The 57,671-nt window shown below is 44.4% G+C and carries 54 protein-coding genes (2 of these 54 only partly in view); 25 read left to right on the top strand and 29 right to left on the bottom strand.

Annotation, left to right across the window (positions count from 1 at the left end):
* Positions 1-661: the 3' portion of an alpha/beta fold hydrolase gene (locus DIC78_RS15455; RefSeq protein WP_127696535.1), read on the top strand. The gene continues 164 nt to the left of window position 1, outside the view; the window shows 661 of its 825 coding nt (coding positions 165-825); its start codon lies off the left edge, out of view; its stop codon occupies positions 659-661.
* 26 nt (positions 662-687) lie between these two features.
* Here the strand turns inward: DIC78_RS15455 and DIC78_RS15450 are convergent, their stop codons facing one another.
* Entirely contained in the window at positions 688-948 is a 261-nt protein-coding gene (locus DIC78_RS15450) for a YugE family protein (RefSeq protein ID WP_024122655.1), read from the bottom strand.
* Between the two features lie 87 nt (positions 949-1,035).
* Here DIC78_RS15450 and DIC78_RS15445 point away from each other — a divergent pair, with 87 nt between their 5' ends.
* The 3 genes from DIC78_RS15445 (at position 1,036) to kapB (ending at position 4,043) form a co-directional block, all read left to right on the top strand.
* On the top strand, positions 1,036-2,199 hold the full coding sequence (locus tag DIC78_RS15445; RefSeq protein ID WP_106019469.1) for a MalY/PatB family protein: 1,164 nt from the start codon (positions 1,036-1,038) through the stop codon (positions 2,197-2,199).
* A gap of 125 nt (positions 2,200-2,324) precedes the next feature.
* Positions 2,325-3,611: a sensor histidine kinase gene (locus DIC78_RS15440; protein WP_127696534.1), complete on the top strand. Its 1,287-nt coding sequence runs from the start codon at positions 2,325-2,327 to the stop codon at positions 3,609-3,611.
* 45 nt (positions 3,612-3,656) lie between these two features.
* Positions 3,657-4,043, top strand: a complete 387-nt coding sequence (gene kapB, locus DIC78_RS15435; protein ID WP_106019470.1) for a kinase-associated lipoprotein KapB — start codon at positions 3,657-3,659, stop codon at positions 4,041-4,043.
* 26 nt (positions 4,044-4,069) lie between these two features.
* Here the strand turns inward: kapB and kapD are convergent, their stop codons facing one another.
* Entirely contained in the window at positions 4,070-4,645 is a 576-nt protein-coding gene (gene kapD / locus DIC78_RS15430; protein ID WP_233403574.1) for a 3'-5' exonuclease KapD, read from the bottom strand.
* Positions 4,646-4,764: 119 nt separating this feature from the next.
* Complete coding sequence (locus DIC78_RS21890) at positions 4,765-4,968, bottom strand: hypothetical protein (protein WP_127696933.1); 204 nt, start codon at positions 4,966-4,968, stop codon at positions 4,765-4,767.
* Here DIC78_RS21890 and DIC78_RS15420 point away from each other — a divergent pair.
* From DIC78_RS15420 to DIC78_RS15410, 3 genes are all read left to right on the top strand, one after another.
* A complete protein-coding gene (locus DIC78_RS15420; protein WP_420867037.1) occupies positions 4,871-6,079 on the top strand; it encodes a multidrug efflux MFS transporter in 1,209 nt (402 codons plus the stop codon). The two genes, DIC78_RS21890 and DIC78_RS15420, sit on opposite strands and share 98 nt — an antisense overlap.
* Before the next feature lie 92 nt (positions 6,080-6,171).
* Positions 6,172-8,046, top strand: coding sequence for a transglycosylase domain-containing protein (locus DIC78_RS15415; protein WP_024122661.1), 1,875 nt, complete (start codon positions 6,172-6,174; stop codon positions 8,044-8,046).
* 20 nt (positions 8,047-8,066) lie between these two features.
* Entirely contained in the window at positions 8,067-8,480 is a 414-nt protein-coding gene (locus DIC78_RS15410) for a thiol-disulfide oxidoreductase DCC family protein (protein WP_024122662.1), read from the top strand.
* A gap of 17 nt (positions 8,481-8,497) precedes the next feature.
* Here DIC78_RS15410 and DIC78_RS15405 read toward each other — a convergent pair whose 3' ends face one another.
* Positions 8,498-9,055, bottom strand: coding sequence for a YufK family protein (locus DIC78_RS15405; protein WP_095713969.1), 558 nt, complete (start codon positions 9,053-9,055; stop codon positions 8,498-8,500).
* 177 nt (positions 9,056-9,232) lie between these two features.
* On the opposite strand from DIC78_RS15405, the gene maeL reads away from it, so the two are divergent.
* From maeL to maeN, 7 genes are all read left to right on the top strand, one after another.
* On the top strand, positions 9,233-10,834 hold the full coding sequence (gene maeL, locus DIC78_RS15400; RefSeq protein ID WP_024122664.1) for a two-component system sensor histidine kinase MaeL: 1,602 nt from the start codon (positions 9,233-9,235) through the stop codon (positions 10,832-10,834).
* Entirely contained in the window at positions 10,827-11,534 is a 708-nt protein-coding gene (gene maeM, locus DIC78_RS15395; protein ID WP_024122665.1) for a two-component system response regulator MaeM, read from the top strand. Before maeL ends, maeM begins: the two co-directional genes overlap by 8 nt.
* Positions 11,535-12,005: 471 nt before the next feature.
* Entirely contained in the window at positions 12,006-13,085 is a 1,080-nt protein-coding gene (gene nupN, locus DIC78_RS15390) for a guanosine ABC transporter substrate-binding protein NupN (protein WP_024122666.1), read from the top strand.
* Positions 13,086-13,217: 132 nt separating this feature from the next.
* Positions 13,218-14,750 carry an ABC transporter ATP-binding protein gene (locus DIC78_RS15385; RefSeq protein ID WP_127696532.1) on the top strand — a complete coding sequence of 511 codons (1,533 nt, stop codon included), beginning with the start codon at positions 13,218-13,220 and terminating at the stop codon, positions 14,748-14,750.
* Positions 14,743-15,789: an ABC transporter permease gene (locus DIC78_RS15380; RefSeq protein ID WP_101860029.1), complete on the top strand. Its 1,047-nt coding sequence runs from the start codon at positions 14,743-14,745 to the stop codon at positions 15,787-15,789. Before DIC78_RS15385 ends, DIC78_RS15380 begins: the two co-directional genes overlap by 8 nt.
* On the top strand, positions 15,790-16,749 hold the full coding sequence (nupQ, locus tag DIC78_RS15375; protein ID WP_024122669.1) for a guanosine ABC transporter permease NupQ: 960 nt from the start codon (positions 15,790-15,792) through the stop codon (positions 16,747-16,749). It abuts the gene before it with no gap.
* Between the two features lie 153 nt (positions 16,750-16,902).
* Positions 16,903-18,249, top strand: a complete 1,347-nt coding sequence (maeN, locus tag DIC78_RS15370; RefSeq protein ID WP_024122670.1) for a sodium/malate symporter MaeN — start codon at positions 16,903-16,905, stop codon at positions 18,247-18,249.
* Positions 18,250-18,286: 37 nt separating this feature from the next.
* Here the strand turns inward: maeN and DIC78_RS15365 are convergent, their stop codons facing one another.
* Positions 18,287-18,502: a hypothetical protein gene (locus tag DIC78_RS15365; RefSeq protein WP_099043587.1), complete on the bottom strand. Its 216-nt coding sequence runs from the start codon at positions 18,500-18,502 to the stop codon at positions 18,287-18,289.
* A gap of 234 nt (positions 18,503-18,736) precedes the next feature.
* Here DIC78_RS15365 and DIC78_RS15360 point away from each other — a divergent pair, with 234 nt between their 5' ends.
* From DIC78_RS15360 to mnhG, 7 genes are read left to right on the top strand one after another with little or no spacing between them, the layout of a single operon-like run.
* Entirely contained in the window at positions 18,737-21,142 is a 2,406-nt protein-coding gene (locus tag DIC78_RS15360; RefSeq protein ID WP_127696531.1) for a Na+/H+ antiporter subunit A, read from the top strand.
* The gene (locus tag DIC78_RS15355) at positions 21,135-21,566 is read left to right on the top strand and encodes a Na(+)/H(+) antiporter subunit B (protein WP_024122673.1); all 432 of its coding nucleotides are present in this window, start codon (positions 21,135-21,137) and stop codon (positions 21,564-21,566) included. The genes DIC78_RS15360 and DIC78_RS15355 overlap by 8 nt, the downstream gene beginning before the upstream one ends.
* Positions 21,566-21,907 carry a Na(+)/H(+) antiporter subunit C gene (locus DIC78_RS15350; protein WP_095713974.1) on the top strand — a complete coding sequence of 114 codons (342 nt, stop codon included), beginning with the start codon at positions 21,566-21,568 and terminating at the stop codon, positions 21,905-21,907. The genes DIC78_RS15355 and DIC78_RS15350 overlap by 1 nt, the downstream gene beginning before the upstream one ends.
* Positions 21,900-23,381: a Na+/H+ antiporter subunit D gene (locus DIC78_RS15345; protein ID WP_106022012.1), complete on the top strand. Its 1,482-nt coding sequence runs from the start codon at positions 21,900-21,902 to the stop codon at positions 23,379-23,381. The genes DIC78_RS15350 and DIC78_RS15345 overlap by 8 nt, the downstream gene beginning before the upstream one ends.
* Before the next feature lie 5 nt (positions 23,382-23,386).
* Positions 23,387-23,863 carry a Na+/H+ antiporter subunit E gene (locus tag DIC78_RS15340; protein WP_024122676.1) on the top strand — a complete coding sequence of 159 codons (477 nt, stop codon included), beginning with the start codon at positions 23,387-23,389 and terminating at the stop codon, positions 23,861-23,863.
* The gene (locus DIC78_RS15335) at positions 23,863-24,147 is read left to right on the top strand and encodes a Na(+)/H(+) antiporter subunit F1 (RefSeq protein ID WP_024122677.1); all 285 of its coding nucleotides are present in this window, start codon (positions 23,863-23,865) and stop codon (positions 24,145-24,147) included. The genes DIC78_RS15340 and DIC78_RS15335 overlap by 1 nt, the downstream gene beginning before the upstream one ends.
* Positions 24,131-24,505 (top strand): monovalent cation/H(+) antiporter subunit G, encoded by a 375-nt coding sequence (mnhG, locus tag DIC78_RS15330; RefSeq protein WP_024122678.1) that lies wholly within the window; start codon positions 24,131-24,133, stop codon positions 24,503-24,505. The genes DIC78_RS15335 and mnhG overlap by 17 nt, the downstream gene beginning before the upstream one ends.
* A 38-nt stretch (positions 24,506-24,543) precedes the next feature.
* On the opposite strand, the gene DIC78_RS15325 is transcribed toward mnhG, so the two are convergent.
* From DIC78_RS15325 to degQ, 6 genes are all read right to left on the bottom strand, one after another.
* Positions 24,544-24,924 carry a hotdog fold thioesterase gene (locus tag DIC78_RS15325; RefSeq protein ID WP_044158943.1) on the bottom strand — a complete coding sequence of 127 codons (381 nt, stop codon included), beginning with the start codon at positions 24,922-24,924 and terminating at the stop codon, positions 24,544-24,546.
* Between the two features lie 17 nt (positions 24,925-24,941).
* Positions 24,942-25,586, bottom strand: a complete 645-nt coding sequence (comA, locus tag DIC78_RS15320) for a two-component system response regulator ComA (protein WP_024122680.1) — start codon at positions 25,584-25,586, stop codon at positions 24,942-24,944.
* 80 nt (positions 25,587-25,666) lie between these two features.
* On the bottom strand, positions 25,667-27,970 hold the full coding sequence (locus DIC78_RS15315; protein ID WP_127696530.1) for a histidine kinase: 2,304 nt from the start codon (positions 27,968-27,970) through the stop codon (positions 25,667-25,669).
* A gap of 13 nt (positions 27,971-27,983) precedes the next feature.
* The gene (gene comX / locus DIC78_RS15310) at positions 27,984-28,157 is read right to left on the bottom strand and encodes a competence pheromone ComX (RefSeq protein WP_127696529.1); all 174 of its coding nucleotides are present in this window, start codon (positions 28,155-28,157) and stop codon (positions 27,984-27,986) included.
* Complete coding sequence (locus DIC78_RS15305) at positions 28,126-28,983, bottom strand: polyprenyl synthetase family protein (RefSeq protein WP_164848141.1); 858 nt, start codon at positions 28,981-28,983, stop codon at positions 28,126-28,128. The genes comX and DIC78_RS15305 overlap by 32 nt, the downstream gene beginning before the upstream one ends.
* A 207-nt stretch (positions 28,984-29,190) precedes the next feature.
* On the bottom strand, positions 29,191-29,331 hold the full coding sequence (degQ, locus tag DIC78_RS15300) for a degradation enzyme regulation protein DegQ (RefSeq protein WP_024122683.1): 141 nt from the start codon (positions 29,329-29,331) through the stop codon (positions 29,191-29,193).
* Between the two features lie 460 nt (positions 29,332-29,791).
* Here degQ and DIC78_RS15295 point away from each other — a divergent pair, with 460 nt between their 5' ends.
* Positions 29,792-30,160 (top strand): YuzC family spore coat inner layer protein, encoded by a 369-nt coding sequence (locus tag DIC78_RS15295; protein WP_106022008.1) that lies wholly within the window; start codon positions 29,792-29,794, stop codon positions 30,158-30,160.
* Here the strand turns inward: DIC78_RS15295 and DIC78_RS15290 are convergent.
* The 16 genes from DIC78_RS15290 to DIC78_RS15210 all read right to left on the bottom strand — a co-directional run bounded on the left by DIC78_RS15290 (position 30,136) and on the right by DIC78_RS15210 (position 48,443).
* Entirely contained in the window at positions 30,136-31,365 is a 1,230-nt protein-coding gene (locus DIC78_RS15290) for an EAL and HDOD domain-containing protein (RefSeq protein WP_127696527.1), read from the bottom strand. The genes DIC78_RS15295 and DIC78_RS15290 overlap by 25 nt on opposite strands.
* Positions 31,366-31,500: 135 nt before the next feature.
* Positions 31,501-32,970, bottom strand: a complete 1,470-nt coding sequence (locus tag DIC78_RS15285; RefSeq protein WP_024122686.1) for a nicotinate phosphoribosyltransferase — start codon at positions 32,968-32,970, stop codon at positions 31,501-31,503.
* A gap of 15 nt (positions 32,971-32,985) precedes the next feature.
* A complete protein-coding gene (locus DIC78_RS15280; protein ID WP_127696526.1) occupies positions 32,986-33,537 on the bottom strand; it encodes a cysteine hydrolase family protein in 552 nt (183 codons plus the stop codon).
* Positions 33,538-33,633: 96 nt separating this feature from the next.
* Entirely contained in the window at positions 33,634-33,993 is a 360-nt protein-coding gene (locus tag DIC78_RS15275; RefSeq protein WP_420867036.1) for a YueI family protein, read from the bottom strand.
* A 109-nt stretch (positions 33,994-34,102) separates the two neighbouring features.
* A complete protein-coding gene (locus tag DIC78_RS15270; protein ID WP_024122689.1) occupies positions 34,103-34,351 on the bottom strand; it encodes a YueH family protein in 249 nt (82 codons plus the stop codon).
* Positions 34,352-34,424: 73 nt separating this feature from the next.
* A complete protein-coding gene (locus DIC78_RS15265; RefSeq protein ID WP_044158952.1) occupies positions 34,425-34,646 on the bottom strand; it encodes a spore germination protein in 222 nt (73 codons plus the stop codon).
* A 59-nt stretch (positions 34,647-34,705) separates the two neighbouring features.
* On the bottom strand, positions 34,706-35,815 hold the full coding sequence (locus tag DIC78_RS15260) for an AI-2E family transporter (RefSeq protein ID WP_059292639.1): 1,110 nt from the start codon (positions 35,813-35,815) through the stop codon (positions 34,706-34,708).
* A 436-nt stretch (positions 35,816-36,251) separates the two neighbouring features.
* On the bottom strand, positions 36,252-36,488 hold the full coding sequence (locus DIC78_RS15250) for a YuzF family protein (RefSeq protein WP_024122692.1): 237 nt from the start codon (positions 36,486-36,488) through the stop codon (positions 36,252-36,254).
* 185 nt (positions 36,489-36,673) lie between these two features.
* Positions 36,674-37,204 (bottom strand): HD domain-containing protein, encoded by a 531-nt coding sequence (locus DIC78_RS15245; RefSeq protein ID WP_024122693.1) that lies wholly within the window; start codon positions 37,202-37,204, stop codon positions 36,674-36,676.
* 197 nt (positions 37,205-37,401) lie between these two features.
* Entirely contained in the window at positions 37,402-38,133 is a 732-nt protein-coding gene (locus tag DIC78_RS15240) for a (S)-benzoin forming benzil reductase (protein ID WP_024122694.1), read from the bottom strand.
* 63 nt (positions 38,134-38,196) lie between these two features.
* Positions 38,197-38,649 carry a type VII secretion protein EssA gene (gene essA, locus DIC78_RS15235; protein WP_082687825.1) on the bottom strand — a complete coding sequence of 151 codons (453 nt, stop codon included), beginning with the start codon at positions 38,647-38,649 and terminating at the stop codon, positions 38,197-38,199.
* A 31-nt stretch (positions 38,650-38,680) separates the two neighbouring features.
* Positions 38,681-41,926 (bottom strand): type VII secretion protein EsaA, encoded by a 3,246-nt coding sequence (gene esaA / locus DIC78_RS15230; RefSeq protein ID WP_127696525.1) that lies wholly within the window; start codon positions 41,924-41,926, stop codon positions 38,681-38,683.
* Positions 41,923-46,410, bottom strand: coding sequence for a type VII secretion protein EssC (gene essC / locus DIC78_RS15225; protein WP_127696524.1), 4,488 nt, complete (start codon positions 46,408-46,410; stop codon positions 41,923-41,925). Before essC ends, esaA begins: the two co-directional genes overlap by 4 nt.
* A 60-nt stretch (positions 46,411-46,470) precedes the next feature.
* Positions 46,471-47,826 (bottom strand): type VII secretion protein EssB, encoded by a 1,356-nt coding sequence (essB, locus tag DIC78_RS15220; RefSeq protein ID WP_101860017.1) that lies wholly within the window; start codon positions 47,824-47,826, stop codon positions 46,471-46,473.
* 14 nt (positions 47,827-47,840) lie between these two features.
* Positions 47,841-48,080, bottom strand: coding sequence for an ESX secretion system protein YukD (yukD, locus tag DIC78_RS15215; protein ID WP_010331710.1), 240 nt, complete (start codon positions 48,078-48,080; stop codon positions 47,841-47,843).
* 69 nt (positions 48,081-48,149) lie between these two features.
* Complete coding sequence (locus DIC78_RS15210; protein ID WP_003220661.1) at positions 48,150-48,443, bottom strand: WXG100 family type VII secretion target; 294 nt, start codon at positions 48,441-48,443, stop codon at positions 48,150-48,152.
* A 506-nt stretch (positions 48,444-48,949) separates the two neighbouring features.
* Here DIC78_RS15210 and DIC78_RS15205 point away from each other — a divergent pair.
* The 3 genes from DIC78_RS15205 to DIC78_RS15195 all read left to right on the top strand — a co-directional run bounded on the left by DIC78_RS15205 (position 48,950) and on the right by DIC78_RS15195 (position 52,202).
* Positions 48,950-50,173 (top strand): sporulation transcriptional activator AdeR, encoded by a 1,224-nt coding sequence (locus DIC78_RS15205; protein ID WP_059292707.1) that lies wholly within the window; start codon positions 48,950-48,952, stop codon positions 50,171-50,173.
* 101 nt (positions 50,174-50,274) lie between these two features.
* A complete protein-coding gene (gene ald / locus DIC78_RS15200; RefSeq protein WP_101864127.1) occupies positions 50,275-51,411 on the top strand; it encodes an alanine dehydrogenase in 1,137 nt (378 codons plus the stop codon).
* Between the two features lie 113 nt (positions 51,412-51,524).
* Complete coding sequence (locus DIC78_RS15195) at positions 51,525-52,202, top strand: YukJ family protein (RefSeq protein WP_101860014.1); 678 nt, start codon at positions 51,525-51,527, stop codon at positions 52,200-52,202.
* Positions 52,203-52,256: 54 nt separating this feature from the next.
* Here DIC78_RS15195 and DIC78_RS15190 read toward each other — a convergent pair whose 3' ends face one another.
* Both DIC78_RS15190 and DIC78_RS15185 read right to left on the bottom strand, forming a co-directional pair.
* On the bottom strand, positions 52,257-52,466 hold the full coding sequence (locus DIC78_RS15190; RefSeq protein WP_044158967.1) for an MbtH family protein: 210 nt from the start codon (positions 52,464-52,466) through the stop codon (positions 52,257-52,259).
* 13 nt (positions 52,467-52,479) lie between these two features.
* Positions 52,480-57,671 carry the 3' portion of an amino acid adenylation domain-containing protein gene (locus DIC78_RS15185; protein WP_127696523.1) on the bottom strand. Its footprint extends 1,948 nt past the window's final position, so only the last 5,192 of its 7,140 coding nucleotides appear in the window; its start codon lies off the right edge, out of view; the stop codon is at positions 52,480-52,482.

The following is a 57,671-nucleotide window of genomic DNA, read 5'->3' as shown; positions in this document are numbered from 1 at the left end:
CATCATCGCGCTCGATTTGCCTCCTTTCGGCCAATCAGAAAAATCAAGGACATTTATATATACCTATCAAAACCTCGCCATGCTTATCATCGGACTCCTGGAGCACTTGCAAGTCAAACAGGCGGCGCTTGTCGGGCATTCGATGGGAGGACAGATATCGCTGTCGGCTGCTCTATTAAAGCCTGAGCTCTTCTCGAAGATTGTGCTTCTTTGCAGTTCAGGTTATTTAAAACGCTCGCACCCGACGATTATCTTCGGGACTCATCTCCCATATTTTCATCTTTATATCAAACGCTGGCTTTCCAAAGAAGGCGTGATGAAAAACTTATTAAATGTCGTTCACAACAAATCGCTGATAGACGAGGCGATGATTGACGGCTACGGCAAACCTTTTCAAGATGAACAGATTTTCAAAGCTATGACAAGGTTCATCCGGCACAGAGAAGGAGATTTACAGTGTGAGGAATTGAAAAAAATGAACAAACCCGCTTTATTGATTTGGGGCGAGGAGGACAAGGTGGTTCCGTTGAAAATCGGCGAACGCCTGCACCGTGACCTGCCGGATTCCAAACTGTATTCATTGCGGGAAACAGGGCATTTGGTGCCGGAGGAACGCCCTGAATTCGTTTCCGAACGAATTGCAGAGTTTATCACAGAATAAAAAAACCGGTTTGTATACCGGTTTTTTCAAGGCGTGCAAGAGCTGCTGTCTTTAATGAACAGAAGCTGGCCAGCCACATTCCGGCAGCTGTCGATCGGAAGTGTTTGTTCAAAAGAAGCTTCGAAAATATGCTGTATGCTTTTCGCTAACACTTCAGGATCGTCTTCATCATAGACGGCCTGTACGACATCAACAGCCTCCGTTTCATAAAAATCTTCACCATATTTAAACGGGTCCCATTTGGCAATGACATTGATCATTTCCCTGACCGCTTGACTTTCTTCCATTTTCATCACCGCTTATAATAAAATTTGCAGATCTATTTTATCATAGTTACGCTAAGAAAAATAAACATACATAAGAGGTGGAACAGAATGAATTTTGATAAACAAGAACAGCGCCTCGGCACCCAATCCGTCAAATGGGACAAGACAGGCGAATTGTTCGGCGTGACAGACGCACTACCGATGTGGGTGGCGGATATGGATTTTCGTGCGCCGGAAGCCATAACAGAAGCATTAAAACAGCGCCTAGAACAAGGGATTTTCGGATATACAGCTCCAGATCAGAAAACAAAAGATGCAGTGTGTGCATGGATGCATAACCGGCACAGCTGGAAGGTGAACCCGGAAAGCATTACATTCAGTCCCGGTGTGGTCACAGCTTTGGGCATGGCGGTTCAGGCTTTTACAGAACCAAAGGATCAAGTGATTGTCCAATCCCCTGTCTACACGCCTTTTTACCATATGATTGAGAAAAACGGCCGGCGTATTTTACATAATCCGCTTAAAGAAAAAGACGGAACATATGTAATGGATTTTGAAGATTTGGAGACAAAAATCAGTGATCCGAGCGTCAAAATGTTTATTTTATGCAATCCGCATAATCCTTCAGGGCGTGCCTGGGGCCGGGAAGATTTGCTGAAGCTCGGCGAATTATGCCTGGAACACGGCGTTACAGTCGTTTCAGATGAAATTCATTCCGATTTGATGCTCTACGGAAATACCCATACACCGTTCGCCTCTCTTTCTGACGATTTCGCTGAGATTTCTGTGACTTGCGCAGCACCGAGCAAAACGTTTAACATCGCGGGTTTGCAGGCGTCAGCAATTATTATTCCAGACCGGCTGAAGCGCGCCAAATTTTCAGCAAGCCTGCAGCGAAACGGTTTAGGCGGATTAAACGCGTTTGCCGTGAGCGCAATCGAAGCCGCTTACTCAAATGGCGGGCCGTGGCTTGATGAACTGATATCTTATCTTGAGAAAAATATGGATGAGGCGGCAGCCTTTTTGACCAGCGAGCTCCCGAATGTCAAGATGATGAAGCCTGATGCGTCTTACCTGATCTGGCTCGATTTCCGCGCATACGGCCTGTCTGATGCAGAGCTGCAGCAAAAGATGCTGCACAAAGGGAAAATTATTTTGGAGCCCGGCAAGAAATACGGCCCTGGCGGAGAAGGATTTATGCGTTTGAATGCAGGGTGCCCTCTGGCAACCTTGCAGGACGGACTGCGCCGGATAAAAACAGCGTTGGAGTAAATATTCGTCACAAACGCCTTTACGCATCAATCGTAAAGGCGTTCTTTATAAAGAAATTTTGTATTTTACTTCTAATGATAAGTGTTATAATAGATTCATATTTTATACGAAAGGATTTCACTCGAATGGAAATTCTAAAAGACTATCTCCTGCATATTTGCTTTATTTTGTTTCCCATTCTTCTTTACCAAGTGTTTTGGCTTGGAAAACCGTCAATCCTTGTACCAAAAATCAACAACGGATTGGTCACGTTATTTGCATGCGGCGCCTCCGTTTTATGCATTATCTTCCCTATACAGGAAATGGACTACATCCAATACGGTCTTCAAATCATTCCTGTCATCATTTGTTTATTTTACATAAACACTGCTTCCGGGCTAACAGTCGCCGCATCCGTCTTATGTTTTGAACTGCTGTTTTTTGAGCCTTCCGCCATTTTTGTTTTCACTTTGCTGCCTTTTCATATCATCATCCCAATTTTGCTTCAAAAAAAGTGGCCATTCATGTCCAAAGCGAGAAAACTGCTGCTGTCTTTATTCATCGGTTGCTTGGAGATCTTCTTATTTTTCGCCTCCATCTTGGTTTTTTCCGCCTTGAATATTTTAAATTTTCAAAATTCAGAATCCTTATATTATGAGGCAGCTGTATCGGGTTTGTTCCGCTGCATCGTTCTTCTTTTAAGCATTTATATTATAGAAAGCATCGCAGAAAATATCGCCCTGCGTTCCCAGCTTATTCATTCGGAAAAAATGGAGATTGTGAGTGAACTTGCGGCAAGTGTGGCTCATGAAGTTAGAAATCCGCTGACAGTTGTCCGGGGATTTGTCCAGCTGCTTTTTAATGATGAATCCTTTCAAAACAAATCCAGTGCGGATTATAAAAAGCTTGTGCTGTCAGAGCTTGACCGGGCTCAGGGCATTATTACAAATTATCTTGATATCGCCAAACAGCAATTATATGAAAAAGAGATTTTTGATTTATCTTCTCTTATCAGAGAGACGAGCTCCCTCATGATTTCGTATGCCAATTACAAATCTGTGACAGTAGAGGCGGACGCCGAGCCGGACCTTTTGGTATACGGGGATGCAACAAAGCTGAAGCAGGCTGTGATCAACCTCATGAAAAACAGCATTGAAGCCGTTCCCCCGGGTAAAGGGGTCATCCAAGTTTCAGCCAAAAGAAGCGGCCATATGATCGTAATCAAAATCTCAGATAACGGTGTCGGCATGACGGATCACCAAATGCAGAAGCTGGGTGAACCTTATTACTCTTTAAAAACGAACGGAACGGGACTTGGACTGACTGTGACGTTTTCCATCATTGAACATCATCACGGAACCATTTCGTTCAGCAGCAGCTTTCAAAGAGGAACCATTGTGACGATCAAGCTTCCTGCCGACCTTCCTCACTAGCAAATCAATTGGAACTTTTATAGAATGAATGCGAGGTGATAACAGATGAGTACATTTGAGAAAGGCTCTATCGTAAAAGGGTTTTACAAAACAGGTGTATACATAGGAGAAATAACAGATTGCAGACCGCAGCATTATTTAGTCAAAATCAAGGCGGTTCTTACCCATCCCGCTCAAGGAGACCTTCACAATCCAAAACAGGCAGATGTGCCGTTTTTCCATGAGAGAAGAGCGCTCGCTTTCGGCGAACAGACCAATATCCCTCATCATATGGTGAAGCCCTATGACAGTGAAGTGCCGGATTATAACGAGTCTTTGCGGGAAGCGGTTGCACAGCTGAGAGCCAAACTGGCCGGAGATGATTCAGAATGGGCAAAGCGCTCCCTGAATAATCTGGACGTTTTAGAAAAAGAATACTTCACTCGGCCATAACCCAGTCTGACAAAAGATTGGGTTTTTTATGTGGCGCGCCGGAACAGTTCAGATAAATCAATCCTCTCGCCGATTGTCGGCGGTTTTGGTTTTTCAAGATACTGCTTATCCTGCTCGACAAGCTTAAAAAGCTTATAGGCTGTAAGAGCATCGTCAAGCGCCTTATGATGGGTGCCGGTTCCTTTATCTCCGTACTCTTCCGCGGCCTTCCACAAGCCGGTCAGTGTCCGGTCTCCAAAAAAGTTTTTATATTCAAGCGATAAATCTCTCATCTCCCCTTTAAAAGGGAAAGGAATATGGTTAAACATACAATTTTGCTTCAGCACTTTCATATCCATGTTTCCCCATGTGATGATCGTGCAATTTTTTTCAGGATCAAGCTCATTTAATTTACGGATAAAGTCCTCGAACCTCATCCCCTCATCTACCTGGTTTTGCGTAATGTTTAAAAATGATCTGCAGCGTTTCGTCAGCTTGGGGAATTTTTTCGGCCTGATATAACTCGAAAACGTCTCAACTACTTCACCATTAACCGACTTTACAATTCCTGCTTCAATGATTTCCGGAAAAAAATTTTGCGGACTGTATTTTCCTTCGGGCATCGTAAATTCGAAATCAATAATGAGTAAGTTGCCTGCCTCCACTATTTTTACACCTGCCTTTCCTCCGATCAGAAGAATGCTATCTTTATAGTATATCAATTCTCCTTCTCTTCATTTCTTCATTTTCTAAAAATAATGAATTTTCCCAGCCGCATTGTTTCTTTTAAATGGTGCACTGTTTCTTTATAATTAGTAAGGAACCAGAAATAATAAGAAGGTGATGTTATTTCTATCCGCAAGAAAAACTTTGTCATTGTGTGGCTGGCGAATTTCTTTGTATCAGCCAGCACAACGATGATCGTCCCTTTTCTCTCCTTGTATATTGAGACGCTCAGCACCTTTTCCAACAGCTTTGTGCAAAGGTGGAGCGGTTATGTGTTCGGCATTACATTTTTAATGGCTTTTTTGGTATCCCCATTCTGGGGGCGGTTCGGAGACAAACGCGGTTACAAGAAAATCCTTTTGACAACCGGAACCGGCATTGCCGTCAGCATTTTATTAATGGGCTTTGTCACGTCGGTTTATCAATTGTTTTTTCTGCGTATGGCAATGGGGCTTGTAACCGGATTTATCCCGACATCCCTTGCAATGATTTCCGCGCAGACGCCTAAAAGCTCAGCCGGCAAAACGCTTGGCACGCTCCAAATGGGGCAAGTGTCCGGAAGCTTGTTCGGCCCGCTTTTGGGAGGCGTTCTTGCTGACCACTTCGGCTTTACGTATACCTTTTTTATCACATCCTTTGTGATTTTCTCAGCCGTTCTTCTCGTGTTATTCGGGGTCAAAGAACAGCCGCTCACAGAGAAGATAAATAAACGTCAGTCTTATACGAGAAAAGAAGTGCTCTCCTATATTTTTCACCAGCCCGCGCTTTGGGTCATGATGCTGTTAACCATGCTGATTCAAACAGGAAATTTCAGTATCCAGCCGTTGCTCGCTTTATATGTAAACGAGCTGCACGGATCTGACAATCTGGCCTTTTTCTCCGGCATGGCATTTTCGGCAACCGGACTCGGCAGTTTGCTTCTGGCAAGAAAATGGGGAGATTTAGGAGACCGCTACGGCCACCGCCGCATCTTAATCGGGCTTTTAATCGCCGCCTCTTTATTTTTTATTCCGCAGGCACTCGCTTCTTCATTCAGTGTGCTGCTAGTTTTCAGGTTTTTATTCGGGATGGCAATGGGCGGCCTTCTGCCATGCATCACAGCGGCAATCCGCGTTCAGGCTCCCGGCTCCATCCAGGGAGAGGTCCTCGGCTACAATGTCAGCTTTCGCTTTTTAGGAAACGTTCTCGGACCTCTTCTCGGCGGTATTATATCGAGTCACTTCAATATCTCTGCAGCCTTTTATGTCACAGCATTTCTCTTTTTCGCAGGTGCCTGCCTGCTTTGGATCATGAAGAATTTCCAAAAAGAATCGTATGCCAAAGCAAGCTGATTCTCAGCAAAAATTGAGGAGTCTTCTAAATTTAACCTTCTCGTAAACTCAAAAGAATGGTACGATATGGCTAGAATTTAGGAGAAAAGAGAGTGACCATGTTACGAAAAATTATCGGATGGATTTTGCTCCTTTGCATAATCCCATTGTTTGCATTTACAGTTATCGCTTCCGGAAAAGAAGTAAAACAAATGAAGTCCCTGGATCAGGTGCTTGATAAGAATATTGATTTGAAAGAGATCAGCCTAGTTCAGAACAGCTACATGTACGACAGGGACGGATCTCTGGTCTCGGAAATCGTCAGCGATGATGAGAACCGTGTGCTGGTTCCCTTCAAGAAGATTCCCGAAGAAGTCAAACAGATATTTTTAACTTCCGAGGACCGCCATTTTTACGAACATAAAGGCTTTGACTTTATGGGGATGGTGCGGGCGGCCGCTTCCAACGTGAAGGACAAAAAGATTGACCAGGGGGCCAGCACCATCACACAGCAGCTTACAAGAAACTTGTATTTGAGCCACGAGCGCTCCTTCAGCCGCAAACTGACTGAGCTCGCGTACTCCTATCAGCTTGAGAAAAAGTATACGAAAAATGAGATTCTTGAAGCCTACCTAAATACGATTTATTTTAATAACGGCGTTTATGGCGTCGGATCAGCTGCTGAATTCTATTTCAGCAAACCGCTGAAATCTCTCACACTGGGAGAAATGGCTTTTATTTGCGCTATACCTAATAACCCTACATTATATGATCCTCTCAAGCATTTTGACTACACGAAAAGCCGTCAAGAACGCTTGCTTAAAGGGTTAAAAAATGCCGGAGTCATTACGGACAAAGAGCTGAAAAAAGCCGTAAAACAAAAAATCAAACTGGATGTCGAAGAGAAAGAAGACAAATATCCGGACTACGTTTCCTACGTAAATGATGAATTCACTCAACTAGTGTCTGAATCTGAAGGCTTTGATAAGCGTCTTCAAAAAGCGTCAGGAAAACAAAAAGACAAGATAGAAAACGAGCTGTCCGCCAGAGTCAGCACACTTCTGAAAGACGGCGTAAAAATTTATACCGCACTTGATCCGTACATGCAAAATCAAGTCGTGGCACAAATGAATTCGAAGCTTCCGTATGCGGGCGTACAGGGCGGAGCGGCTGTGATTAATCACCAGACGCATCAAGTTGTCGCTCTATCCGGCGGCAAAAACTATCATAAGTATGATTTTAACCGTGCCTACCAAGCATACAGACAGCCAGGATCATCCATTAAGCCGCTTCTCGATTACGGACCTTATATTGAACAGACAGGTGCGACGGCAAGCAGCACAATTGATGCCGGCAAATTTTGCAGCAGGGACTACTGTCCGCAAAACTACAATAACCGCACATACGGCACAGTAACGCTCGATACAGCGTTTAAAAACTCGTATAATACACCGGCCATCAGAATGCTGGACCGTGTTGGCATCCAAAAAGCATTCAGCTATATTGAGCCGTATCATTTTTCAAAGCTTGTCAACAGCGACTATCTTCTGCCGGCGGCGCTTGGCGGATTTACACACGGCATGACGCCTCTTGAGATGACAAAGGCGTATACAACATTCGGCAACAGCGGAAGCTACTCGCCGAGCCACGCGATTACAAAAGTGACGGATTTAAAAGGAAAAACGATTTATAAATGGAATGACAAAGCGACACAGATATTCAGCGTCCGCACAAACATGCAGCTGAAAAAACTGATGTCTTCCGTTGTCAAAAGCGGGACAGGGAAAAAAGCATATTTCAAAGCGCCTTATATCGGCGGTAAAACGGGAACCTCAAATGATTATCATGATATGTGGTTCGTCGGCCTGACTGATACTTACACAATGGGTGTCTGGGTTGGAAAAGATACACCGAGCAGCGTTGAATACCTTCACAGTATCAGCCCTCAGCTTTCCATCTGGAAAGGAACGCTGCAGGCAGCTTATTAAAGAATCGGAGGAGATCTGCAGTGACATCAAAACAAATTCCAAATCGCGTATTGCTGTTTGACGGTGTGTGCAACTTATGCAACGGTGCCGTTCAATTTATCATAAAGCGTGATCCAAACGGTTTGATTTCATTTGCATCGCTTCAATCGGAAACAGGACAGAGCCTGCTGAAAAAAAGCGGGCTTCCGACTGAGCATTTTGACAGCTTTGTCTTTATTGAAGACGGCCAGGTTTACACTAAGTCAACTGCAGCCATAAAGGTTTTCAGGCATCTGCGGGGCCCATGGCGGCTCTTCGTCCTGTTTTTTGCAGTGCCGAAACCTGTCAGAGATATACTCTATTCTTTTATTGCCAAAAACCGCTATAAGTGGTTCGGCAAAAAAAATGAATGTATGCTCCCCTCCCCTTCTATAAAAAATAGATTTTTACCATAAACGAAAAAATGGCTAGCTTACACAGGTAAGCTAGCCATTATGCTATTATAAAGCTTGATAAATATGAACAGAATACCGATAACAAATGTAAACCAAAACAGCAGTTCCAACAGAATGAATCCGACCAATGACATGATAGAAAGTGTTGAATAAATCCGGTAAACAACGAACACAAAGTAAGCAAGTGTAACAACTGCAAACCAGATCACAATCCAGATGACATTTTGCAATAGCACAAAGGATAAGATCCCGCCGCCTAAATATATGATAGAGCCCATTCTGACTGTTTTCAGGTTTTTTCCTTCCGGATCATTTGCGAAAAACAGCAGTGACAGCTCAGTCACGGTATTTGCAATTAATTTCAGAGCGGACAGAACCATAAAATATAAAAGTGCAAAGGCCGCAAATAACGCAAGTCTGATTCCTTTCTCAGAGAAGTAATCGAGCATCCCATCGTACATTCCAAATGAAGACAGCATCTTCAATGCATAGAGTGAAGTTGAAATGGATAAAGACGAACTAAAAAGCAGGATCGCAATCAGCGGAAAGTATCCTGTCAAATAAGTATTTTTCATATAAAAAAGTCCCTTTCTGTAATCTACCTCATTTATTATGGAGGACTTAAAACACATTGACAAGATAAATTATTCCATTTTTTCTCCTTTTTACGAATTACGGTCCCAAATCTTCACAAAGCGGCATTTTGAGAGTAAAGTAGTACGCAGGAATCATAAAACGTAAGGAAGTTTTATATGAAAAAAACATTAAAACTGCAAACCAGACTCACCATATTTGTCTGTATCGTCGTGTTAATCGCACTGCTCATCACCTTTTTTACCGTCGGTGCCCAAACCTCTAAAAGGATACGTGATCAGGAAAGAGACACAGCGCTGCAAACGGCTGAAATGGTTGCCGACGCACCGATTACTGCCTCCGCTTTGGAGAGCGGAAAAAACCAGAAGGAACTGCTCAGCTACACGCTGGACGTCCAGAAAATTACCGGCACAGAATTTGTCGTTGTCATGGATATGAACGGCATTCGCAGAACCCATCCGGACCACAGCAAAATCGGAAAAAAATTCAGGGGCGGGGATGAAGCCGAAGTATTAAAAGGACATGTCCATATCAGCACTGCCTCAGGCACGCTTGGGAAATCGCAGAGAGCGTTCGTGCCTGTCTACGCTAAGAATGGAAAACAAGTCGGAGCCGTTGCGGTCGGCATCACAGTGAATGAAATTGACGAAGTCATCAGCCACAGCCTACGGCCGCTCTATTTTATTATTTGCGTCAGTATATTCGTCGGCGTCATCGGAGCTGTTATCGTCGCACGCACGGTGAAAAATATCATGTACGGACTTGAACCGTATGAAATCGCGACACTTCTTCAAGAACGGAGCGCCATGCTTGAATCAACGAAAGAAGGCATACTCGCTGTCGATGAACACGGTAAAATCAAGCTTGCCAATGCCGAAGCAAAGCGCCTTTTCATTAAAATGGGCATAGAAACAAATCCCGTCGATCAGGATGTCAATGACATCCTGCCGAAGAGCCGTCTGAAAAATGTCATTGAGACCCGAAAACCTCTTCAAGACAGAGACGTGCGCATTAACGGATTAGAGCTTGTATTTAATGAAGTGCCCATCCAGTTGAAAGGACAAACCGTCGGAGCGATTGCGACATTCCGGGACAAAACCGAGGTAAAACATTTAGCTGAACAGCTTTCCGGTGTTAAAATGTATGCAAACGCACTGAGAGCGCAGTCTCATGAATTTATGAACAAACTGCATGTGATACTAGGTCTCGTCCAGCTGAAAGAGTATGACGATCTTGGAGATTATATTAAAGATATTGCCATTCAGCAAAAATCAGAAACGAGTGAAATCATAAATGATGTCAAAAGCTCCGTGCTGGCCGGATTTCTGTTGGGAAAACAGAGCTACATACGAGAGCAGGGCGCAAATCTCGATATTGAATGCAGCGGGGTTATTCCAAACGCAGCAGATCCTTCAGTCATTCATGAACTGATTACGATTATCGGAAATCTCATCAACAACGCCTTGGACGCTGTTGCCAATATGCCGAAAAAACAAATCACGATGTCCATGCGTTTTCATGACAAGATATTGGACATCGAAATTACCGATACAGGAGCCGGCATGTCCGAAGAAGACCAAGTCAAGGTATTCGAACAAGGCTATTCAACAAAGGGCAAAAACCGGGGATTCGGCCTTTATTTCACCCAGCAAAGCATGGAGAATTTAAAGGGCCAAATGATTATCACCAGCGAAAAAAATGAAGGAACCACATTCAGTCTTCGCATCCCGTACGAACCGAAGGAGGAAAACCATGATTAATGTACTAATAGTTGAAGATGACCCCATGGTGGGTGAATTAAATAAACGATATTTAAGCCAAATAGAAGGCTTTCAGCTGAAAGGAATCGCCTCTTCCTTTCAAAGCGCTCTGCATATTTTAGGAGAGCATCACATCGATCTCATTTTGCTTGATATTTATATGCCGGGCAAAAACGGGCTTGAGCTGCTGACGGAATTGAGAGCCCAAAATGAAGCGGTTGACGTGATTGTCATCTCTGCGGCAAGCGAGCTGGACGTCATCAAAAAAACACTTCGTTACGGAGCTGTGGATTACTTAATCAAACCGTTTGAATTTGAACGTTTTCAGACTGCCCTTTCTGATTACAGACGAAAACAAAAAGTGTATTCCACCCATCGAAACATGAGCCAAAAAGAATTGGACGCGGAACTGTTTCATAAGAAGGAAGCGACAGAAAAAGTGCACCTGCCAAAAGGGCTGACAAAAAGCACGCTGAAGCTGATTTGGTCCAGCATTCAATCCTTTGAAAACGAGTCCTTTACGACAGAAGACCTGGCAAATCATACTGAAATATCTCAAGTATCCATCCGAAAATACTTAAAATTTCTTGAAGATATACAGGTTCTGAATGTCGAAATGGCGTACGGAACGATCGGAAGACCAGTGTTTCAGTACAATGTCAATACAGGCAACCTTAACGGAATTAAGCAATATTTATAAAAAAACGCACTGTTCATGTCGAGCAGTGCGTTTTTTTCTGTCACATCTCTTGCCAAGGTGCTTGAACCTTTCGCCAATAAGCTATACAAGAATAATAAAGGACTTTTTTGTATATTTGAGTATATAATTCTAAAAATACTTATTTTTTAAAAAATAATGCGTAATTCTATTTATTTCTTGTAAGTAAAATGATAAATTATGAGTGGTTAGTTGATCCCTAGACTAAGTCATAAGTCACACTTCAGAAAGAGATGTCACGGTTTTCCGCCCGGAACACCTTCAACATCCTTCTCTTCCCCGCCTTTCGAAGGAAACATTCACGCCACACTTACTAAGGGAAGATCAGAACTGTCTCAGCTCATTCTAATTGTTATTATCTGAAAATTTTATCGATTCTAAGAATTGAGTGAGGCATCCCATCTCATGACTGACCGGATCAGCTTAGGCCAAATTTTTCTGGGGGGTTATATCTTGAATAAACGCAAAATCGGATTGGCGATGTCACTTGTAATCGCAGCGGGCACCATTTTAGGCGCATGCGGAAACAGCGAAAAAAGCAGCGGAAACAGTGAGGGCAAAAACAAATTCAGTGTGGCGATGGTCACCGACATTGGCGGGGTTGATGACAAATCCTTTAACCAATCAGCATGGGAAGGCATCCAAGCCTTCGGTAAAGATAATGGCCTGGAAAAAGGAAAAAACGGATACGACTACCTGCAATCTAAATCAGATGCAGATTATACAACAAACTTAAATAAATTAGCGCGTGAGAATTTCGACTTGATCTATGGCGTTGGTTATTTGATGGAAGATTCAATCAGTGAAATCGCCGATCAGCGCAAAAATACAAACTTTGCGATTATTGACGCAGTCGTCGATAAAGACAACGTCGCAAGCATTACGTTTAAAGAGCAGGAAGGCTCATTTCTCGTCGGAGTGGCCGCAGCTTTAACAAGCAAATCAGGAAAAATCGGATTTGTGGGCGGCATGGAATCCGAGTTAATCAAAAAATTCGAAGTCGGCTTCCGTGCAGGGGTTCAGGCCGTAAAACCTGACGCAACTGTCCAGGTGAAGTATGCGGGCGGATTCGATAAAGCGGACGTTGGAAAAGCAACCGCCGAGAGCATGTATAAGTCAGGCGTTGATGTGATTTACCACTCCGCAGGCGCCACCGGCACAGGTGTCTTTACAGAAGCCAAGAACCTGAAAAAAGAAGACCCGAAGCGTGATGTTTGGGTGATCGGAGTCGATAAAGATCAATACGCAGAAGGCCAAGTAGAAGGAACAGACGATAACGTCACCCTTACTTCCATGGTCAAAAAGGTTGATACAGCAGTTGAAGATTTAACAAAGAAAGCAAGCGAAGGCAAATTCCCCGGCGGAGAAACGCTTACATACGGACTTGATCAAGACGGAGTCGGCATTTCTTCCTCTAAACAAAACCTATCGGATGATGTAATCAAAGCAGTTGATGATTGGAAGAAAAAAATCATCGACGGATTAGAAGTGCCGGGAACAGAGAAAGAGCTGAAAAATTTCAAAGCTGAATAAGAATCGCGGGGATAAGGAGAAGAGCCCTTATCCCTTGTTTTTCTTTCAGAGCAAAGCTGCACATGTCCTTGCGGCTTTTCTATTGCCAGCCTCTTATTTAAAAGCATCTTGAAAAAAGGAGCGGTCAATTCTGTGGAATATGTCATTGAAATGCTCAATATACGCAAGGAGTTTCCCGGTATCGTCGCAAATGACAACATTAATCTTCAGGTCAAAAAAGGCGAAATCCACGCGCTGCTCGGTGAAAACGGAGCGGGCAAATCAACTTTGATGAACGTCCTTTTCGGGCTGTATCAGCCAGAAAAGGGGGAAATTCGGGTCCGCGGTGAGAAGGTGCACATCAACAGCCCGAACAAAGCGAATGATCTCGGAATCGGCATGGTGCATCAGCATTTTATGCTTGTCGATACATTTACAGTTGCTGAAAACATTATTCTCGGGAAGGAGCCGAAAAAGCTCGGGCGGATTGACCGAAAACGGGCTGTCCGAGAGGTTCAGGACATTTCCGACCGATACGGACTTCAAATTAATCCTGAGGCAAAAGTAGCTGACATATCCGTCGGCATGCAGCAGCGTGCAGAAATTTTAAAAACCCTCTACCGCGGGGCTGACATTCTGATTTTTGATGAACCGACAGCTGTGCTGACGCCTCATGAAATCAAAGAGCTCATTCAAATCATGAAGAACCTCGTCAATGAGGGAAAATCAATTATTTTAATTACCCATAAACTGAAAGAAATCATGGAGGTTTGTGACCGCGTTACCATTATCCGCAAAGGAAAAGGCATCAAATCACTGGATGTCCGGGATACAAATCAAGACGAGCTCGCCAGTCTGATGGTCGGCCGCGAGGTATCGTTCAAAACAGAAAAAAAAGCGGCTCAGCCGGGATCTGAAGTGCTGGCGATTGACAGAATCACTGTAAAAGATACTCGCGGAGTAGAAGCTGTAAGGAATTTATCGCTTTCTGTCAATGCCGGAGAAATTGTCGGCATAGCCGGCGTTGACGGAAACGGACAGTCAGAACTGATTGAAGCGATTACAGGACTCCGAAAAACGGAGTCTGGAACCATTTCCTTAAACGGAAAACAGATACAAAACCTGACGCCGAGAAAAGTAACGGAATCCGGAATCGGGCATATTCCACAGGACCGCCATAAACACGGCCTCGTTTTGGATTTTCCGATCGGTGAGAATATCGTGCTCCAAAGCTATTACAAAAAGCCTTATTCAGCATTCGGTGTTTTACATAAAGGCGAAATGTATAAGAAAGCACGCAGCCTGATCAGCGAGTACGATGTCAGAACCCCCGATGAATATACACACGCGCGGGCATTGTCAGGCGGAAACCAGCAAAAAGCAATTATCGGAAGGGAAATTGACCGAAATCCTGACTTGTTAATCGCCGCCCAGCCGACTCGCGGCCTTGATGTGGGAGCGATTGAATTTGTCCATAAAAAACTCATTGAACAGCGTGATGCCGGAAAAGCCGTTCTTCTTCTATCGTTTGAGCTGGATGAAATCATGAATCTCAGTGACAGAATCGCCGTCATTTTTGAAGGCAGCATCATATCCAGCGTCAATCCGCTGAATACGACTGAGCAAGAGCTCGGCCTCTTGATGGCGGGAAGCACGCAAAAGGAAGCGGGGAAAGCAAATGGTTAAACGACTCTCTCATTTACTCGTGCCGCTCATTGCAATCATGCTCGGCTTGCTGGCCGGCGCACTTATTATGCTTGCGAGCGGATACAGTGTGATCAGCGGCTATTCCGCTTTATGGAATGGGATATTTGGAGAAATCTATTACATCGGGGAAACCGTCCGGCAGATTACACCTTATATTTTATCTGGATTAGCTGTTGCTTTCGCGTTCCGAACCGGGCTTTTCAATATCGGGGTAGAGGGACAGCTGCTAGTGGGCTGGACAGCTGCCGTTTGGGTCGGAACGGCGTTTGACGGACCGGCATATATTCATATGCCGCTTGCACTGATCACAGCGGCTGCAGCAGGCGGTTTATGGGGATTTATTCCCGGCTTTTTAAAAGCACGGTTCTATGTTCATGAGGTCATTGTCACCATTATGATGAATTATATCGCGCTGCATATGACCAATTATTTGATTTCAAAAGTCCTGACAGACAATCAGGATAAGACGGAAAAAATTCACGAATCGGCCTCACTGCGCTCGCCGTTTCTTGAGCAGATTACGGATTATTCAAGGCTTCACTGGGGGATCGTCATCGCCCTTCTCGCAGCTGTTGTTATGTGGTTTATGATTAACAAAACAACGAAAGGCTTTGAGCTCCGGGCAGTCGGATTCAACCAGCATGCGTCCCAGTACGCCGGTATGAGCGTGCGGAAGAATATTATGACCTCCATGCTCATTTCAGGAGCTTTTGCAGGCCTTGCAGGTGCCATGGAAGGTCTGGGAACGTTTGAATACGCAGCTGTCAAAGGCGCATTTACCGGCGTCGGCTTTGACGGTATTGCCGTCGCTCTTCTGGGCGGGAACACTGCGGTCGGTGTTGTGCTTGCGGCAGCTTTGCTTGGGGGCCTCAAAATCGGGGCATTAAATATGCCAATTGAATCAGGCGTACCTTCTGAGGTTGTCGATATTGTGATTGCCATTATCATTCTGTTTGTTGCTTCAAGCTATGCCATTCGTTTTGTCGCGGATAAATTGAAGAAAAAGGGGGCGAACTAAGTGGACTTTCTGCAGATTGTATCAATCATTGTCCCTGCCACACTCGTATACGCAGCCCCGCTTATCTTAACCGCTCTCGGCGGCGTATTTTCCGAGAGATCAGGCGTCGTCAATATCGGCCTTGAAGGCCTCATGATTATCGGAGCATTCACCAGTGTTTTATTCAATTTATTTTTAGGCCCTGAATTGGGAGCCGCAGCACCTTGGCTTTCGCTCATTGCCGCTATGGCAGCCGGCGCGCTGTTTTCACTGATTCATGCGGCAGCGGCGATATCGTTTCGCGCTGATCAGACAGTCAGCGGCGTCGCCATTAATATGCTGGCGCTTGGGGCTACTTTATTTATCGTAAAGCTGATTTACGGAAAGGCGCAAACAGACAAAATTCCCGAGCCTTTTTATAAAACAAGTATTCCCGGCTTGAGCGACATCCCCGTATTGGGAAAAATCTTCTTTTCAGATGTCTATTATACGTCTATTCTCGCAATTGTCCTGGCCTTTATTTCGTGGTTTATCTTGTTTAAAACCCCGTTCGGCCTCCGTATTCGCTCCGTCGGAGAACATCCTATGGCGGCCGATACTATGGGGATCAATGTTTACAAAATGCGCTATATCGGCGTGATGATCAGCGGATTGTTCGGCGGCCTCGGGGGCGGCGTATATGCGTCAACGATTGCCCTCGACTTTACGCACTCTACCATTTCCGGGCAAGGCTTTATCGCACTCGCCGCCCTTGTATTCGGAAAATGGCATCCGATCGGCGCACTCGGCGCTGCCCTGTTTTTCGGATTCGCGCAAAGCTTAAGCATTATCGGCTCACTGCTCCCTCTTTTTAAGGACATACCGAATGTATATATGCTGATTGCCCCTTACGTATTAACCATTCTCGCCTTAACCGGCTTTATCGGACGCGCAGATGCGCCAAAAGCAAATGGTGTGCCTTATATCAAAGGAAAACGGTAACCACATCTCCCTGGGAAGCGGCTTCTCAGGGATTTTTTCTGCTCCAAAATACCTAATTATTTTAGTTGTTTATTAATTATTTAACTTAAAAAAATATCCTTTGTTAGCGCTTTCTTGTAGACTGTAACAAACAATACATGGGGGTGTATGACAATGGGAGCAATTCACAAAACAGAGGAAGTTTTACCTGAGCACAAAGACACACAGGAGAAAAGCCTGTTTAAGAAAATATGGACTTGGGAAATCGGCGTGATTCCTCTCCCATTATATACAGCATTAGCTGTCATTATTATTCTTGCGGCCTATTACAACGAGCTGCCTGCAAACATGCTGGGCGGTTTTGCCATCATTATGATTTTAGGTGTCTTTCTTGGCGATATCGGCCAGCGGATTCCGATTTTAAAGGATATTGGCGGTCCTGCTATTTTATCTTTGTTTGTGCCATCTTTTTTAGTTTTTTATAATGTGTTGAATCCATCATCATTAGATGCTGTAACCAATTTAATGAAAACGTCTAACTTTCTTTATTTCTATATCGCTTGTCTTGTTGTAGGAAGCATTCTTGGAATGAACAGAACTGTTTTAATACAGGGATTCATCAGAATGTTCGTTCCTTTAGTAGCGGGCACAATTGCGGCGGTTGCGGCCGGCGTGCTCGTCGGATTCATCTTCGGCTACAGTGCCTATGATTCCTTTTTCTTTGTCGTTGTGCCGATTATTGCCGGGGGAATAGGTGAAGGAATTTTGCCGCTCTCGATTGCTTATTCGCAAATATTGGGGTCTTCCGCTGATGTGTATGTGTCGCAGCTGGTTCCTGCCGCTATCATTGGAAACGTTTTTGCTATTATCTGTGCTGCTTTAATGAAAAAACTGGGCGAAAAACGTCCTGACCTAAACGGCAATGGGCGTCTCGTTAAATCTAAGAAAGCGAACGATATTTTCAATCAAAAAGAGGCTGAAGCTAAAATTGACTTTAAACTGATGGGAGCCGGAGTCCTGCTCGCTTGTACGTTTTTTATTTTCGGCGGTTTACTGGAGAAATTCATCTTCATCCCGGGCGCTATTTTAATGATTATTTCAGCAGCTGCAATCAAATATGCAAATATCCTTCCGAAAAAAATGGAGGATGGCGCGTACCAGCTTTATAAGTTTATTTCATCAAGCTTTACATGGCCGCTTATGGTAGGCCTCGGGATTCTCTTTATCCCTTTAGATGACGTGGCGTCTGTGATTTCTATTCCGTTTGTCATCATTTGTATTTCAGTTGTCGTTGCCATGATTTCTTCCGGATATTTTGTAGGCAAGCTGATGAACATGTACCCTGTTGAATCCGCAATCGTTACCTGCTGTCACAGCGGTCTCGGCGGAACGGGAGATGTCGCCATTTTGTCCGCTTCAGGAAGAATGGGCCTTATGCCATTCGCCCAAATTTCTACACGCCTCGGCGGAGCTGGAACTGTCATTTGCGCGACGATTTTACTTCGCTTTTTCACTTCATAATCAGAAAAAGAGTTCCGTCTTAGACGGAACTCTTTTTTTATTTGTTCACAATCCGCATATACTCCCTGGGCCCAAACGGCCTATCCTTAGATTCCGCCTCACTCATTTTAGTTGACAGGTGGTGCTCCAATAAATACAGTTCCCAATCATCATTGTCTGCCACACGGGCACGGCCGTCATATTGATTCAGCATGAATGCCCCTGCACATATCGAGCAGAATAAACCTGAGCACATAAGGACCTTTCTCTTCACCATGATCAGCTCCTTACATACAGCTTGATCAGGAGCGATTTTAAATATACAAATGACCTGATTTTTGTTAAACTTATTTTAAGGTCAAAAGAACTTGTAAAATTCATTCGCGGCAGGTTGAAGCATGGCGGCTTCCAAAAAAGTGCGATATAATTTGGACTGGGTCGTTTGACCGTATATTCTAATTATTTATACATAGAACCGGTTTCAATTAAAGAAAAGGAGGTCTTGTCTTTGCAGCTCTTACATTTTGCTATTTTATCGCCTTTTGTATTTGCTTTTATCATTCCCTTTCTGGCAAAATACGCAAAAAGAGTGCATACGGGCTGGTTTGTTCTGATCCTGCCCGTCTTGCTGTTTATATACTTTCTTCCAATGATCAGAATGACTCAGTCGGGAGAAACATTACGATCCGTATTGGAGTGGATTCCTTCATTAGGCATTAACTTTACCGTTTATGTAGACGGTCTCGGACTGCTATTCGCCTTACTGATAACGGGGATCGGCTCGTTGGTCACTCTTTACAGTATTTTTTATTTATCGAAAGAAAAAGAACAGCTTGGGCCTTTTTATGTCTATTTATTAATGTTCATGGGCGCTATGCTCGGTGTTGTTCTTGTTGACAACGTCATGGTTCTCTACATGTTTTGGGAGCTTACCAGCCTTTCGTCCTTTTTGCTCATTGGATATTGGTACAAGCGTGAAAAATCTCGCTACGGCGCCGCAAAATCGCTCTTGATTACGGTAAGCGGCGGACTGTGTATGCTGGGAGGATTCATTCTCCTTTATCTGATCACAGATTCATTCAGTATCAGAGAAATGATCAATCAGGTTCAGTTGATTGCCGGCCATGATCTATTTATTCCGGCGATGATTTTGATTTTACTAGGCGCATTTACAAAGTCCGCCCAGTTTCCTTTTTACATTTGGCTGCCTGACGCCATGGAAGCGCCGACGCCTGTCAGCGCGTATCTCCATTCAGCCACAATGGTCAAAGCGGGAATTTATGTGATTGCAAGATTCAGCCCTATTTTCGCCTTTTCAGCTCAGTGGTTTTGGATTGTTTCTCTCGTCGGGATTTTCACCATGGTTTGGGGTTCATTCCATGCCGTCAAACAAACCGACTTAAAATCCATTTTGGCGTTTTCAACCGTCAGCCAGCTCGGCATGATCATCTCGATGCTTGGTGTCAGCGCTGCAGCCCTGCATTACGGCCATACAGAATATTACACAGTTGCCGCCATGGCTGCCATTTTCCATCTCATCAATCATGCTACCTTTAAAGGAAGCTTGTTTATGGCAGTCGGCATCATTGATCATGAAACAGGCACACGGGACGTCAGAAAGCTCGGCGGACTGATGGCGATCATGCCGATTACATTTACGATTTCCTTGATTGGCACATTTTCAATGGCTGGTCTCCCGCCGTTTAACGGATTTTTGAGTAAAGAAATGTTTTTCACCAGCATGCTTCGTGTCACACATGTCGATTTGTTCAACGTCCAGACGTGGGGAGCGCTGTTCCCTGTCCTCGCTTGGGCAGGAAGTGTGTTTACATTTATCTACAGCATGAAACTGCTGTTTAAAACATTTAAAGGCAATTACCAGCCTGAAAAACTCGAAAAACAGGCTCATGAAGCGCCGATTGGAATGCTCGTATCACCTGTCATTCTTGTTGCGCTCGCTGTCAGTCTCTTCTTTTTCCCGAATATATTGTCCTACAGCTTGATAGAGCCTGCGATGAATTCAATCTATCCGACACTGCTGGACAGCCATGAGAAGTTTCATGTTCATATTTCGCAGTGGCACGGGTTTACAGCCGAAGTTCTGATGACACTGGGCATTATCGCTGTCGGTACAATCGGATACTTGACGATAAACAAGTGGAAAGGGATCTATAAGCTGTTTCCATCGAAACTCACGCTCAATCGGTTATACGAGAAGCTCCTGACCATCATGGAAAAAGGCTCTTATCGAGTGACAAAACAATATATGACCGGATTTTTGCGGGATTATCTTCTGTGTATCTTCGCTGGATTTATCATTCTGATGAGCGGGGCTCTCGTTTTGAAAGGCGGATTTTCCTTTACAACTGAGGGTATGGCGAAAATCGGCATATACGAAATGATTCTGACACTTGTCATGATCAGTGCGACAGCGGCGACTGTATTCGCCCGATCCAGACTGACGGCGATTATTTCACTTGGTGTTGTCGGTTATACGCTTGCATTGTTTTTTGTTATTTTCAGAGCGCCCGATTTGGCTTTGACCCAGCTGGTCATTGAGACGATTTCCGTCGCCCTGTTTCTGCTTTGTTTCTATCATTTGCCGAAACTGCGGCTGAAAAAGAAAACGAGAACGTTCCGAATGACAAACTTTATCATTGCTTTAGGAGTCGGCATTATTGTCACCCTGCTCGGTATTGCATCCTCAAGCCAGCGGACAAAAGACAGTATCGCCTCCTTCTTTACAAAGCACAGCCACGATCTTGGCGGAGGGGATAATGTCGTCAATGTCATTCTCGTTGATTTCAGGGGCTTTGATACAATGTTTGAAATTACAGTATTAACGATTGCCGCTCTCGGCATCTTCAGCATGATTAAAACAAAAGTAAAAGAGGAGGGGAAAAGCGGTGAATGAACAAAAAACAAACGACCTCATTTTGCAGACCGTGACAAAGCTTGTATCCTTTATCATATTGCTTTTCTCTTTCTATTTATTTTTATCAGGCCATAACGCGCCTGGAGGAGGATTTGTCGGCGGGCTGATCACATCCTCTTCCATCGTTTTGCTGCTGCTGGCTTATGATTTAAAAACTGTGCGTTCCATTTTGCCGGTTAATTTCATTTACGTCGCGGGAGCCGGTCTTCTGCTCGCTGTCTTAACAGGAGTTGGCTCCTTTGTCTTCGGAGCGCCCTTCTTAACCCACACATTCGGTTACTTTCATCTGCCGATTTTAGGGAAAACGGAGCTCGCCACGGCGACGCTTTTTGATTTAGGTGTTTATCTTGTTGTCGTAGGCATTACGATGACCATTATTCAAACGATTGGAGAGGAAGAATAATGGAAATCTTAATGGCTGTTACAGCCGGTATTATTTTTATGGCTGCTACGTATTTGCTGCTGTCTAAAAGCCTGCTTCGGGTCATTATCGGAACAGCGCTTTTGAGCCACGGCGTTCATTTAATGCTTTTAACTATGGGAGGATTAAAAAAAGGCGCCGCTCCGATTTTGAGCGAGCATGCCAAGTCATTTGTCGATCCGCTTCCGCAAGCCCTGATTTTGACGGCTATTGTCATTTCATTTGGAGTTACATCCTTCATCCTCGTCATGGCGTTTCGGGCCTATCAGGAATTGAAATCGGACGATTTGGATCAAATGAGGGGAAATGATCAACATGAATAATTTTGTTATATTGCCAATTCTGATCCCGCTCCTGTCCGCCATTCTGCTGATTTTCATGAACAAACACATCATGCTCATGCGGATCTTCAGCACTGCGGCGTCGGCAATCGGGATTGTGATCAGCGGTATACTCGTACAGACTGTCTTTACTAAGGGCATCCAGACACTCAGTTTGGGCGGCTGGAAAGCCCCCTACGGAATTGTGCTTGTTGCAGATCAATTTGCCAGCCTGCTTGTTCTCACCACGGCAGTCATCGGATTATTGGTTGTGCTTTATTCCTTCCGTTCTATCGGTGAAAAACGGGAACGTGCCTTTTATTATTCCGGCGTGCAGTTTTTGCTGGCTGGTGTAAGCGGAGCGTTTTTAACAGGCGATTTATTTAATATGTACGTATTTTTCGAGCTTCTGCTTATTGCTTCTTATATGCTGATTGTATTAGGCGGCACAAAAATTCAGCTGCGGGAGTCGCTTAAATACATTGTGTTTAATATTGTGTCATCAGCATTGTTTGTCATCGGCGTCGGCTTTTTATACGCGGTGACCGGCACATTAAACATGGCGGATTTAAGTGTGAGAATCAGCGAATCCGGACAAACTGGGCTGATTACTGTAATCGGTGTCCTGTTACTTATCGTGTTTGGTATGAAGGGCGGGATTTTCCCTCTCTACTTTTGGCTTCCCGGCTCTTATTACGCGCCGCCGGCAGCCATCTCCGCATTGTTCGGCGCCTTGCTGACAAAGGTCGGATTATATGCGATCACAAGAGTGTTCACACTGATTTTCATTCACGATACAGCGTTTACCCACCAGCTGATGATATGGCTCGCGGCTCTCACTGTCATCTTCGGTGTCATCGGTTCACTTGCCTATCAGAATGTCATGAAAATCGTGATCTATAACATTATTACTGCTGTCGGCGTTATTTTGTTCGGTGTTGCAGTTCAAACGCCCGCATCCATTCAAGGTGCGATTTACTACCTGATTCACGACATGCTGATTAAAGGCGCATTATTTATGCTGGCAGGTACGCTGATCGCTTTGACAGGAACAGCAAGCCTGCAACGAATGGGCGGGCTGATCAAGCGATACCCCGTTCTTGGATGGATGTTCTTCATGTCGGCTGTATCTCTTGCCGGCATCCCGCCTCTCAGCGGATTTGTAGGCAAATTTAAAATTGCAGAAGGCGGCTTCGCTGAAGGTGAATTTACGATTTCCATGCTGATCCTGCTTTCAAGCCTGCTCGTCCTGTATTCCGTGTTAAGAATCTTTATCCATGCGTTTTGGGGCGAAGAAAAAGAAACACCGAAGCAAAATCTTAGAACAGCTAAAGGGCTTCTATATCCGGCAGCTATTTTTCTCTTGCTGTCTCTTCTCTTCGGATTGGGTACAGAATGGGTGTCGCCGTACGTTGATCAAGCGGCCGAGACTTTGCTGAATCCGGAAAAATATATTGAAGCTGTTTTGAAGGAGTAGATCGCATGGCATTTCAAATTTTATTAAATGTGTTTCTCGCTTTTTGCTGGATGTTCCTGAGCAATGACGCAAGCGCCGCCGGATTCATCACAGGCTTTATCCTGGGAATGATCTCTCTCTTCTTCTTCCGGCGCTTCCTTGCTCATCCGTTTTATCTATGGAAAATGTTTTCGATTATCAAACTTTTTTTGATCTTTATAAGGGAATTATACCTTGCCAACGTCAGTGTGCTGAAAACAGTCCTGTCGCCAAAAATGGATATCAAACCAGGCATATTCGCATTTAAAACAGAGCTGACAAAGGATTGGGAAATTACCCTGCTTTCACTGCTTATTACATTAACGCCGGGAACATTGGTCATGGATATTTCCGATGACCGGACCATTCTCTATATTCACGCGATGGATATTGAGGATGCGGAAAAAGCGATTTTTGATATTCGTGAGTCATTTGAAAAAGCCATACAGGAGGTGAGCCGCTGATGTTTACGTTAATCCTTCAAATCGCGCTCGGCATTATGGCGGTGTCCACCCTGTTGTATGTCGTTCGTGTCATCAAAGGGCCGACTGTTCCTGACCGGGTCGTGGCTCTGGATGCAATCGGCATTAATCTGATAGCGATGACAGCGCTTGTCTCCATCCTGCTGAATACGAGTATTTTTCTTGATATCATATTATTGCTGGGTATTTTGTCTTTTATCGGAACCATTGCGTTTTCTAAGTTCTTAGAGAAAGGAGAGATTATCGAAAATGATCGTGATCGCTAAAATAGCAGTGGCGATATTGATCCTAATGGGGGCGCTAATCTGTCTTGCGGCTTCCTTCGGGACGCTTCGCCTTCCCGATATGTACACACGCTCTCACGCTGCTTCTAAAGGCTCAACGTTAGGGGTAAATATGATTTTGCTCGGTGTCTTCTTCTTTTTGTGGTTTATAACAGGAGAGATATCAGCAAAAATTCTGCTCGGGATTTTCTTTATCTTTATTACGACGCCGGTCGGGGGACACTTGATCTGCCGAGCTGCGTACAACTCTGGCGTCAAGCTGGATGAAAGAAGTGTACAGGATGACTATAACGGAATCAGAAACTTTGTGATTAAACGAAAAGAGGATTCTTACCTATAAAAATGAGCAGCCGGACAGGCAGAGTTCCGGCTGTTTTTTTATTTTGTGATGACAGCCAGCGTGCATCTGGATATACAGATCAGCCTCTCTTGCTCGTCATAAATGTGAATCTGATACACAATGGTCGTTCTGCCTTTATGAACGGGCTCGGCTACCGCCTTTACCGTTCCTTCCTTGACAGATTTCAGATGATTGGCGTTAATCTCCAAACCGACACAAGCTTGTGTACGAGAATCGATTAGATGCTGGGCACCCACACTCGCCGCAGTTTCCGCAAGAGCCACTGAAGCGCCTCCATGCAAATAACCAAAGGGCTGGACGGTCCGGTGATCCACCGGCATCACTGCCACGCAGCGTTCCGCTGTGCTTTCTACAATTTCAATTCCCAGCGCGCCAAGCAATGTATGTTTCATATCCATAGTTTTAACTCCCTTATTTAAAGCACACCGTCTGATTTTGCAATCAACACCGCTTCCGTCCGGGAACCGACATTAAGCTTGTTGAAAATCGACGTCAGGCTGTATTCGATGGACCGCTTGCTTAAATGAAGCGCATCTGCTATTTCTTGGTTGGTAAAACCTTTTTCAACTTCTTGAAGAATCAGGCATTCTCTTGGTGTGAGCACATCTTGTTCTTTTTGAGAGGAAGGGGCCGGCTTTGTTTTTTGCTGAGTCATCAGCTGTTTAAAGTAAGCGAAATCGACTAAAATGTCTCCGTTGAGCACGTGATATATGTATTGGGTGATCTTTTCCTTTGATTCGGTTTTGCTGATGGCGCCGTGCAGACCCGCACGAATCGCTTCCTCAAAATAATCCTCGACCTCATAACCGGTATATACGATAATTTTACAATGAGGATTCTCTTGTAAAATCTGTTTAGAAAGCTCCATCCCATTGACATCGCCGCCTAAGTTCAAATCCATTAAGATGAGATCATATGATGAGAAATCATGCTGGTGTATGAACTGTTCGCTGGGTTCAGGACTGAGACAATCAACAGACAAATTCGAATCCGTTTCCAAAATTGTCTTGGTGCCTTCCATGACAGCCGGATGGTCATCAATCACTAGTATCTTTTTCATGTTTTCCTCCCTTTTACTCACTCATTTCCATTTTATAAAAAAGACTTGGCTTCTGCCAAGTCGTTTACGTTATAAAACCATTACAATTCCATTTCAATATCGGCCTTAAAGCCCTTTCCTTCACTTGTTTCGATTCGGAGGCGTCCATCTAAAGCCCTGACTCGCTCCTTAATGCCAGAAAGACCCATACTCATGGAATGTTCGTTATTTTTCTCTAGATCAAATCCGACACCATCATCCTCATAATGAAGAACAATTTTGTTCTGAATACTGATCAGCATGATAAGCACTTCCGTCGCCTGAGAGTGTTTCACTGCGTTTGATAAAAACTCTTGAATGATCCGGTACAAATTCAGCTGCGAATCCAAATCAAGCGACGCCGTAAATCTGCCGGTATTTAAGCGGATATGAAACGGAACCCGCTCCTGCTGCTGCGCCACCAGCTTAGACAGCGCCTTCACCAGTCCCAAATCATACAAAAGCTGCGGCCGCAATTCATGACACGTCTCCCTCGTCATCGAAATCACATCAGACATCTGCTCATTCATCTGCACGAGCTTGTCCTGCACCTCTTCACGGCATGGATCATCATCCTTCTTAAAATCAGCCAAAAACAGCTCACACTGCCGTTTTAATGAAATCAAATCCTGAAGAACTGAATCGTGGAGATCGCGGGCGAGATCAGAGCGTTGTTTTTCTTCGATGGTAAACAGCAGCTTTTTGAGCCAGACCGGGTTTGTCTCCTGTTTCTTTAAATCTTCGAGATGATTCATAAGTTCTTCGATTTTAAGCACGTTCTCCATCGTAATGCTTGTGTAGAATGATAAGGTTTTTAACCAAGAAATCTCATCCCAAGTCAGCTTGGGAGTATTCATGAATGATAAACATAAAACAATGTATGATTTACTGCCCCGTTCCCCTATTTTCATAAAAAAACCTTTATCCACCTGAACTATTTTGCCGATTTCTCTGGTCGTTTCGGCTAATTGATGAGAATACGGCTCCCATAATTTTTTCTCATTATCATTAAAAAAGTATCTTACATTTAAGTCTCCTTCGACTTCTAAAACACATACTTTACTAATCATCAAAACTTCAAGAAGAGTAGATTCAAGTTCAGTGAATACTTGTTTTAACGATGAAGCTCCTTTAATTATTTGAGTAAACTTGAATATACTATCCTGATAATTATGTTTTTCAGAAAAACGCTTTAAACGGAAACGAAAATCTAAGAGCTCTTTGGAATAAAACACAGCCAGCATAATAATATACGTAAGCAAAGTTAGTTTAAACGTATAAAATTCTGAATTTGGCTCTTGTACAAGGTCATAAATTGTAATAATAAGCAGAGTAGGAGTGACAGCTAAAAGACTATAATATTTCAACCGCCCGATGATAAAATCAATTTCATAGATTTTATTAGTCATAAATTGATAAACTAAAGAAAACGGAATTAATAAAAGAAAAGGCGCAACCAAAAAAGAAGAAACATAATAGTCATCAAAAATAATGTAAGGTGCCACAAACAAGAATACAAATGGTGAGAAAGCAAAAATATTAATCAAAAGAAAAGTCTTAAGAATATTTGCTTGCTCTGTTTTTTTGTGCTTTATTAAGCCTACAGCAATGAAAAATAAAGCTATTAAATAAAGAAGAGATATTGAAACTAAATTAACCTTTCCCAAAACTCCTCTATCAAAGCAATTTCTAAACAACTCTAATATTACATTAATAACAGGGACTGTATATAAAACAACAAAAATTTTCCCATTAAAAATCTTGTATCCAAATTCCTTAATATATTGGTAGATAAACAAGAGATAATTTACAGGTACGGATATTAAAGTTATAACATTTACATATCGACTTATTAGATCTCCTTTTGACGAACCTCCCGCACTTACATATGCCATACCAGTAGTGAGTAAAAAGATGATCAATATAAAAGCTGAAACTAAATTTTTTTCCTTATTAATTTTTAAAATAAGGATAATACAACTAAGGCATACGAAGAAGAAAATAACAGGTATTAAATAAACAAATAAGTTGTCTTCACTTATTAAACTTAAGTTTTTGAGTTCAACTATTTCACCAGATCTTATAACTGTCATAGATCTAACGTTTTTTAATGTATTCTGTTTTAAATCTTTTGGTTCAACATTCTGATTCTGATTAATTTTAATTACAATGTCGCCTTTTTTGACACCTGCATAATAAGCCATTGTGTAATCTGACACTCTGGTAATTTCTATTTGACCTTTGTTATTAACATTTGCGGTGGCTCCTACAAATAGATTATTTACATTTATATAAGTTAAATAGAAAATATAAGACATGCTGAGTAAAATTAATATAACGGAATACGTATTTTTAGATAATTTCATATTCTCTCCTGTTTCATGACGGTTTCCAGTATATTTCGTCTTTAGAACTCATTGAGATCAATTGATCAAATCCAAGCAGTACTCCTTTCACCTCTTCTTTATCTAAACCTATAATACTGACTTCTTCTCTCATCAATTTTTGAACAATTTCGGGATTACGAACTAAATAATTTACTATTTCCTGCATTTTCATCCACCCTCTTATCACAAATTTTGTTAATTAAATAGTTTTTGTTTTCTAAAGTTAAATTTGACTTTTTGAGTCCATTTTCAACTTTCAAATTATATATATTAATCATTACTGACATATAATGTATAACTCCAGATTCCAAGAGAAGTTGTTTTAATTCCGACTGCCGAAAGTTATTTCTTAACAATTCAACTGATGCTGTATTGAACTTTTTCTCTAAGAATTGAATTGCCAAGTTTGTCTTTTTGAAAAGAGTATCTATATTATTCATATACATTATTTCAAATAAATCATTTTTTAATTGTGCCGCAACGCCTATATAGAAAGCATACTGTTCTACATCTGGCTGATGATGTTTAGTTGCGAGTACAGCACCCAGCATACTCGCTAAAGCAGTCAACGCTCCTGATTTTTTCTTTATCATTGCAATACATTGTTTTTCAGTTAGTGTATTATCCAGCAAATCAATGTGTTGACCTTCCATGGCTTGGACGATATATTTTAGAGCTGTCTTGAGCAGTAACCCTTCCGTATCTCTAGAGGATATGACTTGGAGAGCTAACGTATAAATCAAGGTTGCAATATTTAAAGATACAGCATGATCAACCTTCATCCATTCTGCATTTGGGCGATCCTTATCTTGTATATCATCAAAAATATCTGCCGCTAAGATAAGGAGTTCAATCCCTGTTCCTAAATCTAATATTTCTTCAAAATCATTCCCTCCAAAAGCCAAGTAATGATCTAAAGCTAGCTCGGCGAATGGAAAGTTATTTTTTGTATCAGCAAAATTTAAAACATATTTACTTAATTCTTTATTCACACCATTTTTTTTAAGAATATGGTTTATTGTAACCTTTACATTTTCTGCTTTTAGAGTTAATTTCTTAGCTATATGAATCCCTCACTTTATTTTACTAAACCCTTTTGTTCAAGGACAGCAGGTTTTTCGTTTTTTAACAATCATATAATACTTTATCCATTTATTGTATGGGTAGAACGAAAAAAAAGACTTGTTTCCAAGTCTTTTTTACGAAATTTTCATTGCGTATGTGTATTTATCGAGCTGATCAATGCTTTTGTTAATGTTTCGTAATGAATCTGTCGTTTCTTTAATATCAAGTTCGAGTCGGAATAATAATTGTTTTACTTCTTCAAGTTTCTTTTCCATCGTTTCCACACTCCTTTTTTTGAAAGATCAATGAATTGTGTATGGTGAACGAGTCCTAGGTATTTGATCTGTTACTAATAGTGTATCTGGTTTCGGCTTATTTTTCACCGAAAAGTATACAAAAAGATCCTGCGTGACACCGCAAATATCAATAGGCCCTTATGCTCAAAGGAATCACAATAAGAACAGGACTATTTCTCTATTCGGAAAAACGGTGATTTCGGATGAAATTGAGAAAGATTCTTAATTCCCTTGTTTTTATTGTGTTTATCTGTTTCACAATGTAAGACTATAGTCCCCCTCTCCGCTTTTTCAAAATTCAATATGCGATTCTTGGCGTATCGTGACCGACAAACACCGAAAAGACCGCAACGCAAAGTTGTGGCCTTTTCGCTTTGTCATATCCAGCACCTGAGTGACCTATACATATAGACATATCCCCTTTTTGCGAGGTGCTTGCATGAGATATCCTTATCCTTGGTTCTACGTCTATCCGTACGACATACGCCGCCCGCCCGCTCCTGCCGCCAATACAGAAACCTTTATCCGTTCCGCACAGGATGCCGCCGGGCTGCTCGCTGATGCTCAGCTTGTACTTAGGCGCATTGCGGGGTCACAGGAGCTTTCGCGCCGCATCATGACCGCAGCGGAGCAGTCAGATAAACAGACAGTAAAACGTCTGATCAAACAGACAGGCGTCCGGCATGATGTTGATTCGGTCTTTAATCCCGATGGCATATACATCAGCCTGATCAGCACGCAAAGCCGAATCACCTTGGCGTTGCGGTGGTCAGAAGACCGCAATTACTTTTCGCCCATGAGCTTATGACACCACTCCAAGGCTTCCAAATAACAGTCGTACGCTTCTTCCTTGTCCAATTCTTTTGCTAATTCTCCGCAAGAGTCCCAATTGTTGGTTTCGATTAACTTCACAAGCTCAAGCATTTGGTAATAGTCATTTTGATGACCTAATAACGCTTGACCGACTTCATCTATTAAAGGCAATTCTTGAATAATCTCTTCTATTTCTCTGTGCAAAAGGGTGTCTATGAGAGAAAACATCCCGATCAGCATATACGAGGCCGGCTGCGGGCGCGCTGTTTTTCTTGCCAACAGTTCACATAGCTTTGCTCTCATTAAAGAAATTTTTATAATTTCGTGTTTGCTCGAATTCCCTTTTCTGCTTAAATCCTTAAAGGAAAGGATGTATATCCACCGTTTGATTTCGTTAAACCCAAGAAGCATGATAGCCTGCTTAATGCTGTCGATCTTTTGGGTTAAGCGGCTATGGGAAGAGTTTAAGAATTTTAAAATTTGATATGACAGCGATAAATCACGTTCTATGTACTCAGTTACACGCTGGATGTTAGGCTGCTCTTTGCTTAATTCGTTGAGCAATTCATAGTAAGAATAAAAATGGGTCGACAGATCATGGCCGCTGATGATGCGCGGTTCGCTGAAAAAGTAGCCTTGGAATAACTGAAAGCCATCTTGCGCCGCTTGTTCATATTCTTTGCGTGTTTCTACTTTCTCAGCTAAAAAAATCAGGCCGCAATAGCTGTAGGTTTGCAAAATGTTTCGGCGTTCCAATCGGGTGGTTTTAAGAAAATCAACTTTCAATATATCAATATAGCTCATGAGCTTTTCCAATAATTTTTCATTTTTCGGGTTTATCGCGTAAAAATCATCGAGTGCCAGCGTATACCCCATTTTTTTCAGCTCTCTGCACCTTGAGACGAGAGCCGGAGTGATCGGTATATCTTCAAGGATTTCAATCACAAGCTGTTTTGGATTGAAGGAGGTGGGGAGATCCGAAAACATCAGGCTTTCAGTGAAATTGACAAAACAGCGTTTTCCTTCCGTCAGCTTCTCGATTCCGATGTTTAAAAAGCTGTTAATCACCAAATCTGTTGTAGCCTGATCGCCGTCTGCAGCGGAATACACATTCTCTTCGCTCTCTCTATATAAAAGTTCATAAGCGACAACCTGTTCTTTTCTATTAAATATAGGCTGTCTTGCAACAAACACCCTCATTGATTTATCCTCCTTACAAAACACGCGGCTTTCCACCCTAAGTATATCAAATAATTTGACGAAATTTGTCTAAACATGAAAAATATTATTCCCACAAAAAAACTGGCCTCTTCGCGAACGAAAGGCCAGTTTGCTTTATTCTTCGAGCTCTTCTTCCAGTCTGCTTTTCACTTCATGGATCCGCTGCATTTTGTTGCTCCAGCAGTCCTCGCTTAAATCAACCGGGTATTCTTCAGGTTTGCTGATTCTCTTATATTCCTCCCACAGAAGGCTGAGGTTGTCTTGTACATATTGCTGAATGTCAGAAATCTCAGGGTTCTGGTAGCATAAAATGCCTTTTTCAAAAATCAGCTCGTGAAGATCCTTCGCATAGAAATTCGTGACGAATTTGCTGATGAAGGTATGAACCGGGTGGAACATTCTCAGCCGCTTCTGGTCATTCACCTGCTCGTCATAAAGTGCAATGTAATCTCCTTCAGAATGATGATTTAACTGATTAATAATCCGGTACACTTTCTTTCTGCCAGGTGTCGTCACTTTGTCAGGGTTGGATGAAATTTTGATCGTGTCGACCATTTCTCCGTTTTCTTCGATGGAGACGAGCTTATAAACCGCGCCGAGAGCCGGCTGGTCATAAGCTGTAATCAACTTCGTGCCGACACCCCAGACATCTATGCGCGCTCCCTGAGCCTTTAAATTCATAATTGTATGCTCATCCAGGTCGCTTGACGCAATGACTTTCGCGTCTGTAAAACCTGCTTCATCAAGCATTTTCCGGGCTTTTTTTGACAGGTAAGCCAAATCGCCGCTATCCAGGCGGATGCCAATGAAGTTGATGCGGTCTCCGAATTCCTTGGCCACTTTAATCGCATTCGGCATGCCTGAACGAAGCGTATCATACGTGTCGACTAAGAAGACGCAATCCTTATGCGTTTCCGCGTATTTTTTGAACGCTGTATATTCATCGCGGTAGGCCTGCACTAGCGCATGGGCATGTGTGCCTGATACCGGGATATTAAAGCGCTTTCCGGCTCTTACATTGCTTGTCGCGCTGAAGCCGCCGATTAACGCTGCTCTCGCTCCCCACATAGCCGCATCCATTTCATGCGCCCGTCTTGTTCCGAATTCAAGTGCAATTTCATCGCCAATGACGCCTTTGATGCGCGCTGCTTTTGTCGCGATTAATGTTTGGTAATTCACAATATTAAGCAAAGCTGTTTCAATAAGCTGCGCTTCTACAAGGGGAGCTTCCACCCTCATAATCGGCTCATTGTTAAAAACCAGCTCTCCTTCTTTCATGGAATAAAGAGAACCTGTAAAAGATAAACCGCTCAAATAATCAATAAAATCTTCATGGTAGCCAAGCTCATCTCGTAAATAAGTCAGGTCACTATCGGTAAACTTGAAGTTTTCCAGATATTCAATGGCTTTTTCCAAGCCCGCAAAAACCGCATAGCCATTCTCAAACGGAAGCTTTCTGAAAAAAAGCTCAAAAATCGCTTTCTTTTCATGAATGCCGTCTCTCCAGTAAGTTTCCGCCATATTGATTTGATAAAGGTCTGTATGTAATGACAGGCTGTCATCTTTAAAACCGTACTCTAACACTGTTTTTCCCCTTCCTTACTCTGCCACTTGCGCTCCGATGCTGTTTGCAAAATGGGAAAGAGCCCACGTATGCCCCTCCTGATTAAAGCTGGCAACAGCCTGTTTATGCACAACAATCCGGAAACCTTTGTTGTATGCATCAACCGCTGTATGCAAGACACAGATATCTGTGCAGACGCCGGCTAAATGCAGCTCGCCAATCTGCCGCTCTCTGAGTTTCAGTTCTAAATCAGTACCCGCAAAAGCAGAATATCTCGTTTTTTCCATGTAATATACATTATGATCATGTGCATGTTTCTGATATAGAGGCAAAAGCTTTCCGTACAGGTCTTTTCCTTCCGTACCCTTAATATTATGCGGTGGGAACAGACGGGTTTCAGGGTGATATTGATCCCCTTCATTGTGAGAATCTACTGCAAATACGACGTAATCACCGTTTGTGATAAAGTTTTCTGTCAAATTGACGATCGCCTCTTCAGTCATTCTGCCGGGCTCCCCGCAGGTCAATTTTCCATCACTCGCCACAAAATCATTCGTATAATCAATACAAATAAGTGCTTTTTTCATAGCCGGCCTCCCCGCCATCAGTATGAGAACATTATATCTTATCTCCCGTTGTAAGGGAATTGCCATGAATAAAAAGACAAACGGTCCGTTTGTCTCTTAAGATTTCAGCACCGATCGGTTAAAAATGTCGTCCTGAATATATATAGATTCATGATTTACCGCACTGTCCGCCGCAATGATAAGGCCTAAAGGCGTATGAAACTGAAGATCAGATACGACTTTAAAAGGCACTCCGTTTCGGTTCGCCATTTTTACATAAGGTGAATAAGACTGATATTGAAGCTCTCCATTGATAAGAAGAGATATATTTTTATTGCGTTTAAACGCTTGCTCCGCTTCGTGATACGGTTTGCTTCTGAGCACCTGCCCTTTCGTCAGTGCCAAAAGCACTCTTTCCCGCAATGAGCCTAAAAACAAATGGCGCTCATCTGGTTTTGTTTCCAGCGGCCCGTACATTCCTTGCTGTAAATAGAGATCCAGCGTTTCATCACTCAAAAGCTCGTCCTCCCGTCTTGTTTGTCTTCATTATCGCCTGATCCTGCGGGGGCTAAACTTTCAAGGGCTGTTACATTTCCGTTACCCAGTGAATGATTTTTTTTGCCAGCTCACCAGCAGGCTCGTCCTCTGTATGCCGGCGTAAAGAAGCCTCCAGCCGTTCAGGCAGCGATGATTTTTCTTCCTCGTATGAAATAATCGTGCTCCACTCCAGCTGCGGAACGGCTACTAGCGTATGCAGCTCTTTTCTGTTTTCATGCAGATATACATCAGTGATCATTCCTGTTTGTGTGCTGATATTTGCTTTTCTGATTTTCATAACATGACCTCGCTAACTAAAAGACTATCCATATTATACAATAAAAAAGCAACAGCCTCTCTAGAAAAGGCTGTTACCCGTTAAACGAAACGGTATCATCAATGATATCGGCATCGTTTAAAATTGTTTTACTATATTCGTTATTGATCTTCACAAAATCCCCCAGCTGAAATGTGCCAGACCCAGCACCTGTGTGATCGACGCTTTTCGGCGCAATCGCAAACACATCTCCAAAGCTGGCCGCAGCATCACCTGATATAGACATAATATATATCGGCCCTACAATCGCAGGCATTTCCCCACCTCCGCACTGATTTACAGCATCATATGCGGAAAGGAGCCAATGGTGCCCGCCTATTCAGCGGGACGTTCGTTTTCTTCAAGGCGTGACCGCTGGCGCAGCTTGATCAGCCGCACGATATTCAAGAAAAATGCCTTGACTACCGCATACACCGGCACAGCTAAAATCATGCCGAGAATGCCGCCGAAGCTTCCTGCTCCAATCAACAGCAAAATGATGGTAAGCGGGTGCGTATTCAAACGTTTTCCGATAACGAGCGGAGAAAGCAGATTTCCGTCGAGCTGCTGAACGATCACAACCACAATGATCGCAAAAAGCGCTTTGGCCGGTGAATCCATAAAGCCGATAATAACAGCCGGCGCAGCGCCGAGAAAAGGCCCGACATAAGGAATGATATTTGTAATGGCCATGACAATTCCAAGAATCAGCGCATATGGCAGCCCGGTAATCAAGTATCCGATAAAGCACGCTGTCCCTACAAAAAGACAGATTAACAGCTGTCCCTGAAAATACGCAGCGAGTGTGTCGGATAAATCCTTAAAGATCTTTAGACCTTCTGTCCGGTAAGAAGCCGGAAGAATTTTGACTGCCAGGTGCGGAAAGCGGTGTCCATCCTTCAGCATATAAAAGAGGATAAACGGAACAGTGATAATGACAAGTGTGATATTTGTCACGACACCAAACACCGCCGATAAACTGGATGTAATATTTTGCGGCAGGTTTTGGAGAAAGCTTGTCAGAGACTGCTCAATTTTTGATATGGATACATAATCCTGTGTCATCATCCAGGTAAACCACTGAGAGTGAGATAAATCCTTTGTCAATGCCTGAATCTGTTTTATATATTCAGGAAGATTGTTAAACAGCCCGGTCACCTGCGATGTAATGACAGGCCCGACTGCCGCAGAAACAAAGGCTAGCAAGCCGATAAATGCTAAATAGATGAGCAGAATCGATAATGTCCGCGGCATTTTTTTCTCAAGCAGTCGGACGACCGGATTAAAAATAAAATACAGAATTCCGGCAATCAGCATCGGGAAAAACAATGTCGAGATAAACACGATAAACGGCTGAAACACAAATGAAACTTTTGTTGCTACGAAAATAATCAGCAAAACAAATAAAATTTGCAATGTCCAAAAATGGACTTTTGATTTCAACAAGCTTGTTCCTCCTAGTTTTTCTTTGTCTATCAGATAAAAGAACTTGCACCCCATCATTGTAACAAAAATGAACTGATATCAGAACTCTTAATCAGCGAACGGACTGTTGATTATGCAGGCTGTGACATACGGCAGGGACGCCGCACTGATTTATGTACTTGTGGACTAGCTTAACGTTTAGATTTTATCCTGCTTGATGTGAATCAAAACGATAGAATGACTGAGAGGCAGCGGCGCTGTGCTCCGTTTGCCGGGAAGCCCCGTTTATATGTAAAGGATGCGGGCGGGTATCACTTCGGTTGTTGTTTACGCTTTATTTCAGATGACCGCTCCGGCTTTGATCTTGGCGGCACAATTTATGACGGAGCGTTTTTATAGCGCTTAACTGAAAAATAGGACGTCCCTGTGTACGCCTATTTTTCAAGCGCAAGCACTGTTACACCCGTTCACTGTAATCTGGCGTGACGGAAACCATGTGCTGGATACTGATAAAAAAAACAGAATTTCGGGCTGCTTCAATGATGATATGGTCCGGTTTTACATCAATCAGTCTGCCTCTGACCGTATCTCGTACTGTCTGGATAATGAATTTTGAGCCGATGAGCTTTTTGATGGTCTGATAGACATAAGGATCGACTAATGAGACCAGTTGCGGACTACCTTGGTTGGCCATACTTCAATCCCCTTTATATGTTTTATCTCAGCTTATGCCACGGTTAAGGATAATGACACAGGCTTACAGGATAACACCAGGGGATGCGGAGACGATTGGGGAGTGTGATTCACGCGGGTGTAAGGAAATGGTGATGAAACGGAGACAGCGAAGAAAGCGGACGCTGTTCCGAATACAGGCGGGACCTATACAGGCTTTTTTATAGAAGACTGGGCTTGATCGATTAATCGGTCCAGTTTTTCTATTTTTTTCAGTGCGGTTGCTTCGTCAATTTGTCGGTAATGATGGTGGCCGCCAGGTTCTTCATCAAGTTCGTCCGCTTTTTTGACAATCTGCTGCAGCGTATTTTTATCGAGTTCACCTTCAGGCAGATAGGAATCGGTATGAAGCAATATGGCAAGAGCAATCTCTTTTGCCGCTTTCGGTTCTTCACCAAGACGAATCAAGAGCTTATGCGCCCGTTCCGCCCCTTTAATGGCATGGATGTCATTTCTTCTGTATTTCTCATAATCCCATTTTCCGTCTGTATACCATTCATAATGTCCGATGTCATGCAGCAATGCCGCTTTTGCGGCTAAATCAGGGCTGATATCAGCCTTTACAGACAGCCTGTATGCATGATAGGCGCAGGCAATTGCATGAGCCACGCCGGAACGCTGTAAATATTTTTGTGCAATTGGATGGGCGAAGACATCCATTAATGTAACCTTTCTCATGGAAACCCCTCCTTTAGATATTTTTAGAATCCTAACATAATTTGCAGAGAAACTCAATTCTTATGTCATATCATTTTTGTTTACTTTTCATGTTTGTTATACCCTAAAAGCAGAGTTTCAGTCAGTATATGCAGCCGGACTCCGGAATGCTTAAGTTATCGCCTTTTTATATAAAAAAAGAGCAGATTCACTCTGCTCTACAAAAACTCTTTAATATCATATATGCGCCCGTTTTCCGCGCCTGTCTCTAATAAAGAAAGCAGCGTGCCGGCAATAAAGGCCGGACTGCGAAGGCTTCCTGTTTCATTCAATTTCCGAAACCGCTCGATATCGTGGAAATCCTTTTTCGATGATGAACGGATGACGGCCTGCATGTCAGTGTCCATGACACCCGGTGAGAAAGAAATCATGTTCACCGGCAGTTCTTCATCCTCCTGTTCAAATCCGAACGTTCTCGTAAACATATCAAGTCCGGCTTTTGAGCTGCAATACGCGCTCCACCCCTTGTATGGGTTTTTGGCCGCGCCAGAGGTAATATTTACGATTGTTTTTCTTCCGCTGAAAGCAGCAAACTGTTTTGTAAACAGCTGGCTCAAGAGCACGGGCGCTGTCAGATTAAGCTGATAATGGCGCTGCAGCTCTTCAAGAGACGCTTCTCCGGCGCGTTTGATCGGCGTTACCATTCCAGCATTATTGATCAGTGTGATGGCTGAATAATCAGCCGGATTGATGGATGAAAGCAATGTTTTGAATTGCTGCTCAGCCTCTGTGAGATTGATCAGGTCGATCTGGTGCTGTGTCAGTTTCTCATGAGAAACATCTGTTGTTGTTCTGGACAGGGCATGAACTTCATGGCCTTTTTCCAGAGCCTGTAATGCAATGGCTTTCCCCAGTCCTTTTGACGCTCCGGTGATGATATAAAGTTCCATTGGAAACCTCCTCCTTCCGTTCTTATTGTACGGACCGCTTTTATGCAAAACAAGCGCGGGCGCTTACGCCTTTTTATTTTCCTGCACGATAACCTTTGGTATGAGAAAAACAATGCCTGCGATCCCGAGCAGAATCAGCACGATATAGATGATCGGAAGCAGGAGTGAAGATGAACCTTTTTCTTTCATTTCTGTTGATGACGCTTTTGTGATCGGTTTCTCGGCAAATGTAATCCCAAGCTGTTTAGATTGAGCCGCGATGGTGTTGGAGCCCTCGGCATCTGTTGATGTAAACAAATCCTTTATCAGCTCGGCGTCCCGATCCTTCGGCTTATCAAAGGTAATATCCTTTTGCTCCTCAGGCAGTTCTGTTTTCTCCTCATAGGAAGAATCTTCATGCAAATAATTCGTATCGATTTCAATGTCTTTCTTTTCATATTGGTTTGGCGCGACATCCGTATTTTCTTCGGTTTCGGCAGCAGCGGCAGAGGGTATGAAAAGGGAAAAGGAGAGCATACACATCATGATCCCCTTTTCCAAGCTGCGATTACGCTTCATACGTTTCATCGCTTTCCGCTGTTTTTTCTGCTATCAAGCGAATGACAAGCGGCAGAGCCGCTGCAATCAACGTAATGATCAGCAGAACCGATATTCCCATTGTAAACAAATGCCCTGTTCCGTACTGGATGTCGATATATACCTTCGACACCGGATCTTCAAATGTGAAGTTTGGCATAATTAAATCAATAAGCGGCGCAACATAGAATAAAATCATTGCCGCTGAAGCAACCCACCCAGGAATTGACCCGAACCGGAATGCCGCCCGGATAAAGGCAGAGCTTGCGACCAGCAATAAAATCGTAAACACAGACCACTTAATCGTCTGATCGTCCGGCAGTGAATAAATATTCAAACCGAACAAGCTGATCATCAAGCCGACAAGGATATTCAGAATTCCGAAAAGCGCTCCTTTGACGAGCAGCGGCGCATTTTGATAATACGAGCTGAAATATCCGATTAACAGACTGCTGATCAAAATAATAACCAGGATGACAACCGGCGGCACCGTCTGAATTTTTTCTTCCGGAACCTGACCGCTGATTTTAAGCGGATTTGCCAAGTAATCATATACATAGCCGTTGTTTTGGCCATCTACTAATGTATTGCCCAGAATGCCGTATACGTCACTGCGTACAAGCTTCGTGGAAGCAACATTTTTACCCCAGTTGTTGTTTAAGGTGTCAGCTTTCGTCTGTACATCATTTACGCTTTGCTGCATGTTGGTTGTGTAATCAATAATGCCTGACTGGCGTTCAGATAATGAGCCCATCACGTCTGACATTTGCAGCACTTCCTGGCCGACCGTATCTTGCACGCTCAGTGCCATTGTGCCTGACAGGCCATCATTATTGAACGTTGCAGATTCCTGCGCCGCGCCGGTTACAAGCTGTTCTGTCGCTTTTGACGCACTCTCAGAGATCTTCGTCAGTTCGTCGAGAACACCGGCTTGAGAATCACGGATATAGCTGCCGTAGTTGTCTGCAAACTCGGTCATGCCATTGATGAAATTGTCGATGTCTTCATCGGTTTGCATCGTGTTGTTTTTGAGATCTTCCCAGCTTGCTGATTCTTCCGGTTTGATGGCTAGGACTGATTTGACGTTGCCCTGCTGGCCGTCAATGGCATTGGTTTTTGCAGTGCTGTCAACCGTTCCGGATAATACAGAGTCGTACACAGATAAATATTTATAGTATCTCATTAAAGCGGAGATGCTTTCTGTATTGATTTCTCCTGGAAATTGAAGCTGATCTTTATTTTCCAGCTCGCGAATCGCTCTGTAAATCCCTTCGAACTCCCTCTTCCGTTTCGCTTCAAGATTTTCAAGTTTACCTTCTAGCTTTTTTACTTGGTCTTTCAAGTCATCAATTTCATCATTAAGACCATCCATTTGCTCTTTTAGTTCTTCTAATTTCTTTTTCAGCTCTTCATTATGGGCAGTTTCTTTTTCTTTGAGCTCTTCTTCAATTTGCTTGATTCGCTCAGACGCTTTGCTGAGCTGTTCTTTTGCTTTTGCGATATCAGAAATATCATCGTTTCCTGTTTGATCTTCGTCCTCAGGTTGAGTCGAGCCACCGTCGCCTCCGGTATCTCCTGAATCGCCGGTTCCGTCTTCATTTGCCAGCTGGATAAATTGAAGGGCTGAGTCAGATGAAGCAGTCTGTTCGGCAGATGTGCCCGTTTCGGTTTGTCCGCTGTCTGACTTACCATTGGAGGCATCTCCGTTCTGCTCCTGACCGTCTGTTCCCTGCTGCTGGTCTTGATCCTGAGTATTGCCGTCCGTTTGCCCGTCATTCCCGGTATCACTGCTGTTATCATCGTTTCCGGTGTCTCCCTGTGTATCATCGGGATTGGTGCTGCCTCCGTCATCTGGATGATCCGGCTTGTCAGTGGACGGCTCGTCTGTTCCCGGTTTTTCAGTTCCCGGGTCCTCCGGTGTCGGATCCTCTTTTTCAGGCTCCTTCAGATTGTCTGAAATATCTTGAATGTCAGCGGCAATGTTTTTCAATTCTTCACGCTGTTTTTCAAGATCGATTTTCAGTTCTTCAGGATTTTCTTCGTTCGGGTCTTTATCTTCATCATCTGAACCATTACCTCCATCAGGCTGCGGCTCACCTTTCGCAACAGTGAGCGCCTCGCGCGCTTCAACTAGCCGTTCGTACACCTGATTTAGTGCAGCCTGTCTTGATGCGGCCTGGTATTGATTAATTAAATCGCTTTGTATCTTCGCCATACCAAGTTCCTGCTGAGGCACTTGGCCTTCCCTGATTTGCTGGGCGGCTGCCAGAACTGTGCTGGTTTGTCCAAGCTGTGTTTTCACTTGGCTGATCCCAGTTGTCAGTCCGCTCATCTGCTCGCTGAACTGATTGGCCTTTTGCTGTGCTGAAATGGCATCCAATCCTGTCTGGATTTGCTGCTGAGTTGAATCCTGGGCTGCCAATAGCAGCTTCTTTTGATTTTCTTGATATTCTTTGTATCGTTCCACAGTATCAACGAAGTCTTTCAGGGTGTTTTTTGCTTCCTCCGCTGTCGAAGCTTTTTCTTTTGTCGTGCCTTGGGCTTCATTCATTGATTTCTTCAGCTCATCGATTAGGTCTTTCTGGCGTTTGATTTCACCTGCTAAATCGTTAGAGCTTGGTTTGTAGAAATTGTACATGACATTTTGGAATTCAGATTCTTTATTGACGATTTTGTCAAACTCTCCTCTGATATTGTCCACTTTTTGTGAGACAAAGTTCCAATATAAGGCCGACATTTTTTTGTTCATTGTTTTTTGGGCATCTTCAAGCTCACGCTGCACTTTTTCTTTGTTGACCGCATTCAGGTTATCTTGAATGCTGAACTCAAGCGTGGCTTTTTGAGGACGCTCTTTGTCGTAGCTCAAAATATTTTTTGAGAAATCTGAGGGAATGTAGACGATCGCATCGTATTTTTTCGATTTTAGGCCTGTTTCCGCTGCACTTCGGTTCACGACCGTCCAAGAATAATCAGGACGTTCCCCCAGAACGGCAGCTACTTCCTTACCGAACTGGGCGGATTGATCATCTTCATCGTCCGCTTTCACCTCATCACTCAATACGCCTGTGTCTTCATTCACCACTGCGATTTGCCGCGTGGAATTGGCTGCTTTTTTCGCCGGATCTTCCCCGATGAACCGGAAAAACAAAACCGGCAGCAGCAAAATAATGATGACGGCGGATATTAACTTGATTAAGTTTTTTCGTTGTTCTGTCATCTAGCACTCTCCCTTTCAGCAGAACATAAAGGAATTTGAACTTTTTGCTCCTTCCCGTTTTCCACAACATATCCGAAGCCCGGCTGAATCTCCGGCTCCTGTCTTTGGTACGGAAGAGGAATGACATTTTGTTCAGATTTTTTCATCAGCAGGATAGCGTGTCTGATTTGCTTCATCTCAGTCGTCAGGGAATCATAGCCTTTGGAGAACTCACTGTGATTGCCTGCCGGAATAAAGCTGAAGCCAAGATGCGCGTAAGATTTCATAAAGTTCGCCAAACGGTCTTGAATTCTCGTATCAATCGTCTGCTGGAATCTCGTAATTCCGTCAATCATTAGAACCACTTGAGAGAATCGCAGGCTTTGTGCGTCTCCCTGGCGAACGGCTTCTACATACATTGCTTCTCTTGTTTTAAAAATGTCTTCTGCTGTTTCAATCCACTGCTCAATATCATCTTTTGTTTCCAGATATGCGACATCTGTTTCTTTTGCATATTTGGATAAACCGCGATCGATCGAGTCAAACAAACCGATCATTTCCGTTTCATCATCAAACAAATGCTCGAGCATCACTTTTAAGACGTTTGTTTTTCCTCGCTGTGTCTGCCCTAATATCAGGCAATGCTTGTACTTAGCCAAGTCAAAGTACACCGGGCTGACGGTTTCTTCATGAAGCCCGATCGGCACAGATAAAGGCTTGCGTTCCAGCTTGAAGCGGAGAGAAAACTCTCTCGTCGACAGGCTTTCCGGCAGCATCGGAATCGGAGCCGGCTGCTGAAGTGAAGCGTAGCGATCCTGAAGAACCTGCACTTCTGCTTTCAGCTCGTTGAACATGCCAATATCATCCTCTGCTTCAACAGGCAGGAACATTTGGGCGAAATAAAGTTCTTCTTTTTGAATGATCACGCGCCCCGGGATCGGCTCAAGGCTGAACTTCGGCCGTCCGTAAATGGAATATCCCTCGGATTGATCCATCAGGTAATGGACAACCTTTGTTTTCAGGTTGTTCAAGAGCGACTGGCGGACAGCATTTACGCGCGTCGCCGTCAGCATGAAGTAAATCCCCAAGCTTTGTCCGTCTCTGGAAAGCTGGACAAATTCCGATTCAAGCTCATGCATCTCATCCTTGACGATATCAAAGTTGTCGATTGTGATGAAAATGAATGGAAGCTCTTCTTCGCTCAGCGCATTGTACATTTTGATATGGCTGATTTCTTTTTCACGGAACAGACGTTTTCGGCGGTCAATTTCCTCTTTGATCCGGATCATGAACTTTTCAATTTTTCTCGACTGATCCATCAGGAAGTAATCCGCCGTGTGCGGCAGCTTCGCTAATGGCAGAAGCGTTCCGTTCCCGAAATCAAAGATATAGACATGAAGCTCTTCAGGCGTGTAGACGTCTGCAAAACTCATCAGGAATGTTGCCGCTGCAATCGATTTCCCATAGCCTGAGGAGCCGAAAATGCCGATATTTCCGTCTTCCATCATTTTATAAGCAATCGGTGCCTGTCTTTGCAGATCAGGTTCATCAACATAAGCAAAGTGGAAATGGTCCTTTTCTTCTGATGGGAAAAGGGTGCGCGGGATACGTTCCGCAAGCGGCGGCAGCCAAGGACTCGGCAGCTTCTCGATTCCCATTTCCTCTTGAATGCGTTCGATTTCGTCAACCACTGCTTCGATTTCTGTTTGAACTTCTTTTTTCGCCATTTCTTCGGTGTCGACCTCAGAAAGCGGTATCAGGCCGGTATCCGTGACAATCGCGATTTCATCCTCTGTTCCGTAAACTTCCTCTAAGTAAGGGGCCCCGCTCCAGGCGGATTGGAACAGCTCGTACACTTCATTGTTTCCGACCTGCAAATAACCGCGTCCGGTAACCGTGATGTTCGCGGCATCGCTGTTTTTCAAAATCTCTTTACTATCGGTGGCATCCTGAACTTTAAGCGCTACTTTAAAGCGCGAGTTACTCCAGATTTGGTCGTCGATGATACCGCCCGGCTTCTGTGTCGCCAAAATCAAATGTACGCCAAGGCTTCGGCCGATACGTGCAGCACTGACAAGCTCTCTGATAAAATCAGGCTCTTCGCTTTTCAGCTCTGCAAACTCATCAGAAATTAAGAATAAGTGCGGCATTGCTACTTCTGCTTTCCCCTGCTTGTACAGCTTTGTATAGTCATTGATGTGATTGACTTGATATTGATCAAACAGACGCTGCCTTTTTTTCAGCTCGCTTTTAATCGAAGCGAGCGCACGCATACTGAAGTTTTGACTGCCTTCAATATTGGTGATCGTGCCAAGCAGGTGGGGAATATTGCGGAACGGCTGCGCCATTCCTCCGCCTTTATAGTCAATTAATAAGAAAGCCGCTTCATGCGGGTGAAAATGCACCGCAAGTGACAAGATGTAGGTCTGGAGAAATTCACTTTTCCCCGAACCTGTCGTCCCCGCAAGCAAACCGTGCGGACCGTGGGCTTTTTCGTGAAGGTTCAGATGCACAATGTCATCCTTCCCTTTATAGCCGATCGGCACCGACAGCGACTTCGACGATTCACTCGTCAGCCACCTTTGCTGGATTCCGATTTCTTTTACTTCTTTCGCATGGAAAAGCTCCAAGAACGAGACCATTTCCGGAATGGAGTTCGTAATGCCCACCTGGTGATTCAGCGTGCGAAGCGTGCGTGAAAACCGTTCGTTGTCCTCGCGCTGATGATGATCGAGCCGGAACGGAATTCTTACTGCTTTTTTCTTTTGTATTAAAATGTCGCCTTCATTTTCGTTGATATAGCGGACAAGGGTCGTAATGTTTTCTGATAAACTTTCCTTTGTTTCCGCGGCGACAATTGTAGAGATGCCCAGCTGCTCATGCTGCCCTTCTAAATATTCAAGAATGACGTGCTCTGAAATCAGCTGCTGATTCGTAATGACAAATACAAAATGCGGTTTAAACTGCAGTTTTTCTTTGTCATCTTCGAGATCGCGCTCTCTGATCAATTCATAAAGTGAGGACAGGAGCTGGTCACGCGTTTGTTCATTATAAATAAAGCCTTTCGCATAAATATGGGGCATTTGAAATTGCGGAAGCCACTTCATCCACTCCCAGTCTTTATACTCCTCTTCATGAAAAATAAAGACGAAGCGCAAATCGTGATAGCTGTTGAAAAACGAAAGCTGGCCGATCAGCTGGTGAATCTCATTCTTAACAATCTGCGATTTCCCGACAAGACCCATCGGCCCCTCCGCCAAATCGACCGTAACCGGCGCATTGCGAATGTCCTTATAGACACGCTGCATGTGCTGCGATTTCTCCATAAGGTCATCAATATCACGGTTCGCCAAGTCTCCGCCGCTCATATTGATTTCATAGCTTGCAGGAACTGTTCCGGTCCCGAGCCGAACCTGGAGATAATCCTTGCTTTCGAGCGACTTTTCCCAAATTCGGTCACTGATTTCACTTGTTAAGTATTTCATTTGTTCAAAAGAAGGAAAATGAAAGTCAAGAACCTGCTTTTGCTTTTCAGCAAGCGCCTGAAGCTCTTTTCTCTTATTATCTAAGTAAAGCTTATACACGCGCTCCCGCTTTTCCTCGCGTTTTTTCCGCTGGTTTTTATCCCGGAAATATTGAACGGTCGAGGTAATAAGGGTCATCATAAACATTGCCAGTGATACGAGTATAAATATGCCTCGCGGCTGGATGATAGCGACAACGCCCATCACGATCAGCATCACAAGCGGAGGCAGGATGACGAGCCATAGCCCTCTATTGGTTTGATCGCTCTCCTGAGAGGGAAAACTGAAGGACACACGGTCATCTGGCAAATCGTACACCATCCGCGGCGTTCTTCTGTACTGCGGATATTTCTTCTGCATTTCTGTGCTTGGTTTGACCGTTTTGGTTAACACTGTTTCAAGCGGTGTGTAATGAACGATTTCTAAGAGGTCTTGTTCAGTTACTCTCATTTGCGTAAAGTTCCAGAATATTTCATCCCCCGGCTTGAGCAGTGCAGCACCTATTACCTTCTCTCCGTTCAAGAACACATTTCCGCTTTTTGGGAGAATCGACCATTTCTCGCCGATATGCAGTAATGAAAATGTGCTTTGTTCCGCAAAAGCAAAATCATTCGGGTTCAGATAGATATCTGCATCTGTCTTTTCTGAGGAACATGTCATTTCGTCTCTGTTTCCTGTAAAATAAACGGATTTTTCAGGTTTGCCGGCAATTAAAAACATACGTATATCCTGTTGATCCGTTTGAAGAGAAAATGATGTATCAGTTTCAAGACTGCCCAGGCAATCATTTCCCAGGAAAACATCGTACTGGCCGCCGGATTCCTTCCTTTGAAGAGAAATTACTCCGTTCTCAAACGGAATGGTGCCGATCGTAATGGAATCCTTCACATCAGGCCCTATGGTCACCGGCTGGGACGCCGGGAGATCAGACAGTTTTAGTTTTTGGACGTTTTGCTGATAGAAAACCCATAATAGACTCAAATGGCGAACCCCCTAACGGCCGAAATACGGCGTGCGATGACCTGAACTTCATGTTTCACTTTATTTGTCATCTTTTTTCTCATCTTTCTTTTCTTTCTCTTTTTTCTCTTGTTCTTCTTTTTTCGCTTTTTCCTCGGCTGCGGCCTTTTCTTCTGCCGCTTTCTCTTCAGCTTGCTGCTTTTCTTTATCTGATTGTTCTTCAGCGGCTTGGCTGGCTGTATCAGTTTCTGCCGTGTCTGTTATCGCTTCTTCTTTTTGTTCTTTCATTTGTTTGGTAATTTGGTCGATCTCGCTTTGTACCGTATCCAATTCTTTTTGCTTTTCATCATCTTTCATACTGTCATCTGCTAATATCTCAGCCTTATATCGGATCAGGCCCAGCCCTATATACGGGTTATACTCCAGCTTTCTTCCGATACTAATGGCTTCTTTATTCTCGCCTCTCCCTATGTCTATCCAATAAAGAAAGTGCTGTGGATCTGATTGCAGCGTGACCAGATTATTTTCAATTTGTTTCTTTTGAGTGTCGCCTAATTTTTCAACCTCAACATAAGACATTGCAAGCTGATACTGCACTGATTCAGGCAGGCTTTCCGCATCATATTTAGCCAGCGTGTTGATGACCCCGCTGTACTGCTTGTTCAAGAAAGCGCGGTTGCTTTCCACAATCGCCTGATGCTTCGGCTGCGCGAAAAATAAGGCATACATCGAATAAATCAGAGCCGGCACAAGCAACACAATGAGTCCCAGGCCGATATATCTTTGGATGTTCCATTTCTTTTTCGGGATATGTATGTATGTTTTTGCTTTGGCTTCGAGCTCATCGATATGTGTCTGAATCAGCTCGAGCAGTTCATCATAGGACTTCGCGTCCAATATCGCTTTTGCCTCCGGAGAGAATGTCAGCGTTTCATTGAATTTCAAATAGTCCTCAAATGCAAAAGCGCCGTCGACTGCCAAAGCCGCTGCGGCTTTCAGCTCCTGCCAGACTCTTTCCTCATCATGCTCGTAAGGCGGAATGCTTTCTTTTACGCCGTAATGAAGAAAATATGGGGTCAGCCCTTTATCGAATACAATGTTTTCCGGGGCCACAATCAAATGCAGCCTTGATAACTTGTGCTGCTGTACAGACTGAACAAGCTGATAGGCAAACTGCCATTTGCTTTTTTTATCTTTAGCTTTTATCAAGCGAAATTCTTTATAGGAGGGAGGAGGTTGGATTGTGATGATCACTTCGTCTTCCGTCACATCGATCTCTTTATGAAAAGATGGATTTACATCCTTGATCACGTTCGCTTCGAGACCGTCCAGAAGCTTTATTTTTTCCCGTTGAAAGGTAAATGTATAGCCGTCTTCCGTTTTCTGAGAAGCAGCTTCTAATTGATTTTCTAAATATGATGTTTGTTCACCTGACATTCAACCAGATCCTTTCATAATATTTCAAGCCGGTCTCCGCTTGTAATGCCGCAATCAGATAGCTTGCATTCTCCAGAAAACACCGTATCCTTATTGACCACTCTGATCCAGTGCCCTTCGCGCGGAGGTATGGAAACGCTTTGGGCCTGCCAAGCGATGTCAATGACTTTTTTCACCGGGTGGTAATCTGACAATCTGAGATCGAAGACACTTCCGTTATAATGTTTCAAATCTATCGTAATATCAATATACATGTTCATTCACCCTTACATAGAAAGAGCGCCGTCTTCTGGTGAATCAGGCGCTCCTTCCCTTTCATACTGTTATCCGCGGATTTGATTTGCGATGTCTTGGTCAGTAGACTCAAGAGTATTTGCTGTTTGATCAAGCTGCTGGTTTACATCTTGAAGCAAATCTGACATTTTGATAAATGAAGGTTTGAGCTGCTCGTATTGATCTGCGAACGCTTCGCTAGAAGCACCTTCCCACATGCTTTTTAAATCAGAGATCATTCGGTTTAAACGATCAACCTGATTTAATACTTCTTGGCTTTCAACGCCATATTGCTTCGCCATCGCTCTTAGCTCTTCGGGTGTGACACGAATTAATCCTGCCATATTCCTCATTACCTCCTGTGCCATCAGCCTAAATATGGGCTAATTCACTTATTTTTAGAACGTAATTATTATAAAAACAGTTTTTCGGCACAGTCAAACAAATATGTTTTAATTTTACAAAATGAGTCCAATGGTTTACCTCTCACCTCTTAAAAATTACATATTTTGTTAAACAAATAGGTTTATTTTCTCAATCCGCTCCGCCTTCTCCAAATAATCCAAAAGACCCAAATGATTCCCTAACTCCCAAAAAAAACCTTTCAGAAAATTTGATGCTACAGCACCATCTCTGAAAGGTTCAGTTTTCAGAAATATTCATCAGTCTGTTCACCGCCCAAGACAGAATATGTATCTCATTATATTTAAAAAGTGTTTTTCACTTCTATTATACTGTCATTCTTTGTTGTTGATTTTCACAAACAAGAACAATCATAATAAAAGCAAGACGATTTGATGTCAAAGAGAGCAAAGAATAAAAGGATGGAAAAGTAGGGATAATGATGACCATGCCAAAGGATCCGTTTAAATACAGTTTTGACAGACTGGAAGATGTGGCTGATCATATCAGTGAAGTGCTGCAATGTCCGATCACCATTGAAGATGTGAACCACAAACTGCTAGCCTACAGCACCCACAGCGATTGTACTGATCCTGCACGGACGTCTACGATCATTGGCAGAAGAGTGCCGGAGAAGGTTATTAATAAATTGTGGAAAGACGGGACGATTCCCGCACTGCTAAAAACGGACCAGCCGATCAGAGTGAAGGAAATTGACGAAGTCGGACTAAGCAACCGCGTCGCGATTTCGATTTGGAAGAACAACCAGGTGCTGGGGTTTATTTGGGCGCTTGAAATTCAAAAAACACTGTCGGATGATGATTTGCTGACATTAAAAATGGCGGCTAATGCAGTCAGAAACAAGCTGCTTAAGCTCCAAATCCGAAAAACGAAAAATGAGGAGCGCAGCCAAGAATTTTTCTGGAAAATGCTGACCGGACACATCTATCAAGAACAGGACATGACGGATGGGTTTAACAAGCTTGGAATGGTCGTTCCCTCTGAATTTTCCGTGATGATCATCCGGGTAAACGGCGAGCTGACCGAAAAAACAGAACAGCAGCTTCATTATCTGCAGGAAACGACCCAGCAGGTTCATGCTCTGCTGACAACCGTTGATTCTAATGAACTTATCATTTTAACCGCGCCAAAAACGGATCGTCCTTTTCAAGATTTAAAACAGTTCGCTTTCAGCACGCAAAGGCAGCTGAGGGAACGTTATAAAATAGAGGATGCTTCTATTGCAATTGGCGGAATATACAACTCCATTTCGTTTGTCTGCCGTTCATACCAGGAAGCATTGTCCGTATTAAAAGCAAAGGAACGGTTTGCTGAAGAAACCAAGCATCTTTTCAGTTTTTCAGAATTAGGCATCTATCAATACTTGGACGTGTTAGATGAGAAACGGAAGCAAACGGGATATTTCAACTACTCCCTTTCAAAACTCGAGCAGTACGACCGGGATCACCAGTCCAATATGGTCGAAACGCTCGAACGTTTTATTGAAGCCGACAGCAATGTGAATACCGCCTCTAAGGTCTTGAATATTCACGTTAATACATTGAATTACCGGCTGAAGCGAATCAGCCAGATCGCTGAGATCGATTTAAAAAATGTGAATCAAAAGTTTACTATATATTTGGATATCAAACTTCGAAACAAGGGTTTGTGAAATTTCACAAACCCTTGTTTTTTTATTTTCTTTTTCAAACAAAGAATTTTCCAAAAAATCAAGCTACACTGAACATATCACATATACAGGAGGAAATAGATATGATCATTGGGGTTCCTAAAGAGATAAAAAACAATGAAAACCGTGTCGCATTGACGCCTGGGGGCGTTTCACAGCTCGTTTCAAACGGTCACCGCGTGCTGGTTGAATCAGGCGCAGGCCTTGGAAGCGGCTTTGAAAATGAAGCTTATGAGTCAGCAGGAGCGGAAATCATTGCTGATCCGAAACAGGTCTGGGACGCTGAAATGGTCATGAAGGTCAAAGAACCGCTTCCGGAAGAATATGCATACTTCCGGAAAGGGCTTGTACTGTTTACTTACCTCCACTTAGCGGCTGAACCGGAGCTTGCACAGGCACTGAAGGATAAAGGCGTCACAGCGATCGCGTATGAAACGGTAAGTGAGGGACGGACATTGCCTCTGCTTACACCGATGTCCGAGGTGGCAGGCAGAATGGCAGCGCAAATCGGCGCGCAGTTCCTGGAGAAACCTAAAGGCGGAAAAGGAATCCTCCTTGCCGGAGTGCCTGGCGTTGCCCGTGGAAAGGTAACCATTATCGGTGGGGGTGTAGTCGGAACCAACGCGGCGAAAATGGCTGTCGGCCTGGGTGCGGATGTGACAATCATCGACTTAAACGCGGATCGCCTGCGTCAGCTTGATGATATATTCGGCCATCAAATTAAAACGTTAATTTCTAACCCGGTCAATATCGCCGACTCGGTAGCCGAAGCGGATCTTCTCATTTGCGCCGTATTAATCCCTGGTGCTAAAGCTCCGACGCTTGTCACAGAGGAAATGGTGAAACAAATGAAGCCTGGTTCAGTGATTGTGGACGTTGCAATTGACCAAGGCGGCATCGTCGAAACTGTCGACCACATTACGACACACGATCAGCCGACATATGAAAAACATGGCGTCGTTCACTATGCTGTTGCGAACATGCCGGGCGCGGTGCCTCGCACTTCAACAATTGCTTTAACGAACGTCACGGTTCCATATGCGCTGCAAATCGCAAACAAAGGGGCAGCAAAAGCTCTCGCGGACAATGCGGCACTAAGAGCGGGATTAAACACAGCAAACGGCCACGTGACCTATGAGGCGGTTGCCAAAGATTTAGGATACGAATATGTCCCTGCCGAGAAAGCCTTACACGATGAATCATCTGTGGCGGGCGCTTAATTCATATGGAGCTTGCAGAAAAATTTCTGCAGGCTTTTTTTATCTTTTAAAAAGGAAAATGGAAATGATTTCTCGAATTAAAACGAAGAACTTGATCATAAAGGAGGATTCATATGGCTGTTCAGCAATATGGCGTGTTAAAAGGCGTTGTCTTAGATATGAAGCGGGAAACAGATGATGACAGTCCTCATTTCCAAGTGAAGATGCTCGGTGAAGAGAATACGTATTACAGGTGCGCCATTAATGTCATGTCCAGTTCTGAGGAATCAGAAGTATTGTATTTAGCTGATGATCAGTTTGATTCAAGCTCAATTACCATTCTTCCGAACATGCCGTATGGATATACGAAGATCAATGACGAAAACCGTGAAGTAGCCCTTGATTATGTGCGGGGCAATCTTTTTGATCCGCGGGAAATGAAGCCTTTGCCTCATGAAATCACGGGGCCTGATAATGATTTAAATGACTTTATTGAAACGTATATGAAGAAAGCGAAAGAAGAAAAAGCGCCGGTTTATATATTTGGATCAAAATTTGGACCTGAACAGGCGGCAGATAAAATATTCGGCTTTACCCCGACAAACGGTATGCACAATATCCACATGAATCAAGGCAATGCGCTGGATACCCGCTGGAAAAAAGACAACGGCTCTTGGCATGACGGAGGTATTCTGATTCAATTTGCCGATCAGTGGGCGGCTGTGTTTTTGGCGTTCTTATCCCAGTCATGGTGTACGGATGAAAACGGGAACCCGGTCAGAGATTGCGATCATACCCAAACGTCTGCGTAAGATAGAAAAAGAGACTGCCTGCTGCAGTCTCTTTTTTTTTTACCGTCAATGCATTTAGACATTTTCGACAGGCTTTAGGCTGTTCGGCCTCATATCGCTCCAATGTGATTGGATGTAGTCCAGACAAGCCTCACGCCCTTTTTGTTCATGAACGACTGTCCAGCCGCTCGGCACATCGATAAAGCCGGGCCACAAGGAATATTGGCCCTCTTCATTGATGAGAACAAGGTATATGCCATCCGCATTTTCAAAAGGATTTGCCATTGCTTTTCCTCCTTTATTGATTCATTTCTTCCAATTTAGCCGCCAGAACCCGGCCGATGACTGCGAGCGGTTCCGGCTGACAGAGATCTTTATGGCGGCAGTCAATGTCGATTTGTTCAATTTGTCCGTTAATATAAGGCTTCCACGAATCAGGTTCAATCGGGTCAAACCATTCAGGAATGATAGTTGATCTGAAAAACAGAACATTTCCACGGAAGGTTTTCGGTGCATATGAGCCTAAAATGCCGACAGAATTGACGTACGTATTCTTTAGATTCAAAATGACCGATTCGTCCAGACTGGCAAGTGCGCTTCCGTCTCGCCGCAGAATCTCAATAGCTGTTTCAAAATCAAGCGGTTTATCTCCTAAGCTGTCTGGGTCGTACCCGCCTAACGCGAGGAGGGCAATAAGCGCTTCCTCATCATCCGGTGCCTCTTTTATAGGAAGGAAGTGGTTTGGGTAGGCGTCCAGCATAACCAATAGAGAAACGTCTTCCCCTTGCTTTTGCAGCTGTGTTGCCATTGCTTGAACGACATTTCCGCCTAAGGACCAGCCAAGCAAATGGTACGGCCCTTTCGGCTGGATCGTCCGAATCTGTTCTATATAGTCGGCAGCCATGTCATCGAGTGTTTTCGGAAGTGCCTCCTGCTGTCCAATTCCCCGTGCTTGCAGTCCATAGATGGGATAATCCGTTCCTAAAGATGTCATCAGCCCTGCATAACACCAGCTAAGTCCGCCCGCCGGATGTACGCAAAACAACGGAAGCCGGTCTCCGCTTGTTCGGAGCGGCAGCAAAACATCAAGTGCGCTTTGGCTTGATCCCATCTCAAGTCTTTCGGCAAGCCCTGCCACAGTCGGCGCTTCAAATAGATTGCCAATGCTGAGTTCAACCCCGAGCGCTTCACGTATGCGGCTCATCAGCTGAACTGCGAGCAGGGAATGTCCGCCCAAATCGAAGAAACGGTCATCAATACCGACACGCGGCAAATGAAGCACTTCCATAAACAAGTCACAAAGGATTTCTTCTTGCGGGGTTCTCGGCCCGCGACCTGTCACCGCAGCGGCAAAATCTGGAGCAGGCAGCGCTTTACGGTCAAGCTTTCCATTCGGCGTCAGCGGCAATTCTTTCATCGCCACAAAGGCTGAAGGCACCATGTAATCTGGCAGTCTCTCAGCAGCATACCTGCGCAGTTCCGCCGTATCAAACGTTTCTTCCGAGAAAGGTATGACATAAGCTGCCAAACGTTTATCTCCCGGCTGGTCCTCACGAACGATCACTGCCGCATCTTCCAGCTGTGAATGCTGAACAAGCGCAGCTTCAATTTCTCCCAGTTCAATCCGGAAGCCCCGAATTTTCACTTGATGATCGGCACGGCCGACATAATCGAGAGAACCGTCAGCACGCCTGCGGGCTACATCTCCCGTGCGGTACATCCGTGTGCCCGGAGGCCCGAACGGGTCAGCGATGAAGCGTTCCGCCGTTAAACCGGGCCGTCCTAAATAGCCTCGGGCCAATCCGGCTCCTGACACATACAGTTCTCCAGCCACACCCGGCGGAACCGGCTGTAAACGCTCGTCCAGCACATACACCCCAAGATCGGGGATTCCGCAGCCGATCAGGCTGTTTGCTCGTAAACCTGCAATATTCCGGTCCAATTCGATATAGCTGACGTGCACGGTTGTTTCAGTAATACCATACATATTGATCAGTTTCGGCGCCTGTTCAGGGTGGCGATGATACCAATCATCTAAACGGCTGAGTTCAAGCGCTTCTCCGCCAAAAACAACATATCGAAGGCTGAGCGCCTGTCCGAGATCAGGCTGCTCCCTTTCCGCCTGCATAAACTGATAGAACGCTGATGGTGTCTGGTTCAAAACAGTCACACCCTCTTTTACCAGCAGACGCAGAAACGCTTCCGGAGATCTGCTGATGTCATGAGGCACGATAACAAGGCGGCCGCCGTGCAGCAAAGGTCCCCAAATCTCCCAAACAGAAAAGTCAAACGCGTAGGAATGGAACATTGTCCATACGTCGTCTGAACCGAAATGGAACCAGTGATCGGTCGCTCCAAATAACCTCGTCACATTTTGGTGAGGAATCATGACGCCTTTTGGAACGCCTGTTGATCCGGATGTATAAATAACATAAGCCGTGCTGTAAGGTGACAGCGGGCGAATCCTGTCCGTATTATCCGGATTCAAAGGGCTGTATGTTTTTAGTTTCTCGCGTAATTCCGGATCATCCAGCACAATGTTCTGCACATTTTCTGCAGGCGGGATTTGATTTTCCGCCTGTGAGCTCGTGATGATAAACGCAGGCCGCGCATCGCTCAGCATAAAAGCGATTCGGTCAGCCGGATAGTCCGGATCAAGCGGCAGGTATGCAGCTCCCGCTTTTAGTACCGCTAACAGGCTAACAGTCATATCCAATGAGCGAGGCAAAGCTAATGCCACAAATTGCTCCGGTCCGACGCCTTTGCTGATCAGCAGCCTGGCAAGCCGGTTCGCCCTTTCATTCAGCTCCATATAGCTCATCGCTTTATCTTCATAAACGACTGCAATGGAATCAGGGCTCAGCGCAGCTTGCTTCTCAAACAGCTCCGGAAGACACGCTTGCGGAATCTTTTCAGAAACACTTTGCCAATCCGTTACCGTGATACTGCGTTCCTCTGGTGCAAGAATATCCAGTCTTCCGATTTCCTGATCAGGATCAGCCTCGGCAGCCTCAAGCAGCCGCAGAAGGCGATCAGCAAGGGCTTGAACAGTTTCCCGTTTAAATAGATCGGTGCTGTACTCAAGCAGTCCTTCCAGTCCATTTGGTGTCCCGTCATCAAGACGGCTTTCACTGATTTCTAATGTTAAATCAAATTTGGCAGATCCTACGCTGTGAATGCGCAGGCTGCTTTCTGTACCAGGCAGGCTCAGCTCTGCGTCAGGTGTGTTCTGGAACGCGAGCATGACTTGGAATAATGGATGCGTGGCCCGGGAGCGAGCAGGATTGAGCACCTCTACAAGTCTCTCAAACGGCAAATCCTGATTTTCATAGGCTGCCAGATTCACTTCCCGCACTCTGTCAAGAAGCTCACGGAAACTCGGATCACCAGAGGTGTCTGTTCTGAGCACCAATGTATTGATAAACAGTCCCACAAGATCACTAAGCGCATCGTCATTCCGCCCCGCAATCGGGCTTCCAATCGGAATATCAGTTCCAGCTCCGAGCCTTGTCAGCAAGGCGGCAAGTCCTGATTGAAGCACCATAAACAGACTTACTCTATTGGCACGGGCCAGCTCCAGCAATCGGCTGTGAAGCTCTGAGTCTATATGGAAATGGATTGTATCTCCTTGATGACTCGGCTCAGCAGGTCGTGAATAATCGGTTGGCAGTTCGAGCTGATCGGGCAAATCTTTCAGTCTATCTTTCCAGAAAGCAAGCTGACCGGCAATCAAACTGTCTGGATCATGCTCGCTTCCGAGCAGACTTTGCTGCCAGAGCGCATAATCCGCATACTGCACAGCAAGCGGTGTCCATTCGGGAGCTCTCCCGTGACAGCGGGCGGTATAAGCAGCAGCCAGATCACGAGTCAGAGGAGTCAATGACCATCCGTCTCCGACAATATGGTGCACGAGCAGCAGCAGCACGTACTCGTCGGGACCGATAACAAAAAGCTCGGCCCGGAAAGCAGGCTCAGCTGCAAGGTCAAAGCTGTAGCGAGCAGCATCGGCAAGCCTCTCAGAAAGCTCCTCTTTCTTCATTTCTGTAACATATAAATCAGGACGGGCTTGATCGGCGTCCAAAATGCGCTGATAAGATGTCCCCTGTGATTCAGGGAAAATGGTCCGAAGGCTTTCATGGCGGCTGATGAGATCATATAGGGCCGCTTGCAGCGCTTCTTGATTCAGTTCACCTGAAAGACGGACGGCAACCGGGATATTATATGTAGGACTTGGCCCTTCCAGACAATGGAGGAACCATAGCCGGCGCTGTGCAAAAGAAAGCGGAATGTTCTCAGGACGTTCAGCTCTTTGCAAAGCGGGACGGACACTCTGCGCCTGATCAAGATGTGCAGCAAGTCCGGCAACTGTCGGTTCGTCAAAGAGCTTGGCGATGCCCAGCTCAGCTCCCATCGTCTCACGAATACGGCTCATCAAACGGGCAGCAAGGAGAGAATGGCCGCCCAGCTCGAAGAAACTGTCATCGATGCCTACGCGTGCAAGACCTAGAACCTCCGCAAACAGATCACACAGTATCTCTTCTTGAGGCGTTCGCGGTCCCCGATCAGTGACAGACGCCCCAAAATCAGGTGCCGGCAATGCTTTCCGGTCAAGCTTGCCGTTAGGTGTTAATGGCAGTTCATCGATCTCCACAAATGCCGCAGGCACCATATAATCAGGCAGACTGGCACCGACATAACGGCGAAGCTCAGCAATATCTAGAGCTGAAGAAACGACCAGATACGCCACCAATCGTTTATCTCCCGGCTGGTCCTCTCGAACGACAACCGCAGCCTGTTTCATTTGCGGATGTTTAGCAAGCACGGCATCAATTTCTCCAAGCTCAATGCGGAAACCGCGAATCTTGATTTGATGATCGGCACGCCCGATGTAATCCAGAGACCCATCCGCACGCCAGCGGGCCTGATCTCCGGTTCGGTACATTCGTGTGCCCGGCGGTCCGTACGGATCAGCAACAAAGCGCTCCGCCGTTAAATCAGGGCGCCCTAAATATCCGCGGGCCAATCCGGTTCCCGCAATATAGAGCTCTCCAACAATGCCTGGCGGAACGGGCTGCAAACTATTATCGAGCACATATACCTGCGTATTCCAAATCGGCTTTCCGATCGGAGGCACACCCTGTACTCCTTTTTCGAGAAAAGCTGCCGCAGACCAAATGGTTGTTTCAGTAGGACCGTATAAATTAGTCACTGGACAATCAAGCGCGTGCAAGGCCTCCAAAAGCCCGCTTGGAAGCGCCTCTCCCCCGACAAGCACCCTGAGCTCCCGAAGTTTCTCAGGTTCGTTTGTGACCAACGCATGCCACAGGGTCGGCGTTGCCTGCATAATCGTTATATCAAAATATTCAATCATTTCAGCTAATGCCTGCGGCTCACGGGTTGTTTCTTTTTGAGCAACAACAATACTCGCTCCGCTGATAAGCGGGAGGAATAATTCTAAAGCAGAAATATCAAAAGCGACAGTCGTCACAG

Source organism: Bacillus halotolerans, from assembly GCF_004006435.1.
Lineage (GTDB): Bacteria > Bacillota > Bacilli > Bacillales > Bacillaceae > Bacillus > Bacillus halotolerans.
The sequence above is the reverse complement of the archived record's forward strand: the minus strand, read 5'-3'. Positions and strand labels throughout refer to the sequence as shown.

Coding starts and splice junctions, on each gene's coding strand:
- DIC78_RS15340 (WP_024122676.1), top strand. CDS start 23,387: ATGGCATTTCAAATTTTATTAAATGTGTTTCTCGCTTTTTGCTGGATG.
- DIC78_RS15290 (WP_127696527.1), bottom strand. CDS start 31,365: ATGAGGGTGTTTGTTGCAAGACAGCCTATATTTAATAGAAAAGAACAG.
- degQ (WP_024122683.1), bottom strand. CDS start 29,331: ATGGAAAAGAAACTTGAAGAAGTAAAACAATTATTATTCCGACTCGAA.
- DIC78_RS15315 (WP_127696530.1), bottom strand. CDS start 27,970: ATGAAATTATCTAAAAATACGTATTCCGTTATATTAATTTTACTCAGC.
- DIC78_RS15345 (WP_106022012.1), top strand. CDS start 21,900: ATGAATAATTTTGTTATATTGCCAATTCTGATCCCGCTCCTGTCCGCC.
- DIC78_RS15440 (WP_127696534.1), top strand. CDS start 2,325: ATGGAAATTCTAAAAGACTATCTCCTGCATATTTGCTTTATTTTGTTT.
- DIC78_RS15450 (WP_024122655.1), bottom strand. CDS start 948: ATGGAAGAAAGTCAAGCGGTCAGGGAAATGATCAATGTCATTGCCAAA.
- DIC78_RS15380 (WP_101860029.1), top strand. CDS start 14,743: ATGGTTAAACGACTCTCTCATTTACTCGTGCCGCTCATTGCAATCATG.
- DIC78_RS15205 (WP_059292707.1), top strand. CDS start 48,950: ATGCCAAAGGATCCGTTTAAATACAGTTTTGACAGACTGGAAGATGTG.
- DIC78_RS15405 (WP_095713969.1), bottom strand. CDS start 9,055: ATGAAAAATACTTATTTGACAGGATACTTTCCGCTGATTGCGATCCTG.
- DIC78_RS15195 (WP_101860014.1), top strand. CDS start 51,525: ATGGCTGTTCAGCAATATGGCGTGTTAAAAGGCGTTGTCTTAGATATG.
- DIC78_RS15335 (WP_024122677.1), top strand. CDS start 23,863: ATGTTTACGTTAATCCTTCAAATCGCGCTCGGCATTATGGCGGTGTCC.
- DIC78_RS15275 (WP_420867036.1), bottom strand. CDS start 33,993: ATGTACGGGCCGCTGGAAACAAAACCAGATGAGCGCCATTTGTTTTTA.
- comA (WP_024122680.1), bottom strand. CDS start 25,586: ATGAAAAAGATACTAGTGATTGATGACCATCCGGCTGTCATGGAAGGC.
- DIC78_RS15295 (WP_106022008.1), top strand. CDS start 29,792: ATGAGATATCCTTATCCTTGGTTCTACGTCTATCCGTACGACATACGC.
- yukD (WP_010331710.1), bottom strand. CDS start 48,080: ATGTATATTGATATTACGATAGATTTGAAACATTATAACGGAAGTGTC.
- DIC78_RS15350 (WP_095713974.1), top strand. CDS start 21,566: ATGGAAATCTTAATGGCTGTTACAGCCGGTATTATTTTTATGGCTGCT.
- DIC78_RS15250 (WP_024122692.1), bottom strand. CDS start 36,488: ATGGCCAACCAAGGTAGTCCGCAACTGGTCTCATTAGTCGATCCTTAT.
- DIC78_RS15245 (WP_024122693.1), bottom strand. CDS start 37,204: ATGAGAAAGGTTACATTAATGGATGTCTTCGCCCATCCAATTGCACAA.
- kapB (WP_106019470.1), top strand. CDS start 3,657: ATGAGTACATTTGAGAAAGGCTCTATCGTAAAAGGGTTTTACAAAACA.
- DIC78_RS15190 (WP_044158967.1), bottom strand. CDS start 52,466: ATGGCAAATCCTTTTGAAAATGCGGATGGCATATACCTTGTTCTCATC.
- essA (WP_082687825.1), bottom strand. CDS start 38,649: ATGCTCTCCTTTTCCCTTTTCATACCCTCTGCCGCTGCTGCCGAAACC.
- maeM (WP_024122665.1), top strand. CDS start 10,827: ATGATTAATGTACTAATAGTTGAAGATGACCCCATGGTGGGTGAATTA.
- DIC78_RS15240 (WP_024122694.1), bottom strand. CDS start 38,133: ATGGAACTTTATATCATCACCGGAGCGTCAAAAGGACTGGGGAAAGCC.
- ald (WP_101864127.1), top strand. CDS start 50,275: ATGATCATTGGGGTTCCTAAAGAGATAAAAAACAATGAAAACCGTGTC.
- DIC78_RS15270 (WP_024122689.1), bottom strand. CDS start 34,351: ATGAAAATCAGAAAAGCAAATATCAGCACACAAACAGGAATGATCACT.
- maeN (WP_024122670.1), top strand. CDS start 16,903: ATGGGAGCAATTCACAAAACAGAGGAAGTTTTACCTGAGCACAAAGAC.
- DIC78_RS15280 (WP_127696526.1), bottom strand. CDS start 33,537: ATGAAAAAAGCACTTATTTGTATTGATTATACGAATGATTTTGTGGCG.
- mnhG (WP_024122678.1), top strand. CDS start 24,131: ATGATCGTGATCGCTAAAATAGCAGTGGCGATATTGATCCTAATGGGG.
- DIC78_RS15265 (WP_044158952.1), bottom strand. CDS start 34,646: ATGCCTGCGATTGTAGGGCCGATATATATTATGTCTATATCAGGTGAT.
- essB (WP_101860017.1), bottom strand. CDS start 47,826: ATGTCAGGTGAACAAACATCATATTTAGAAAATCAATTAGAAGCTGCT.
- DIC78_RS15445 (WP_106019469.1), top strand. CDS start 1,036: ATGAATTTTGATAAACAAGAACAGCGCCTCGGCACCCAATCCGTCAAA.
- esaA (WP_127696525.1), bottom strand. CDS start 41,926: ATGACAGAACAACGAAAAAACTTAATCAAGTTAATATCCGCCGTCATC.
- maeL (WP_024122664.1), top strand. CDS start 9,233: ATGAAAAAAACATTAAAACTGCAAACCAGACTCACCATATTTGTCTGT.
- comX (WP_127696529.1), bottom strand. CDS start 28,157: ATGCAGGAAATAGTAAATTATTTAGTTCGTAATCCCGAAATTGTTCAA.
- DIC78_RS15210 (WP_003220661.1), bottom strand. CDS start 48,443: ATGGCAGGATTAATTCGTGTCACACCCGAAGAGCTAAGAGCGATGGCG.
- kapD (WP_233403574.1), bottom strand. CDS start 4,645: ATGCCCGAAGGAAAATACAGTCCGCAAAATTTTTTTCCGGAAATCATT.
- DIC78_RS15325 (WP_044158943.1), bottom strand. CDS start 24,924: ATGGATATGAAACATACATTGCTTGGCGCGCTGGGAATTGAAATTGTA.